General features: G+C 64.3%; 57 protein-coding genes and 1 tRNA gene (1 of these 58 only partly in view). 35 read left to right on the top strand and 23 right to left on the bottom strand.

The genetic code is table 11. From position 1 onward, the window contains the following. Nucleotides 1–11: 11 nt before the first annotated feature. From trbL to Q0L25_RS15365, 5 genes are all read left to right on the top strand, one after another. The gene (trbL, locus tag Q0L25_RS15345; RefSeq protein ID WP_296615817.1) at nt 12–1,313 is read left to right on the top strand and encodes a P-type conjugative transfer protein TrbL; all 1,302 of its coding nucleotides are present in this window, start codon (nt 12–14) and stop codon (nt 1,311–1,313) included. Beyond that, nucleotides 1,313–2,086, top strand: coding sequence for a conjugal transfer protein TrbF (trbF, locus tag Q0L25_RS15350; protein WP_296617763.1), 774 nt, complete (start codon nt 1,313–1,315; stop codon nt 2,084–2,086). The genes trbL and trbF overlap by 1 nt, the downstream gene beginning before the upstream one ends. 167 nt (nt 2,087–2,253) lie before the next feature. Next, nucleotides 2,254–3,030 carry a P-type conjugative transfer protein TrbG gene (trbG, locus tag Q0L25_RS15355; RefSeq protein WP_367184158.1) on the top strand — a complete coding sequence of 259 codons (777 nt, stop codon included), beginning with the start codon at nt 2,254–2,256 and terminating at the stop codon, nt 3,028–3,030. Then, nucleotides 3,027–4,232, top strand: coding sequence for a TrbI/VirB10 family protein (locus Q0L25_RS15360; RefSeq protein WP_296615818.1), 1,206 nt, complete (start codon nt 3,027–3,029; stop codon nt 4,230–4,232). The genes trbG and Q0L25_RS15360 overlap by 4 nt, the downstream gene beginning before the upstream one ends. 1 nt (nt 4,233) lies before the next feature. After that, nucleotides 4,234–4,443, top strand: a complete 210-nt coding sequence (locus Q0L25_RS15365; protein WP_296615820.1) for a DUF2274 domain-containing protein — start codon at nt 4,234–4,236, stop codon at nt 4,441–4,443. 369 nt (nt 4,444–4,812) lie between these two features. On the opposite strand, the gene Q0L25_RS15375 is transcribed toward Q0L25_RS15365, so the two are convergent. Next, nucleotides 4,813–5,262, bottom strand: a complete 450-nt coding sequence (locus tag Q0L25_RS15375; protein WP_296615823.1) for a MucR family transcriptional regulator — start codon at nt 5,260–5,262, stop codon at nt 4,813–4,815. Between the two features lie 425 nt (nt 5,263–5,687). Here Q0L25_RS15375 and Q0L25_RS15380 point away from each other — a divergent pair, with 425 nt between their 5' ends. Next, nucleotides 5,688–7,367, top strand: coding sequence for an asparagine synthase-related protein (locus Q0L25_RS15380; RefSeq protein ID WP_296615824.1), 1,680 nt, complete (start codon nt 5,688–5,690; stop codon nt 7,365–7,367). A gap of 136 nt (nt 7,368–7,503) precedes the next feature. Next, nucleotides 7,504–7,755 (top strand): PqqD family protein, encoded by a 252-nt coding sequence (locus Q0L25_RS15385; protein WP_296615826.1) that lies wholly within the window; start codon nt 7,504–7,506, stop codon nt 7,753–7,755. On the opposite strand, the gene Q0L25_RS15390 is transcribed toward Q0L25_RS15385, so the two are convergent. The 5 genes from Q0L25_RS15390 to Q0L25_RS15410 all read right to left on the bottom strand — a co-directional run bounded on the left by Q0L25_RS15390 (nt 7,752) and on the right by Q0L25_RS15410 (nt 11,885). Next, a complete protein-coding gene (locus Q0L25_RS15390; protein WP_296615827.1) occupies nt 7,752–8,645 on the bottom strand; it encodes a hypothetical protein in 894 nt (297 codons plus the stop codon). The genes Q0L25_RS15385 and Q0L25_RS15390 overlap by 4 nt on opposite strands. 40 nt (nt 8,646–8,685) lie before the next feature. Then, the gene (locus tag Q0L25_RS15395; RefSeq protein WP_296615829.1) at nt 8,686–8,832 is read right to left on the bottom strand and encodes a hypothetical protein; all 147 of its coding nucleotides are present in this window, start codon (nt 8,830–8,832) and stop codon (nt 8,686–8,688) included. 103 nt (nt 8,833–8,935) lie between these two features. Then, nucleotides 8,936–9,964, bottom strand: a complete 1,029-nt coding sequence (gene tdh / locus Q0L25_RS15400) for an L-threonine 3-dehydrogenase (protein WP_296615830.1) — start codon at nt 9,962–9,964, stop codon at nt 8,936–8,938. Nucleotides 9,965–10,005: 41 nt separating this feature from the next. Continuing rightward, complete coding sequence (locus Q0L25_RS15405; RefSeq protein WP_296615831.1) at nt 10,006–11,208, bottom strand: glycine C-acetyltransferase; 1,203 nt, start codon at nt 11,206–11,208, stop codon at nt 10,006–10,008. Between the two features lie 116 nt (nt 11,209–11,324). After that, a complete protein-coding gene (locus Q0L25_RS15410) occupies nt 11,325–11,885 on the bottom strand; it encodes a helix-turn-helix domain-containing protein (protein ID WP_296615833.1) in 561 nt (186 codons plus the stop codon). A 315-nt stretch (nt 11,886–12,200) separates the two neighbouring features. Between Q0L25_RS15410 and Q0L25_RS15415 the strand changes: the two genes are divergently transcribed. Beyond that, a complete protein-coding gene (locus tag Q0L25_RS15415) occupies nt 12,201–12,602 on the top strand; it encodes a hypothetical protein (RefSeq protein WP_296615834.1) in 402 nt (133 codons plus the stop codon). A gap of 361 nt (nt 12,603–12,963) precedes the next feature. On the opposite strand, the gene Q0L25_RS15420 is transcribed toward Q0L25_RS15415, so the two are convergent. Then, nucleotides 12,964–13,039 (bottom strand) — tRNA-Glu (locus tag Q0L25_RS15420). A 244-nt stretch (nt 13,040–13,283) separates the two neighbouring features. On the opposite strand from Q0L25_RS15420, the gene Q0L25_RS15425 reads away from it, so the two are divergent. After that, nucleotides 13,284–13,430 carry a lmo0937 family membrane protein gene (locus tag Q0L25_RS15425; RefSeq protein WP_157082372.1) on the top strand — a complete coding sequence of 49 codons (147 nt, stop codon included), beginning with the start codon at nt 13,284–13,286 and terminating at the stop codon, nt 13,428–13,430. A 149-nt stretch (nt 13,431–13,579) separates the two neighbouring features. Here the strand turns inward: Q0L25_RS15425 and Q0L25_RS15430 are convergent, their stop codons facing one another. Both Q0L25_RS15430 and Q0L25_RS15435 read right to left on the bottom strand, forming a co-directional pair. Next, nucleotides 13,580–14,167 carry a hypothetical protein gene (locus Q0L25_RS15430; RefSeq protein ID WP_296615837.1) on the bottom strand — a complete coding sequence of 196 codons (588 nt, stop codon included), beginning with the start codon at nt 14,165–14,167 and terminating at the stop codon, nt 13,580–13,582. Between the two features lie 7 nt (nt 14,168–14,174). Continuing rightward, nucleotides 14,175–16,013: a YadA-like family protein gene (locus tag Q0L25_RS15435; RefSeq protein ID WP_296615838.1), complete on the bottom strand. Its 1,839-nt coding sequence runs from the start codon at nt 16,011–16,013 to the stop codon at nt 14,175–14,177. 504 nt (nt 16,014–16,517) lie between these two features. Here Q0L25_RS15435 and Q0L25_RS15440 point away from each other — a divergent pair. The 3 genes from Q0L25_RS15440 (at nt 16,518) to Q0L25_RS15450 (ending at nt 18,668) form a co-directional block, all read left to right on the top strand. Further along, the gene (locus Q0L25_RS15440; RefSeq protein WP_296615840.1) at nt 16,518–16,799 is read left to right on the top strand and encodes a hypothetical protein; all 282 of its coding nucleotides are present in this window, start codon (nt 16,518–16,520) and stop codon (nt 16,797–16,799) included. 469 nt (nt 16,800–17,268) lie between these two features. After that, nucleotides 17,269–17,451 carry a hypothetical protein gene (locus tag Q0L25_RS15445; protein WP_296615841.1) on the top strand — a complete coding sequence of 61 codons (183 nt, stop codon included), beginning with the start codon at nt 17,269–17,271 and terminating at the stop codon, nt 17,449–17,451. A 62-nt stretch (nt 17,452–17,513) separates the two neighbouring features. Continuing rightward, nucleotides 17,514–18,668 carry a crosslink repair DNA glycosylase YcaQ family protein gene (locus tag Q0L25_RS15450; RefSeq protein WP_296615843.1) on the top strand — a complete coding sequence of 385 codons (1,155 nt, stop codon included), beginning with the start codon at nt 17,514–17,516 and terminating at the stop codon, nt 18,666–18,668. Nucleotides 18,669–18,736: 68 nt separating this feature from the next. On the opposite strand, the gene Q0L25_RS15455 is transcribed toward Q0L25_RS15450, so the two are convergent. Next, complete coding sequence (locus tag Q0L25_RS15455; protein WP_296615844.1) at nt 18,737–19,324, bottom strand: hypothetical protein; 588 nt, start codon at nt 19,322–19,324, stop codon at nt 18,737–18,739. 437 nt (nt 19,325–19,761) lie between these two features. On the opposite strand from Q0L25_RS15455, the gene Q0L25_RS15460 reads away from it, so the two are divergent. From Q0L25_RS15460 to Q0L25_RS15470, 3 genes are all read left to right on the top strand, one after another. Beyond that, complete coding sequence (locus Q0L25_RS15460; RefSeq protein ID WP_296615846.1) at nt 19,762–20,472, top strand: hemerythrin domain-containing protein; 711 nt, start codon at nt 19,762–19,764, stop codon at nt 20,470–20,472. A gap of 124 nt (nt 20,473–20,596) precedes the next feature. Next, on the top strand, nt 20,597–20,899 hold the full coding sequence (locus tag Q0L25_RS15465) for a hypothetical protein (protein ID WP_066823585.1): 303 nt from the start codon (nt 20,597–20,599) through the stop codon (nt 20,897–20,899). A gap of 123 nt (nt 20,900–21,022) precedes the next feature. After that, nucleotides 21,023–21,733 (top strand): hypothetical protein, encoded by a 711-nt coding sequence (locus Q0L25_RS15470; RefSeq protein ID WP_296615847.1) that lies wholly within the window; start codon nt 21,023–21,025, stop codon nt 21,731–21,733. Between the two features lie 38 nt (nt 21,734–21,771). On the opposite strand, the gene Q0L25_RS15475 is transcribed toward Q0L25_RS15470, so the two are convergent. Continuing rightward, the gene (locus Q0L25_RS15475; RefSeq protein ID WP_296615848.1) at nt 21,772–22,458 is read right to left on the bottom strand and encodes a TetR family transcriptional regulator; all 687 of its coding nucleotides are present in this window, start codon (nt 22,456–22,458) and stop codon (nt 21,772–21,774) included. Nucleotides 22,459–22,556: 98 nt separating this feature from the next. Between Q0L25_RS15475 and Q0L25_RS15480 the strand changes: the two genes are divergently transcribed. Beyond that, entirely contained in the window at nt 22,557–23,222 is a 666-nt protein-coding gene (locus tag Q0L25_RS15480) for an O-methyltransferase (RefSeq protein ID WP_296615850.1), read from the top strand. A gap of 75 nt (nt 23,223–23,297) precedes the next feature. On the opposite strand, the gene Q0L25_RS15485 is transcribed toward Q0L25_RS15480, so the two are convergent. Together Q0L25_RS15485 and Q0L25_RS15490 are read right to left on the bottom strand one after the other, a co-directional pair. Next, complete coding sequence (locus Q0L25_RS15485) at nt 23,298–24,140, bottom strand: hypothetical protein (RefSeq protein WP_296615851.1); 843 nt, start codon at nt 24,138–24,140, stop codon at nt 23,298–23,300. 225 nt (nt 24,141–24,365) lie between these two features. After that, nucleotides 24,366–25,739 carry a class II 3-deoxy-7-phosphoheptulonate synthase gene (locus Q0L25_RS15490; RefSeq protein ID WP_296617769.1) on the bottom strand — a complete coding sequence of 458 codons (1,374 nt, stop codon included), beginning with the start codon at nt 25,737–25,739 and terminating at the stop codon, nt 24,366–24,368. Nucleotides 25,740–26,003: 264 nt separating this feature from the next. On the opposite strand from Q0L25_RS15490, the gene Q0L25_RS15495 reads away from it, so the two are divergent. Both Q0L25_RS15495 and Q0L25_RS15500 read left to right on the top strand, forming a co-directional pair. Next, nucleotides 26,004–26,588: an alpha-ketoglutarate-dependent dioxygenase AlkB gene (locus Q0L25_RS15495; protein ID WP_296615853.1), complete on the top strand. Its 585-nt coding sequence runs from the start codon at nt 26,004–26,006 to the stop codon at nt 26,586–26,588. A gap of 58 nt (nt 26,589–26,646) precedes the next feature. After that, nucleotides 26,647–27,303 carry a DUF2490 domain-containing protein gene (locus Q0L25_RS15500; RefSeq protein WP_296615855.1) on the top strand — a complete coding sequence of 219 codons (657 nt, stop codon included), beginning with the start codon at nt 26,647–26,649 and terminating at the stop codon, nt 27,301–27,303. A gap of 42 nt (nt 27,304–27,345) precedes the next feature. On the opposite strand, the gene Q0L25_RS15505 is transcribed toward Q0L25_RS15500, so the two are convergent. After that, entirely contained in the window at nt 27,346–28,791 is a 1,446-nt protein-coding gene (locus Q0L25_RS15505; protein WP_296615856.1) for an alpha/beta fold hydrolase, read from the bottom strand. Nucleotides 28,792–28,926: 135 nt separating this feature from the next. Between Q0L25_RS15505 and Q0L25_RS15510 the strand changes: the two genes are divergently transcribed. Next, the gene (locus tag Q0L25_RS15510; RefSeq protein WP_296615858.1) at nt 28,927–29,439 is read left to right on the top strand and encodes a MarR family transcriptional regulator; all 513 of its coding nucleotides are present in this window, start codon (nt 28,927–28,929) and stop codon (nt 29,437–29,439) included. 120 nt (nt 29,440–29,559) lie between these two features. On the opposite strand, the gene Q0L25_RS15515 is transcribed toward Q0L25_RS15510, so the two are convergent. Together Q0L25_RS15515 and Q0L25_RS15520 are read right to left on the bottom strand one after the other, a co-directional pair. Then, on the bottom strand, nt 29,560–30,555 hold the full coding sequence (locus Q0L25_RS15515; protein WP_296615859.1) for a hypothetical protein: 996 nt from the start codon (nt 30,553–30,555) through the stop codon (nt 29,560–29,562). Nucleotides 30,556–30,717: 162 nt separating this feature from the next. Then, on the bottom strand, nt 30,718–32,145 hold the full coding sequence (locus Q0L25_RS15520; protein ID WP_296615861.1) for a carotenoid oxygenase family protein: 1,428 nt from the start codon (nt 32,143–32,145) through the stop codon (nt 30,718–30,720). Nucleotides 32,146–32,222: 77 nt separating this feature from the next. Here Q0L25_RS15520 and Q0L25_RS15525 point away from each other — a divergent pair, with 77 nt between their 5' ends. Continuing rightward, on the top strand, nt 32,223–32,822 hold the full coding sequence (locus Q0L25_RS15525; RefSeq protein WP_296615862.1) for a TetR/AcrR family transcriptional regulator: 600 nt from the start codon (nt 32,223–32,225) through the stop codon (nt 32,820–32,822). Then, nucleotides 32,819–33,709, top strand: coding sequence for an alpha/beta hydrolase (locus tag Q0L25_RS15530; RefSeq protein WP_296615864.1), 891 nt, complete (start codon nt 32,819–32,821; stop codon nt 33,707–33,709). The genes Q0L25_RS15525 and Q0L25_RS15530 overlap by 4 nt, the downstream gene beginning before the upstream one ends. A gap of 12 nt (nt 33,710–33,721) precedes the next feature. Here the strand turns inward: Q0L25_RS15530 and rfbB are convergent, their stop codons facing one another. Both rfbB and rfbA read right to left on the bottom strand, forming a co-directional pair. Next, complete coding sequence (gene rfbB / locus Q0L25_RS15535) at nt 33,722–34,780, bottom strand: dTDP-glucose 4,6-dehydratase (protein ID WP_367184189.1); 1,059 nt, start codon at nt 34,778–34,780, stop codon at nt 33,722–33,724. After that, nucleotides 34,774–35,649, bottom strand: a complete 876-nt coding sequence (gene rfbA, locus Q0L25_RS15540) for a glucose-1-phosphate thymidylyltransferase RfbA (protein WP_296615868.1) — start codon at nt 35,647–35,649, stop codon at nt 34,774–34,776. Before rfbA ends, rfbB begins: the two co-directional genes overlap by 7 nt. Nucleotides 35,650–35,979: 330 nt before the next feature. Here rfbA and Q0L25_RS15545 point away from each other — a divergent pair, with 330 nt between their 5' ends. Genes Q0L25_RS15545 through Q0L25_RS15565 form a run of 5 tightly spaced genes read left to right on the top strand, consistent with a single transcriptional unit; the run spans nt 35,980 to nt 40,925 of the window. Further along, nucleotides 35,980–36,363: a GtrA family protein gene (locus Q0L25_RS15545; protein ID WP_296615870.1), complete on the top strand. Its 384-nt coding sequence runs from the start codon at nt 35,980–35,982 to the stop codon at nt 36,361–36,363. Beyond that, the gene (locus tag Q0L25_RS15550) at nt 36,360–37,889 is read left to right on the top strand and encodes a hypothetical protein (protein WP_296615871.1); all 1,530 of its coding nucleotides are present in this window, start codon (nt 36,360–36,362) and stop codon (nt 37,887–37,889) included. The genes Q0L25_RS15545 and Q0L25_RS15550 overlap by 4 nt, the downstream gene beginning before the upstream one ends. After that, the gene (locus tag Q0L25_RS15555; RefSeq protein ID WP_296615874.1) at nt 37,886–39,001 is read left to right on the top strand and encodes a DegT/DnrJ/EryC1/StrS family aminotransferase; all 1,116 of its coding nucleotides are present in this window, start codon (nt 37,886–37,888) and stop codon (nt 38,999–39,001) included. Before Q0L25_RS15550 ends, Q0L25_RS15555 begins: the two co-directional genes overlap by 4 nt. Further along, nucleotides 38,998–39,978 carry a glycosyltransferase family 2 protein gene (locus tag Q0L25_RS15560; protein ID WP_296615876.1) on the top strand — a complete coding sequence of 327 codons (981 nt, stop codon included), beginning with the start codon at nt 38,998–39,000 and terminating at the stop codon, nt 39,976–39,978. The genes Q0L25_RS15555 and Q0L25_RS15560 overlap by 4 nt, the downstream gene beginning before the upstream one ends. Further along, nucleotides 39,975–40,925: a WxcM-like domain-containing protein gene (locus Q0L25_RS15565; protein ID WP_296615877.1), complete on the top strand. Its 951-nt coding sequence runs from the start codon at nt 39,975–39,977 to the stop codon at nt 40,923–40,925. The genes Q0L25_RS15560 and Q0L25_RS15565 overlap by 4 nt, the downstream gene beginning before the upstream one ends. Nucleotides 40,926–40,929: 4 nt before the next feature. On the opposite strand, the gene Q0L25_RS15570 is transcribed toward Q0L25_RS15565, so the two are convergent. From Q0L25_RS15570 to Q0L25_RS15590, 5 genes are all read right to left on the bottom strand, one after another. Then, the gene (locus Q0L25_RS15570; protein WP_296615879.1) at nt 40,930–41,865 is read right to left on the bottom strand and encodes a D-2-hydroxyacid dehydrogenase; all 936 of its coding nucleotides are present in this window, start codon (nt 41,863–41,865) and stop codon (nt 40,930–40,932) included. A gap of 4 nt (nt 41,866–41,869) precedes the next feature. After that, a complete protein-coding gene (locus Q0L25_RS15575) occupies nt 41,870–42,319 on the bottom strand; it encodes a TM2 domain-containing protein (protein WP_296615881.1) in 450 nt (149 codons plus the stop codon). Between the two features lie 56 nt (nt 42,320–42,375). Then, nucleotides 42,376–43,824 carry a cysteine--tRNA ligase gene (gene cysS, locus Q0L25_RS15580; protein ID WP_296615883.1) on the bottom strand — a complete coding sequence of 483 codons (1,449 nt, stop codon included), beginning with the start codon at nt 43,822–43,824 and terminating at the stop codon, nt 42,376–42,378. Between the two features lie 62 nt (nt 43,825–43,886). Further along, nucleotides 43,887–44,603 carry a hypothetical protein gene (locus tag Q0L25_RS15585; protein ID WP_296615884.1) on the bottom strand — a complete coding sequence of 239 codons (717 nt, stop codon included), beginning with the start codon at nt 44,601–44,603 and terminating at the stop codon, nt 43,887–43,889. A gap of 262 nt (nt 44,604–44,865) precedes the next feature. After that, nucleotides 44,866–45,528 carry a TetR/AcrR family transcriptional regulator gene (locus Q0L25_RS15590; RefSeq protein ID WP_296615886.1) on the bottom strand — a complete coding sequence of 221 codons (663 nt, stop codon included), beginning with the start codon at nt 45,526–45,528 and terminating at the stop codon, nt 44,866–44,868. Between the two features lie 96 nt (nt 45,529–45,624). Here Q0L25_RS15590 and Q0L25_RS15595 point away from each other — a divergent pair, with 96 nt between their 5' ends. The 9 genes from Q0L25_RS15595 to Q0L25_RS15635 form a co-directional block, all read left to right on the top strand. Continuing rightward, the gene (locus Q0L25_RS15595; protein WP_296615887.1) at nt 45,625–46,794 is read left to right on the top strand and encodes an efflux RND transporter periplasmic adaptor subunit; all 1,170 of its coding nucleotides are present in this window, start codon (nt 45,625–45,627) and stop codon (nt 46,792–46,794) included. 6 nt (nt 46,795–46,800) lie between these two features. Further along, the gene (locus Q0L25_RS15600) at nt 46,801–49,968 is read left to right on the top strand and encodes an efflux RND transporter permease subunit (RefSeq protein ID WP_296615889.1); all 3,168 of its coding nucleotides are present in this window, start codon (nt 46,801–46,803) and stop codon (nt 49,966–49,968) included. A 3-nt stretch (nt 49,969–49,971) separates the two neighbouring features. Beyond that, nucleotides 49,972–51,399, top strand: a complete 1,428-nt coding sequence (locus tag Q0L25_RS15605) for an efflux transporter outer membrane subunit (RefSeq protein ID WP_296615891.1) — start codon at nt 49,972–49,974, stop codon at nt 51,397–51,399. A gap of 72 nt (nt 51,400–51,471) precedes the next feature. Continuing rightward, on the top strand, nt 51,472–51,735 hold the full coding sequence (locus Q0L25_RS15610) for a hypothetical protein (protein WP_296615893.1): 264 nt from the start codon (nt 51,472–51,474) through the stop codon (nt 51,733–51,735). Nucleotides 51,736–51,889: 154 nt separating this feature from the next. Then, complete coding sequence (rpsU, locus tag Q0L25_RS15615) at nt 51,890–52,096, top strand: 30S ribosomal protein S21 (RefSeq protein ID WP_056428702.1); 207 nt, start codon at nt 51,890–51,892, stop codon at nt 52,094–52,096. Between the two features lie 111 nt (nt 52,097–52,207). Next, entirely contained in the window at nt 52,208–52,849 is a 642-nt protein-coding gene (locus Q0L25_RS15620) for an FKBP-type peptidyl-prolyl cis-trans isomerase (protein WP_296615895.1), read from the top strand. A 131-nt stretch (nt 52,850–52,980) separates the two neighbouring features. Next, nucleotides 52,981–53,538: an FKBP-type peptidyl-prolyl cis-trans isomerase gene (locus Q0L25_RS15625; protein WP_296617770.1), complete on the top strand. Its 558-nt coding sequence runs from the start codon at nt 52,981–52,983 to the stop codon at nt 53,536–53,538. A gap of 10 nt (nt 53,539–53,548) precedes the next feature. After that, the gene (locus Q0L25_RS15630; protein WP_296615897.1) at nt 53,549–54,109 is read left to right on the top strand and encodes an FKBP-type peptidyl-prolyl cis-trans isomerase; all 561 of its coding nucleotides are present in this window, start codon (nt 53,549–53,551) and stop codon (nt 54,107–54,109) included. Nucleotides 54,110–54,243: 134 nt separating this feature from the next. Next, on the top strand, nt 54,244–55,343 hold the 5' portion of the coding sequence (locus tag Q0L25_RS15635) for a cytochrome ubiquinol oxidase subunit I (protein WP_296615898.1). 379 nt of this gene lie beyond the right edge of the window; the window shows 1,100 of its 1,479 coding nt (coding positions 1–1,100); its start codon is at nt 54,244–54,246; the stop codon falls past the right edge of the window.

Raw genomic sequence — 55,343 nt, forward strand, 5'->3', positions numbered from 1 at the left:
AGGAACAGCCCTTGAACGATCTCGGCGTCATCGACCGCTTCATGCAGGCTTTCGCCCGCTATATCGACAGCGGTTTCGGACTCTTGGGCGGCGATGTCCATTTCTTGACCGCAACGCTCATCGGTATCGACATCACGCTCGCCGGTCTCTTCTGGGCAATGGGTGGCGATGACAATGTCATCGGCCGATTCCTGAAGAAGATTCTCTATATCGGCGCCTTTGCCTTCATCTTGAACAGCTTTTCGACGCTCGCCGATCTCATCTTCCGTTCCTTTGCCCAGGCCGGCCTGACCGCAGGCGGTGGAACGATGACGGCGGATGACCTGCTTCGTCCGGGCAAGGTTGCCTCGACGGGCTTTTCGGCTGCTTGGCCGCTCCTTGAGCAGATGGCAACGATGACCGGCTTCGTCAGCGTGTTCGACAATTTCCTGACCATTGCCGTGCTGCTGTTCGCCTGGGCGATCGTCATCCTCTCCTTTTTCATTCTCGCCGTGCAGATGTTCGTGACGATCATCGAGTTCAAGCTGACGTCGCTCGCCGGCTTCTTACTTGTGCCGTTCGCCTTGTGGAACCGCACGAGCTTCCTCGCCGAGCGCGTGCTCGGGAACGTCGTAAGCTCTGGCGTCAAGGTGATGGTGCTCGCGATCATTGTCGGGATCGGGTCCAATTTCTTCACCGATTTCACGTCGTCGATGCAGGGCGAGAGCGTCGATCTCGCAGCAGCGATGAGCTTGGTGCTCGGAGCATTGACGTTGTTCGGGCTCGGCATTTTCGGGCCCGGTATCGCGTCGGGATTGGTATCCGGCGCCCCCCAATTAGGCGCTGGCGCCGCTCTCGGGACGACGGCTGGCGCGGCGGGCGTAGCGATGCTGGCAGGCGGTGCGGCGGCCGGCGCCGCCCGCGCGCTTGGTGGCGCGGCCCTCGGCGCGGTGCGCGCCGGCACGTCGATGGGATCCGCTGCCTCGACCGCCTATACCCTGGGCAAGGAGACCGCTGCCAAGCCATCGATGGCAGCCGGCTTGGGCGGTGTCGCTCAGGCGGCCGGCAATGCGGCCAAGACCAAGGCGGCGAAGGCGCTGGGCGTGGGCGAGGCGGCCGATCGCGGGCGTCAGGCCGCCTGGCAGGCGCTCACCAGCGCTCCTTCTCGCTCCTCCTCTGACAGCAAAGCGGATGATGCGGCGCCCGGCTGGGCCCAGGCCATGCGCTCGCAGCAGGCCAGCCGTCATCATCAGCAGGCCGCTCTCCACGCACTTCAACAAGGCGACCGGGGCGGTGGCGGTGCGGCGCCCGACATCAAGGAAAGGGACGAGTGATGATCTTCAAGCGAGCGGTTCAACGCTATTCGAAGTCCCCCGAGCCTGAGACGCCATACCAACGGGCGGGCCGCCTATGGGACGACCGGATCGGATCGGCTCGCGTCCAGGCAAGAAACTGGCGTGTCATGGCGTTCGGTTGCCTGTCGCTTGCCGCGGCAGCCGGTGCGGCACTTGCTTGGCAATCGCTCCAGAGCCGCGTGGTGCCATATGTCGTCGAGGTCGACCGGCTTGGCGAGGCGCGGGCGGTAAAAGCCGCGGACACGGCGTTCACCCCGAGCGATGCCCAGATCGCCTGGCATCTCGCCCACTTCATCCGCGATGTTCGCGCCGTGTCGCTCGATCCGGTCATGATGCGCGACAGCTGGCTCGAGGCCTACGCCTACACGACCGAACGCGGCAGCCGCTTCCTCGGAGATTATGCTCGAAGCGCCAAGCCGTTCGAGCGGCTCGGGGAGCGGGCGACCTCGGTGCAAGTAACGAGCGTCGTTCGCGCGTCCGATACGTCCTATCAGGTCAAATGGACCGAAACGGCGTTCGAGCGCGGCGTCCCTGCCGGTCGATCGAACTGGACTGCCATCCTGGCCGTGCTGACGAAGCCCCCGGCAGATGCGGACATGCTGCGGCGTAATCCGCTGGGCATCTATGTCGATGCGATCGACTGGAGCCGCGAACTCGATGTGCCGGCCCGTCCTCCCGACCAACCCATGCCGACCTCTTCGCCTTCCCCGGTCGGCACCGTGCCGCCCAACCTTGAGGAGAACCAATTGTGAAACGGCTCTATCGAACGCTGATCTTGCATACCTGTCTGGCGGCGGCCGTTCCGGCGGCAGGCCTGGGGGCGAAGCCGGCCCCGCTGGCGGCCACAACCCAGCCGCGCCCGGCGACCAAACCGGTCCCCGGACGTGCTGTACGGCATCGGTCGTCCCCTCGCGAACGCATGCCTGCCGCCGAGCGCGTGGTGCGCGCCGCGAATCTCGCCGCGACCCGCGAGCCACAGGTCGCAGGCTATATCGATGCCGGTCAGATCTTTCCGTTCGCAGAGGGCGCCCTTTACGCGGTGTACGCCGCCCCCGAGCGGGTCACCGACGTTGCCCTTCAGCCAGGCGAGACCCTGATATCGGTTGCTGCCGGCGATACCGCGCGCTGGCTGATCGGGGATACGACGAGTGGCGACAAGGAAGCCAGGCGCACGCATATTCTGATCAAGCCGGTCGCGGCCGGGTTGGCGACCAATGTTGTGATCGCGACCGATCGCCGTACCTATCATCTAGCCCTTACCAGCACCGCTGCGACAGCAATGACAGCCCTGGCCTGGACGTACCCCGAGGACGCGCTGATTGCCGTCAAGCGCACCCCCGACCAACCCGTGGTATCCTCGTCACCCCCGCCTGTCCCCGGGATTGCGCCTGACCGGCTCGAGTTCGGCTATTCGTTGTCCGGCGCCCGTCCGGCCTGGCGGCCCCTGCGTGTCTTCGATGACGGCCGGCAGACTTATATCGAGTTCCCGCCTGGGCTGGCGGTCGGAGAAGCGCCGCCCTTGTTCCTCGTCGACCCGAACGGTGTCGCGCAATTGGTCAATTACCGGCTGATCGGCCGCTATTATGTCGTCGACCGGCTATTCGATCGTGCCGAATTGCGGCTGGGCCTGAAGCATCAGATCGTTGTCCGAATCACCCGGGTCGCGAGCAACACCCGCGCGAAGCAATCGTCATGACCGAGAGCGACGCATGGCAAGCTGGTCCCAAGCTGGATCCTGAGACGCTTGCGCTCCGGGCCCGGCCCGAGCGCCCGATCCGCTTCCGGCGGGGCGCGGTCATCGCCATTGCCGGAACGGTTTGCGCAAGCCTGGCAGCCGTTACATGGGTCGCGCTCAAGCCGACCTTCTTCCAACCGGGCCGCGGAGACTCGGAAATGTCTCAGCCGCTCGGCAAAGCGCCGTCCGACACGCTCGCGGCGCTTCCCACGAGCTATCAAGGCGTGCCTCGCCTGGGTCCGCCGCTTCCCGGGGATCTCGGCCGGCCCATCCTCGAGCGGCAACGGCAATTGGAAGGCGCGCCGCCGGGCGGCAGCATCACGCCTCCCACTCCGCAATCATCGGCCCGCGCCCGCGCAACTAGCGATCGCCAGTCCGCGCGTGCCTCGGCGCTCATGGTCGCGCGTTCCGTCGTACAACCTGCCGCCTCCGGTCCCGCCGCGTCGTCATTAGCACGCTCGGCGGCAGCTGACGCTCCAGCTAAGCCCGCACCCGATCCCGCGGACGATCCCAACGGCCAGCGCCATAAAATCGACTTCGTCTCGGCCGCTGGCGACCGCGACACGGTAAACCGGCACGCACTGACCAAGCCAATCTCGCCCTATATGCTGCTTGCCGGCAGCGTCATTCCGGCCAGTCTTCTGACCGGCTTGCGATCCGACTTGCCGGGTATGGTCGTTGCCCAGGTGACGGAGCGAGTGTTCGATAGCGCGACGGGCCGGATCGAGCTCATCCCTCAGGGAGCCCGCCTCATCGGCAAGTACGATAGTGTCGTCGCTTTCGGGCAGAAACGCGCTCTCATCGCCTGGCAACGCCTCGTCATGCCCGACGGGTCATCGCTGGACCTCGAGAATGCGCCCGCGACCGATCCGCAAGGTTATGCCGGTCTTGAAGACAAGGTCGATTTTCACAGCTGGCAGCTCCTCAAGGGTATCGCCATGTCGTCCCTGCTCGGCGTCAGCGGTCAGCTGGCGCTCGGCGGAGACGGGGATCTCGTCGCCGCGCTACGCCGGTCGACCCAGGACAACGTAGCCCGTGCCGGCGATCAGCTTACCAGCCGCAATCTGTCGGTTCAGCCGACTCTGACGGTCCGGCCAGGGGCGCCCGTGCGGTTGCTCGTGCACAAGGACCTGATCCTGGCACCCTGGATGGAAGGACAATGACATGGCGGATCTCAAGCTCGCCAGATTACCCGATCGCGTACCGGTCAAGCTCGCCATCGCTGTCCTGCCCGAGTTGCATAACCGGCTGCTCTCTTATGCGGCTGCCTATGCCGAAACCTATCAATCGGAGGAGCCGCTCTCCGAATTGATTCCGGCGATGTTGGCGGCGTTTCTCGACAGCGACCGCGATTTCGCGCGGCGTGCGAAATAGCGATCTGGCGGCGGCGCCTTTCGTTCCCGAAGTTAACCGGCGGCCGTCACGCCAGCGCTGAACGTGACGGCCGCGCCGGGTCAGGCGGGCTTTGCGCCGGGCGTTCCGCATTTGGCGAACCTGCCGTTCGCTGTCTTGCAGCGGACGGCTTTCTTCGGTGCCTCCGGGCACTTGATGAACTTGCCCTTGGCATCCCGGCAACGCGGCGCGGCCGCACCGGCAGGCACGGCAAGTATCGCAGTTGCGGCCAAGGCTAGAGCAAATCGGAACATGATGCGGCCCTTCCATCGGTGATATGCGAGACGATAACGTGATGCGCTGGGAGGACCAGATCGATTACCCGGCTCTGCCACCTCCCAGCATAGCCCGTCAGGATTCTACCCTTGTCGCGCGACGACGAGGCGTCGCCTTCCGGCCGAGCCCTATCTTGTTGGCCATCGCCCGTCGCTTTTCGGAATACGCCGGAGCGACCATCGGATAATCGGCCTTGAGACCATAACGCTCGCGATATTCGGCGGGCGTCAGCCCATGAGTCTTGAGATGCCGGCGCAGCGCCTTGTACGGCTTGCCGTCGATCATCGAGATGATGTGGTCGCGCGACGCGAGGGATTTGCGCACGCTGACTGCGGGGACGTGCGTTTCTGCGGCGTCGTCGTCAGTAGTTGCCGACGCGCCACCCAATTCAGAAACCGCCTGATGCATCGTCTTGAGAAAAGCAGGCACCTCTTCCGCCGTCGCGCGGGTATTGGGATTGGTCAGCCAGGCGATGGTCAGGTCCGTCGCGAGGTCAATCGTCGTTTTGGTAGCCGTTTCTTCCATGCTTGTTTCCTTCGGATCGCAATTGTTCTTGGCGATTGTCCCTACGGCTAGGCGAACCCGATCGGTGCGGCAAGAGGTGTGGCTGACACATTGCTTGGGCTAATATCGGCAGCGCGAATATTCTCGCCGGACGTGCATCGACTGTTTATCGGGCCATAGGGTTGGCGGTCGACGCGTCGACCGCGTCCGGTCGCAGCAGATTCGCCTGCTGCGCAGCGTGGTCCTGTCTCGAGTTGGGAAGATCGATGTCCTCCATCGGCGGATTCGTGAAAGGGAATGGTGCTCCCGTGTCAAACGCGGAGGTGGATCGTTTCGCGGCCGCCTTGCCCGTGTTCGGAATGGATGGCCTGGGACGCTGGCAGCATGGTCCGGTCGCGCTCCTATCGACACCGCGAAACGGTATCGCCCGGCCAGGATTGGGGGACGTGGCCGTGTGCTTCGATGGCCGGCTCGACAATCGCGCCGAACTCCTTTCTCTGTTGGGCGCTGCCGCGCCCACTTTGGCAGAGGGGCCCGACAGCGTGCTGGTCCAGGCTCTGGTGCTGGCGCTGGGCGATCGCTTCCTGCAGCATCTGGTCGGCGACTTCGCCTTGGCGGTCTGGCACTGCCGCCGACGGTCCTTGCTCTGCGCGCGCTCGGCGACGGGATGGCGACCGCTCCTCTGGGCGCGGGACGGGGCGGGACTGGCGTTTGCAACCGAGGTCGCGATCCTGGCCGCGGGCTTGTCCGATCATGCGCTCAAGCCCAACGAGGGATATCTCGCCGAGATCCTGTCGGCGCGCATCGCAACCGCCACAGAGACGTGCTGGGAGGGCGTCAACCGGTTACCAGCAGGCGGCGCGCTGCGCTATTGCGACGGGCGCCTCGATCAATGGACCTGGTATGAAGAAGCGTATGAAGACTTGTCCGGACGCTCGGATGCGGAGCATGTCGAACAGTTCGTCGCCCTGTTCGACCAAGCGATCATAACCTCGCTGCCCAAAGACAAGGGTGCTTCGATTCATGTCTCGGGGGGGCTCGATTCATCCTCGGTCTTCTGCAGGGCAGTCGAGCTACGTGAGCTCGGTCGCGTCTTTGTCCCGCTGACGGCGATCAGCGCGCGCTATCCCGGCGAACCGCAGGACGAAACGCGATGGAGCGATCTGGTCCAGCACCATACCGGCGAGCCCGTTCTGGTCGTACGTGACCGCCCCTACGATATCGACGCGGCGCTCGCCTGGTGCGCTTCGACGCGGCATTTGCCGGTTCGCCCGAACGCCCTGGGGCCGACGCTCGGTGCCTGCCGGGCGATGCGCGAACGCGGCGACCGGCTGCTCCTGACAGGGGAGGGCGGGGACGACTGGATGGCCGGATCGCACGCCCATTGGCCCGATCTCGTACGGGCCGGCCGTCTTCGCACATTGTTTCGAGAGGGTGTTCTCCATGGCGCATCCCGCTCGCCGATCGTCAACGCCCGGGCGATGATAAGGGACGGTCTTGGCCCGTTGCTGAGACCGGCACGCCGTGACGCGCTGACGCGCCGCTTCATCGGTACCAGCACGACCGCCCCGCCGTGGATCGACCCCGCCTGGGCGTCGGGGCTCGCCTTGTCGGACCGCTGGGCGACGCCACCAATCGATCGCGGCGATAGTTTTGGCCGGCAATGGCGCCTGTCCGCCATGGCACCACCTCATCGGGATGTGACCTTCGATCCGCTCATCGCCTTGGCCGAGCGCAATGGGGTCACCTTCCGCCATCCCTTCCACGACCTGCGCCTGATCCGTTTCTTCATGGGGGCCTCTGGCGGGATCATGGAGCGGAAAGGTGTGCGCAAGTTCCTGCTGCGCGAAGCTATGCGCAATACACTTCCGGAACCGATCCGACAGCGCACCGACAAGGCGCATTTCGCAGCGCCGATGATCGACGCGATCGCGCGCTATTTCGAGAGGTGCCCTCCATCGAGAATGCACGTCGTCCAAAGAGGATGGGTTAAGGGTCAAATACTGGACGATTTGTTTGCTCAGCACCTGGTCTGGCGCCGAGACGGCTTGTCCGGCCCCGCGCCCAATACCGCGCTTGGCGGCATCTGGAATTGCATAGCGGTCGATATGCTGCTGACGGCATGATTTCGAGCCATAGTCTGCCGCTCTGCGCCTGCCCGGCTTGCCGAGCGGCTCCTCAGGTTTCTACAGGATCACGATGAGACCCTCACGCGATGGCGACAATCTTTTCGCGCGGGCTCCCTATCTGGTTAGCGCGACGGTGGACACCGGTGTGTTGATCATCGACGCTGCGCAGGCACGGTTTGTGGATCTCAATCATGCGGCGGGCCATTTCTGGCAACTTCTTGTCTATCCACGATCCCTGCGTTCGTTGATTGCGGCCGCGCGCGAGAGCTTCGACATCGACGCGGAAACGTGCCGTCTGGAAATCGAGCAATGGCTCGACGACATGATGGAGCAGGGCCTGGTAATCCGCGCCCCAGCCGAAGCAGGCGCTGCGAGCCGCGCCTAACCGCCAAGCAATTGTCGAAGCAATATTTCGGCCTCGGCAAGGGCTGCAAATCCGCTGGGATAACGCAGGCGGAAAAAGGGCACTTCCGACACCGTGGCAACCGCTGCTTCGATCGGTGGAAGTCGCTCGTCCGGCAGGCCATTCGGGTTGAACAGGATCAGTTGCTGGATGATCGATTTGATGCCGTCCGAGGACCCGAGCCGTTCCAATGCGGGAGAGCCGATCAGAGGATCTCGCTCTAGGGTCACGCAAGCTGCGAGCGAGGCGCCCAGGGCAGGCGCCGGAGATGTGCCGAGGTAGCGCACCTTGCCGTCATAGCCGGCCATCGTCTCGCAGCGCTCCGCTTCGAGGCCCAGCGCGCTTTGTGTATCGGTCCATACGCATATGCCGGTCGTGCAAGGCTCGATGCGAGCCTCGTCGGCACCTCTGATGATCGAGATGTCGTCGCTCAGAACGTTCCACCCCGCCCGGCTCAGCGCCGCGGTCATGGTCGACTTGCCAGCGCCCGATGGACCGTAAAGCAACAGCCCACGCCCGTCGTTTGCGATTGAGGCAGCATGGATGGCAGCCGCGTCGAATAATGTCGCTACGCGAGGGAGAACACGTCGGACGAGGATGTCATGCAACCCTCTGCCGATTGGCAGTCGAGGAGCAGTGACCCGGATCTTGCGACCGTCAGACGACACTGCAATCGCACCCTCGAACGCCGAGGTAAATACCCGATCCCGCCCGCTTCGCGACAAGCGGAGGCCGTAGCGCCCGCCCCAGTCGCACAGCAACTCGTCCGGCGCGGGTGGGTTGCCGGCCGAAAATTCGATGGTCAGATCAGGAGCCGGCGAGCCGCCTTGGGCGCACAGGTCGGGAAGGGGGACTTGGCTGGCAACGTTCAAGCCCCCGAACCGATAATGGATGTTTATGGCCGGCGAGAGTTCAGCTCTGCTCCGAGGCGAAATCGAAGCCGGCGGCGCCATTGCCTTCGGTATCGATAATCGGCCCGAAGGAATTGATCTCGGGCTTTTTCCAGTCAGCCTTGGCCGGAGTGACGTCGCTGGCTTCTGCGCGGTTGTCGGTCTTCATCAAATATCGTCCTTTCGTCGCAGTCCGGCGGCCCTATTCATTCAGGGCCTACAAAGTCAAAACGGCAATCGTTCATTCTGGCCGTAAAAATCGCTGCGGCCCGTCATGACCAGTCGAGCACGACCTTGCCGCTCTGGCCAGATGCCATGGCTTCGAATCCCTCTTCAAATGCGCGCGCCGGCAATCGGTGCGTGATGAGCGGGGACAAATCGAGGCCGCCGCGAATGAGACCGAACATCTTGCGCCAGGTGGCAAACATTTCGCGGCCATAGACGCCGCGGATATCGATGGCTTTCAGGATGATGTCTGCCCAGTTGACCGGCATGGCCTCGCCCGGGATTCCCAGCATGGCCAGTTTGCCCCCCATCTCCAGCGCATCGACTGCCTGGCGGATGGCGCTGTGAGCGCCCGAAATCTCAAGCGCTACCTGAAAGCCGCTGCGGATGCCCTCAGCTGCCATGACGTCGCGTAGATCCTCGCGTGACACGTCGACCGGCCGGACGTCGGCAAGCGTTTCGGCCAGTTTGAGGCGATAAGGGTTGATGTCGGTAATGACGACGCTGCGGGCGCCGGCTCGCCGTGCGACTGCCGCCGCCATGATGCCGATCGGCCCAGCCCCGGTAACCAGCACGTCTTCGCCCATCAGGTCGAATTGCTGGGCGGTGTGCACGGCATTACCAAAAGGATCGAGGATGGCGCCTATTTCATTGCTGACATCTTCGGGTAGCGGGATGACATTGAACGCTGGAATGCAAAGATAATCGGCGAAGGCACCCTGGCGGTTCACGCCGACGCCCACGGTCCCGGGATCGAGATGAAATTTGCCGGCTCGAGCCGCGTCGCTGTCCAGGTCGATGATATGGCCTTCGGCGGACACGCGCTGACCGACCTGAAGCGCGCGTGTGACGCCGGGGCCGACTTCCACGATCTCACCGGCGAATTCGTGGCCGAAGATCATCGGCACGGGAATGGTGCGTTGGGCCCAAGCGTCCCAATTATAAATGTGGATGTCGGTGCCGCAGATGGCGGTCTTGCGCACCCGGATGAGCACTTCACCCGGACCAGGGGAGGGGACGGGTGCCTCGATCCGCCAAACGCCCGGAGCGGCCTCCAGCTTGGCCAGGCCCATCATGGTTCGCGTCTGGACCGGGCGGCGTTCGAGAAGTTCCACCGTCATGGGATGATCTCCAATTGGCGACCGACCTCGGCGAAAATGTCGGCGGCGCGGGTGACTTGCTCGGCGGACAGCGCCGCCGACATCTGGGTGCGGATCCGCGCGGCGCCATGCGGAACCACCGGATAGGAAAAGCCTGTCGCGAGAATGCCTGCTTCAAGCAGCGCGGCGGCCATTTGCTGAGCGCGGCCAGCATCGTGGATCATCACCGGGATGATCGGATGCTCGCCCGGCAGGAGCTCGAAGCCGGCTGCGCTCATCGCGGTTCGGAATTGACGGGCATTGGCGGCGATCCGTGCGCGACGGTCATCCCCCTCAGCGCTTTCGGCGATCTCGATGGCAGCAAGGCTCGCGCCGCACACCGCAGGCGTCAGGGCATTGGAGAAGAGATAGGGCCGCGCGCGCTGGCGCAACAGCGCGATGACCTCGCCGCGCCCCGCCACGAAGCCGCCCATGGCGCCGCCGAGCGCTTTGCCGAACGTCCCCGTGACAATGTCGATCTGCGCTTCGACGCCGCAGGCATGCAGCGTGCCGCGCCCCTTCGGGCCAATGAAGCCGCTCGCATGACAGTCATCGACCAGCGTGATCGCGCCGTAGCGTTCGGCAAGTGCCGCGATCATCTGCAGATCGGCGATGGTGCCGTCCATCGAGAACACGCCGTCGGTTGCGATCAGGATGGTGCGGGCGCCGGCCTCGCGCGCCGCCTTCAACTGCGCCTCAAGGTCTTCCATGTCATTCGTTCGATAGCGATAGCGCTGTGCCTTGGAGAGGCGCACGCCGTCGATGATCGACGCGTGGTTGAGGCTGTCGGACACGATTGCGTCCTGGTTGCCGAGCAATGGCTCGAACACTCCGCCATTGGCGTCGAAGGCCGCCGCGAACAGGATTGCGTCTTCCAGACCAAGATAGGCCGCGATCGACGCCTCGAGTTCCTTGTGGATCGATTGGGTGCCGCAAATGAAGCGTACCGATGCGAGGCCAGCCCCCCAACGGTGCGTTGCCTCGATGGCAGCCTCGACCACCCGCGGGTCGTTGGCGAGACCGAGATAATTGTTCGCGCACAGATTGATTATATCGCGACCGCCGATGCGGACCATGCCGCCCTGGGCTGATTCCAGGACCCGCTCGGGCTTCAAGAGGCCCTCGGTTTCGATATTCAGCAGCGTCGCTGCGACGCGGGAATAGAAGTCGGGGTCGCTCAAAGGTCGTTTCTCGCAGGTCGCCCGCGATTGCGGGTGGATATGCGTGGGAACGATCCTGTCTCCGATATACCGGAAGCGATTGTTCGATTTAGCGGAAAAAAAGTTGCTGTGATCGTTTAGCGCGTCACCACCAGCAAGGCACGGGCCGGCCGATCGGAGAGGTTGCGGATGGTGTGCGCGACATCCGCCGCGTAGCGCGATGTCGCGCCGGTGGGGACTTCCGCGCGGCTTTCTCCCGACGTCACCTCGAGCGTTCCTTCTAACACGGTCAGATGCTCGCGCATGCCACGCAAATGCGCTTCCGATACGAGCGCGCCGCCCGGTGCCATCTGGACGTCATACCATTCCAGGGTCTCTGCATGATCGGCTGGACTTAGGATGCGCAGCACGCAACGGCCGTCCTCTGTTCGGATTTCCGGCGTAAACGATGCCGAGGCTATCTCGATCGGCTGCGGGGTCTGTCGCGGCTCGCCTCCGATCAGTTCGGTGAGATCGATCTTGAGCGCTCGTGCCAATGCCCAGACGGTGGCGAGCGTGGGATTGGCGTCGCCGCGCTCGATTTGTGACAGAATGGACTTCGACACGCCGGATATGCGCGACAGCGTTTCGAGTGTCAGTTCCTGACGCCTGCGCAATTGCCTGACGATTAGGCCGATTTCTGGAGAGCCTTGGGTCACGGCAGCGCTCCTTGGGGGCCGGCGGGCGATGCGGGCGAACAGGCAAATGGTGAGAGATAGGTTCCCATAGCCGCACGCTTATCGAGGCGGCGGCGACATGGCCAATCCCGCTGAGTCCGCGGCTTCTCTCGGCGCGATTTGTCGGCGCTGCGGCGCAATATCATTCCTGAGAATGGGGCTGTCGCGAAGATCGATTTCGCGCGAGCCGCCAAACGCGAAGCGCCGTTGAATTCTGAACCGGCCTCCTCGACCTTCCGCTGGCCGCGAATTACGCAAGCTAGGAGGGGCCGCTCGGCGTCATCGGGAGATGAGATCATGCGCAAGCTATTGGGTGCGGCGGTTCTTTTTGCGGGTGTTGGAGCCGCCCAGGCGACGCCCCCGAAACAGCAAAGCTTTGGGCAGCAAAAGCTTGACGCGATAATCAAGGGCAGGCGGCAGGGTGGCCCGCTTGATTGCATAACGCTGCGGTTGGTCCGCTCGGTCGAGATCGTCGATGGCATCGGCATCGTCTTTGAGACGAACGACGGGGTCAGGTACCTCAATCGGCCGACGACAGGTGCTGATCGGCTGGACAGCTCATTCATAGTCCAGACCGATACGCATTCACCCGATCTTTGCCGTGTCGATGTCGTCAAATTGATCGATCCAGGAACGCATCGATTGGAAGGCGTAGTCAATCTGGGGCAATTCATCCCTTATAGAAAACCCCTGATGTAACCGGGTTGGAGACTGTTGCGCTTGTGGCGCGCCGCTTGTGGCTGCCCTGCGCTTTGAGCATTGCGGGGCATCGGGCGACGGCATGAGGGTCCGCGCGGCCCGTTCGCTTTCGAGCTAGAGAATCTCGCGGCGCTTTGCCGAGCCCGATTCCCATGGTCGCGCGATTCTATATCGGCGGAAAATGGGGGCAGATTACGCTGGCGGCTTTTGTCCCATCCGATGTTTGCCATCTTCGATTCGACGAAGACCGGGCCCATGCGGTGTCCATCATGTCTCATCGCGTGCCACGAAGTCTTACTGTACGGATACTGTACGAGCTCGCTTCGTCCTGCCAGTTTGCTGCCTAAGTCATTGAAAACGCTGGTGACCCCTACGGGACTCGAACCCGTGTTTTCGCCGTGAGAGGGCGACGTCCTAGACCGCTAGACGAAGGGGCCGGCGGTGACGCGAAGCGGCGCCTCTAGGGGTGTTGCCGGGTGGCGTCAAGGTGATTGAGCCCCGCCAGGCGCGGGCAGTCGCTGGGCTCGACCACAAGTGCGTCCGTTGGACGGGGTCGTGCCTGTTCTGGCTCGTTCCACCCCGGCCGATGGAACCCGAAGCCGTAACGAACGTCTTTCCTCCTGCGGGGCAGGACGGTCGGGTACGAGCCTTTCCGCCCGGTTTGAACAGGAAGGATAAGAAATGCTCTGGACAATCGTCGTCATCCTGCTGGTGCTATGGCTGCTCGGTTTCACCGTGCTCCACGTTGGCAGTCTCATCCACCTGTTGCTGGTGATCGCACTGGTCGTGGTGGTGGTTCGCCTGATCCAGGGTCGCCGCGCGATATAGGGTGAGGAGCCGGGCTCGCGGCGATGCCGAATTCGGTGCGCCGCGTTCATCGATGCGACAGCGTCCGCGCCGGCGTCCCAACGCCGCCCACTGCCAAAATCATAAACAACAGCCCTGGCTATGCCCGGCGGATGCTCCCGCCGGGCATTTCATTTTCCCTTTCTGATTGGTGGTGCCGACGCAGGGGCGGGCGTCGCGCCGAACCCGGAGGTGATGCTTCGTGCGCCCAGCGAGACCGCGAACAACCGCCAGCGGTTGCTTACCCATTGAAAGGTCAGGTCGAACAACACCGCCGTCGGTCGCAAACCGAACGCGCCGGTCAAGCGCAGCATGCCCTTGCCGTCGATCGCGGGCGGCTCGCGATAGGTCGGCGCCAGCAGCAACGCGTTGGACAAATCGATATTGGTCGACCGAATCCCCGCGAAGATCTGCGTCAGGCGACTGGGGTCGTTGGCGACTTGGAACGACGGCGACGCGATGTCGCGCAGCACTGAATAATTGCCCGATTCGTTGGCCTGCTCGATCGCGATCATCGTCGTCCAGATGAGCTTCGCGCGGGTCAGTTCGTCGGGTAGCGGCTGGGTCGATACCGGCGCGCTGTAAGCGATGTTGGGGGGCGCCCCGGATGGTGCCACGACGGGTGGCGGCGCGGACTGTGCCCGCGCCTCCCCGATGGCCAGCGGCCCTGTCGTCGACAGGACCGTCAGCGCCGCCGCGATCAGGAGATGCCTGATCATGCCCGCCTCAAAAGCCGACCGCAAAGCCGCCACGCGCGCCGACTTCGCCCGAATTGAACCCGGCACCGACCCCTGCCGAAATATAGGCTTTGGGTCCGACCCGAGCGCTCATCGCGATCGTTCCCGCGGCGCGGTTATTGTAATATCCCACGCCGCCCGCGAGCGCGAAGTTCGATCCCTCCGGCACAGCGGGCGAATCCATCGCCAGCGCCATCGCGACGCCTTCATTGGCCAGTCTTGCCTGGCGGCGGTTCTCGGCGCTTTGCGCGAACAGCGAATTGACCTGGCCGCTAAGCGTCGAAACCTGGCCGTTCAGCGTCCCGATCTGGCCATTGATCGTGCCCAACTGCGTATTGATGCCGGCGACCTGGGTGTTGAGCATATTGATCGAAGTCGTGTTCCCCGCCACCTGGGTATTGAGCGTGTTGATCGACGCCGTATTGCCCGCCACCTGGGTGTTGAGCGTGTTAATCGACGCGGTGTTGGTCGCAATATTGGCCGTGTTCGTCGCTATGTTCGCGGCATTGGTCGCGATGTCCGCGGTGTTGGTCGTCACCTGGTTGCTGAGCGCGGTCACCGACGCTGCCGTTGCCAGCGACGAGAGTGCAGGGCCTACACCTAAGGTGCCGCTGGCATCGGCGGTGACCAGATTGACCGAGCCGGTCTGAGCCGCGGTGCTCGCCGCCAAGTCGCCGACGGTGACCGACTGGCCCGCGCCGCCGAGCACAATCTGGTTGTCGCGCGTGGTCGTGGCCCCGGTGCCGATGGCGTACGAATTATTGTTCGCCGCCACCGCGCCGGTGCCCAGCGCCATCGAATCGACGCCCGAGGCGTTAGCGGTGGAGCCAATGGCGATGCTGCGGTCTCCGACCGCCTGGGCGCCGGTATTGGGATTGCCCGACGTGCTTCCGCCGATCGCGACCGAGCTTACGCCCGTAGCCGCCGATCCCGATCCCATCGCCACCGCCGCATTGCCGCCGGCATTCGACGAGGTGCCGATGCCGATCGCATTGGCACCGGAGCTGCTGGCATCGAAGCCGGCCGCGATCGAGGTTGCCCCTCCGGCGACGCTCTGCACGCCGAGCGCGGTCGAGCCGAAGCCGGTAGCCTGCGCCAGCGATCCCACCGCCATCGCGAAATCGGCCGAGGCGTTGGCGTTCTGGCCGACAGCGATCCCCGCAGTGCCCGCCGCGTTGGCGGAGCCGCCCATCGCCACCCCCAGGAGACCGGCGGCCGACGCATTGGATCCCACCGCGACTGCGCTGCCGCCACTGGCGGCGCTGTTATAGCCAAGCGCCATCGCGTTGGGGCCGCTGGCGACGGCATTGAAACCGAAGGAGGCGCTATTGTCGCCAGTCGCCTGTGCGGTGGAACCCACTGCGGTCGATTGCGCGCCCGAGGCGAAGGACGAACTGCCTATCGCCGTTGCCCGGGTGCCGCTGGACGCGGCACTGAATCCAGTCGCGACCGAATAGTCGCCGCTGGCCTGGCTCTGCACACCGAACGCCTGCGCGGCGTAGCCGCTGGCGGTCGAATTGGTACCGATCGAGCTGGAGAAATCGCCACTCGCGGTCGCATTGGATCCGATCGCGGTGCCGACCAGGCCGCTCGCGGTCGCGAAGCTGCCAACTGCGGTGCCAAAATCGCCGGTGGCGCTGGTATTCTGGCCGACCGCGACCGAGGACGTACCCGTCGCGGTGCTTGGCGCGCCACATTCAAGCGCAGTGGTGACCACGGCATTGGCGTTGCACTCAGGTGTGTTGTCGGCGCGCGCGGGTGCGGTGGTCAGGACGAGAGTTAACGCCGTCAGGCAAGCGCCGCCGGCAAGAGAAGCGAAGGAACGCATTTGGGTCTCCCTGTTATGACACACTCCCCTCCGCCGGTTTTCAGGCGTGAAGAGCATGTCCCCTAAGGCGACCCGGTTGGTTCGTTGGATTCCGCTAGGGAATCTGGCGCTGCTTGTAGCACGACAACGCTGCCGGATAGGAAAAAAACGGCAGAGAACCGTATTGCGCGCGTAACGCGTACTCTGTGGCGTGATCGCGCACTCGGCGCGATACAACTTATGATCTCCTAAAAATGGCCCCAAAGGCCGACCATTTCGATACCGCAACGGTATCCTAACTTTCCTCACGCGGACCTTACAATCCTGCAGGAAATGCGGTGAACAGAGCGAAATAAGCGGGCTGGAGAGCTCGGATCGCCAATGGATCGCGCCGCCGTCTCCGAAAAAATGGCAGGCCGATGAAACCCCTTCGCTCGTTGAGGGTTACGCTCCGGTCAGCCCGGACCGTCGTTCCTGCGGAACGTCGCGCCGTGGCCGTCGCGCAACTATTCCAAAGGGGATGCCATGACCAAGAAGTTCCTCGTCGCCGCCGCTGCCATCGCGCTGCTGCCGCTCGGTGCCTGCGGGCACAAGACCGATGCCGCCGACAACGTCCAGGCTGCCGCCGACAACACCGCCGACGCGATCGACGCCAATGCCGACGCCATGCGTGACGAAGGCAGCAACATCGCCGACAACGTCCAGGCGACGATGGACAACAAGGCCGACGCGATGAACAACAAGGCCGATGCGGTCCGCGCGGCGGGCGAGAACAAGGCCGACGCGATCGACGACGCCAAGAAGTAAGCTTGGTTCGGGCGGCGAAGGACGTTTCTTCCTTCGTCGCCCTATCCCACCTGACGTGGTCCCGCGCTCGGTTCGATAAAGCGCGGCAATACCGGCAAGTGCTTTCCGTACCCATGCGGTGAAAGCGGCTTCCCGGCGCAACATTTACATCGCGACGAACCCTCGCGGGACCCCGCCTTTCGCCGCGCACGCCTCGCTCAGCAGCCCCGCGGCGTTATGCTACGACGCGCCAGATTTCGGGCATGTGGTTGGCCCCAAACCTCGTCCAGAAAACGAACCCATCGATTTCTGACTCAGCCAGGTCGAGAGGGATGGTGCCCGTTGCGAACCGACCGATCCGGTCGCGCCCGGGTCGCCTCGACCGACGATTGCCCCGTAAACAAGCCACGGCGATCAAGCGATTGATCATCGGCCCGGTTGTGCCATGAATGGGCTTGGCGCAATAATCGTCAGGGGAGAGCGGAAATAAATGGGTGGCAGAACTCGGGGACGGCGTCGGTCGCATTCGGCGAAGATCAGGCAGCGCAAGATCGTCATCGCTTCGGCCGCGCTGGTCGTGGTCATCGCCTTGGCTGTTTTCGCTGCGAACGGCGGGGTGACGGGACTGTTCGACGTCCAGGGATCGGACATTCCCCCGGTCGACGGGCATTGATCCTAATGCCGATATCGTCGATCGCGCTCGGCATCGCGGGGATCGGGCGTTAACGAATTTGCATGGCCGATATTTCCCTATCGCAGGCGCGACGGATCGTAATCGCCGCCCAGGGCTTTGGCGGGCGGAGCGGTTCGCCGGTCCGTCGTCCGCATCTCGCCCGTTTGGTCGATCGGCTGAGCCTTCACCAGATCGACAGCGTCAATATAGTCGCGCGAGCGCATTATCTGCCGGCCTTCTCGCGTCTCGGATGCTATGATCGCGATCTGCTCGACACCGCGGCGTGGGGCGGCAGGCGCGACCGCCGATTGTTCGAATATTGGGCGCACGAAGCCTCGCTGCTCCCGCTCGACCTGTTTCCGCTGATGCGCTGGCGCATGGCACGCGCGGATCGCGGCGAGGCGGGCTATGTCGCGCTACGCCGCTTCGCGACCGAGCAGCGTCCGCAAGCCGAGGCCATCCTTGCGCGGATCGCCACGGAGGGACCGCTCGCCGCGTCCGACTTCCCGCACGGCAAGAGCCGGTCCGGGTGGTGGGAATGGGGCGACACCAAGCGCGCGCTAGAATGGCTGTTCTATGCCGGCCACCTGACCACCGCCACCCGTCGGCGGAGCTTCGAGCGCGTCTATGACCTGACCGAACGCGTCATTCCCGCGAATATCCTCGCGCTGCCGGCGCCCGACGAGCGCGATGCCCGGCGCCAGCTCATCGAACGCGCAGCGCGCGCGCTGGGTGTCGCGACAGCCGCAGAGCTGCGCGATTACTTCCGGCTCAAGCCGGTGGAGAAGGACAATGCGATCGGCGACCTGGCCGATGCGGGCGTCTTACGCCAGGTCCGCGTGGAAGGGTGGGGGCAACCCGCGTTCCTCCATCGCGACGCGCGCGTCCCGCGGCGGATTGCGGCCAGCGCGCTGCTGGCGCCGTTCGACCCGTTGATCTGGCATCGCGACCGTACCGAGCGGTTGTTCGGTTTTCGCTATCGGATCGAGATCTACACACCGGCGGCGAGCCGCGTGCACGGTTATTACGTCCTGCCGTTCCTGATGGACGAGCGACTGGTCGCGCGTGTCGACCTGAAGGCGGATCGGCAGCATCGCACGTTGCTGGCGAAAGCGCATTTCGAGCCAGACGCCCCGCCCGATAGCGCAGAAAGATTGCGCCTAGCGCTCGGCGAAATGGCGTCATGGCTGCAACTCGATCGAGTCACGATGCGCTGACTCCCGCAGCAAAAAGGGGATGGCCGTCACAAGCCATCCCCTCGGTAGGTTTAGCGGGTGCCAAGGGATCAGGGGTGCATGTCGCGCAGCCTGCCGCCGATCGCACCGGCGACCGCGCCGATAAAGGCACCCACCAGCAGCGACAGCCCGGTGAACCCGGCGACCGACATCGCTGCCTTGCGCGCGGCGTCGATCGCGTCCTTGCTCATGTCGACGTCGACCGGTGCCGCCGCGATGTTGGACAAGGCCGAAGCCGCCACGGCGACCATTGCGATCAGCACCGTTGCTGTGGCCCAGGTCAGCAGACCGTGGGCGGTGTCGCGAAAGAACACCTCGTCTGTGTGCAGTCCGTGCCACCGTACGCGCAGCCGACCGGCGAGATAGCCGCCGACGGCCGAAGACAGCCATTGCGTGACGATCAGCCACACGCCGGCGGCGATCGTGAAGGTTGTGGGGGCGGCGCCGACGCCTGGCCATGGCGATACCGATGCGAGGCCTAACGCCGAGCCGATCGCCACCAGGATCAGCGTCAACGCCACCGCGGCAATGGTGCCCGCGAAAATCGCCGACCATGACACGGCCGACGCGCTCGATCCGCCGGCGATCCCGGATGGATAAAGGTCTGGATCGACCGATTGGGGAATATTCGTCGCCATGATCAATGCCAGAGCAAGAGGAGCAGGATAATGATGGGCAGAGGAATGCCCAACAGCCACAGCAGAATACCTTTACCCATGTTAATCCACTCCCGTTGTTATGGTGACAATACGGGTGCGCAACGTCTCTGTTGTGGCGGCGGTTCCGCTTTTCATGGCGATACATGACCCGATCGAATGGTTTGGAGCGTTGGGCGCAGATCGCCTTGAAATCGGCAACGAAAGTGGTGGGCGTCGGCGGAAGCGCTTTACCGGGCCTCGAAGGACCGCACGCAATCGTCGGCCGGAACGAGATGACGCCTTGGTGCAGCCGGGCTATGAAACCATTGCCAGGCTGGTCAGCCGGATCGACCGATTACTTTGTTTTCTGTGCCGGCATCGGAAAGTTCGCTCCCGCGTTCCTGGCTCGACGGCGATTCAGGCGAAGGATGACGGCCATGATGGAGAAGGATCGGCGCACGGCACTGGCCTCGCTCGCGGGCATAGGATTGCTTGTGGCCGGGTGCGCGAAGAACGACGCCGATGGTGCGAAAAAAAGCGAGGGCGACGAGGATGCGGTTACCGCGAATGAGGATCTCATGCGCGAACATGGCGTGCTCCGCCGGATCCTGGTCATCTATCGGGAGGTTGCGCCGAAGCTCGTGGCGAATCCCGGCGCCGTCGACGCCGCGGCGCTCGCAGCCGCCACGACATTGTTCCAGACGTTCGGCGAACGCTATCATGAGCAGATGCTCGAGGAGCAGCACATCTTCCCGATCGTGCGCAAGGCCGGCGGCGAGGCGGCCGGGCTGGTCGACGCCTTGCTTGCACAGCATGCGCGCGGGCGCGAAATCACTGCCTATATCCTCGACCGGACGAAATCGGGCCGCATCGGCACCGGGGACGCGCAGCCGCTGGCGAAAACGCTGACCGCCTTCGCGCGCATGTACGAACCGCACGCCGCGCGCGAGGATACGGTCGTGTTTCCCGCGTTCAAAAAAGCGGTCGGTCCCAAAGGCTATGACGAGCTCGGGGACCAGTTCGAAGATATCGAGCGGCGCACTTTCGGCGGTGACGGCTTCGACATCGCCATCGACAAAGTCGCCGATATCGAACGCCGCCTCGGACTCGCGGACTTGAACGCCTTTACCGCGCCTGCCGTCACCTGACGCGGCGGTATCGCTGCGCATCCGCTCGTCTCGCCAGACGCACAGCCGGGCAGAATCGGGATTGTTGGAGCAACCATGCTCGGCTTGGGTCGTTTCGCTCGTTAACCATTGGGAAGAGTGTGTGATGTCGGCGTCTGTAACGAAAATGATCCCCGCGGCCGTGATTTTGCTAGGTGCGATGGGGTTGGGCGGTTGTGCCACCAAGAGTTATGTGCGGGAGCAGATCGCCCCGGTCAGCCAGCGCGTCGACGCGCTCGAGGCGAAGTTGAACGAGACCGACGGCACCGCGAAATCGGCCCTGTCGCAGGCCCAGGCCGCGTCCGGTCAAGCTCAGAATAATGGTCAGCGTCTCGATCAGTTGAACGCGCGCGTCGATGGCATCGAACAGCGCATGGCGGAGAGCCAGAAGAAGCGGCCGCGCAATTGACGCCTGACCGCTGCTTTGGCTGATCGGCGCAGTGCCGATCGGCCGAATTCCTGGTATATCGCGATATCGTGCGCCGTCCCGATCATCGGGGCGGCGCCCGTTTCGTAATTGGCGCCTATAAAGATGATCGATTTCCTACTCGCGTTCGCCGCTCTGGCGGTCGCGACGCCCCAAGCCCCTCCGGCGGCGAAGCACTCACGGCCGCCGGCGGCGAAATCCGCCAAGAAACCTGCCCCGCGGGCGAGCGCCACGGTCAAGCTCGACTTGACCCAGTCGGCGGCGGCGACACGGGTGATCGACTGGGTCGCGGCATCGGGCGACAATGGCGCATTGCCCTATATCGTCATCGACAAGAATAATGCCGCGGCGTTCCTGTTCGACGCGACGGGACAAGCGGTCGCCAAGGCGCCGGTGCTGGTCGGCGTGGCTGTCGGCGACGAGGCGACCCCGGGTATCGGCAGCAAGAACCTGGCCGAGATCGGTCCGGCCGAGAAGACGACCCCGGCGGGGCGTTTCCTGGCCAAATACGGTATCGCCGCGGGACGGCAGAAGGTGTTGTGGGTCGATTACGCGACGTCGGTCGCGCTTCACCCGATCCCGGTCGGATACAATCCGAAGGAACGCCGCCGCGAGCGCATGGCGTCGCCCGCCCCGGGTGACCACCGGATCACCTTCGGCTGCATCAACGTGCCCTCAACCTTCTACAGCAAGAGCGTCCAGCCGTTGTTCCGGAAGAAGGGCGGCTACGTCTATATCCTGCCCGATACCAAGCCGATCGAGACGGTGTTTCCGCTCCTGCTGGGCCAGGCGGTGGCCAGCGGCGGTTCGCGCTGAAACCGGGCGGCAGCGTCGCAAACTGATCGATCATGACATCAGGTGCCGACCCTATGCGGTGGGGCCGGCGCCGATAGGTCAGGGCCTGGCTCCGACGCCCGCGTCATTCGTTCGACATAGGCACAGAGCATATCGGCCAGCGCGTCCGACCAGAGGACGATCTCCGTCTCCGTTCGCGGCGTTTCGGAAAAGCTGCTGCCCACGCCGCTGAGCGTCATCTTGATCAGATCCCCTGCAAGACTGCGCTTGTCGTCGGGCATGTCGGGCAGGGCTTCCCGCAGGAACGTCCGGAAAATGTGGGCGTTTTCCTTCTTCGCCGCGATCGCTTCCGGCGCATCGCGGTAAAGCGGTGCCGCGTCGCTCAAGGCGATGCGGATCGCCGCTTCCTCGCATTCCGACCGGACGAAGGCATGGACCAGTCGGCGCAGTCGGGCGGGCGGCGCGGTGGCTTGATCCTCGAGGATGCTGCGCAGCAGAGCCGACGTTCGCTGCCACTCGTCGCTCTGCAGACGGAACAATATCGAGGCCTTGTTGGGGAAATATTGGTACAGCGAGCCGACACTCACGCCGGCCCGCTCGGCGACTCGGGCGGTGGTGAAACGCCGCGCACCTTCTCTCATCAAAACCTGAACAGCCGCGTCGAGCACGGCCTCGACCAACTGGTTCGAGCGTGCCTGCTGAGGCTGTTTGCGCGAGGTGATAGCGGTGCTGCGGGCGGCGGTCATGCGGGCTTCCTGCCAATGCGAATAGTCAAAACTGACGAACTAGTCGTATTTTCTAGTCCGGCAGGCAAGGCCCTGTCCGCACATGGAGAAAACCCCTGATGACCACGCTTTCGCGCGCCCCTGTGGCGCCTCTTCTCGCGCGCCTGTTCGCCGAGGCCGATGCCAATTCGCCGGCACACAGCCCGCTTTTCGCTGGCGTAACCCGCGAAGAGCAAGGCCGAATGATGCGCAGCAAGACCGATTATCGCGATTTCTATGCCAAGCTCAGCGACTTCGCATTGCCGGTATCGCGCGAGGTCGGCGGGCTGCTCTACATGCTGGCACGGGCGACCAATGCCCGTTCGATCGTCGAGTTCGGCACGTCGTTCGGTCTATCGACAATCCACTTGGCGTCAGCGCTCCGCGACAATGGCGGCGGACGGCTGATCACGAGCGAGTTCGAGCCCGGCAAGCTGGCGACGGCAAAGGCCAATCTTGTCGAAGCGGGGCTCGCCGACCTGGTCGAGTTCCGCGAAGGCGATGCGCTGGAAACGCTGGCCGTCGACCTGCCCGAGGCGATCGACCTGGTGCTGCTCGACGGGGCCAAGGCGCTCTATCCGGATATCCTCGATCGGGTGGAGAGCCGGTTGCGGCCGGGTGCGATCCTGATCGCCGACAATGCCGATTATTGCCCTGAATATCTCGACCGGGTCGGCACGATCGCCAACGGCTATATGTCGATGCCGTTCAGCGACGAGGTCGAGTTCACGATCAGGCTCGTCTGATCCCCGGCAAATCGCTCGATGCGATGGGTGGCCCGGTTATCGTATGGAAACCGGGCCGCCCTCGACATCGGTCCGCTATTTGGCGGCAGCGATCCCGCATTGTTTCTGTTCCATCGGGATCTGCTTGGTGATGCGGGTGGCGTTTTCAGCATAGGCTTCGGTCACCGAGCCGCTGTTTACGGTCTTGCCGCGCAGCGGGCTCACGCCCTGACACAAGTGGAAGACGTGCGGCGTCGCCGACTTCTTGGCGCCGTTCTCCGGCGCGATCCAGTAGACCAGGTCCTGGCCGGCCGGGTGGGCGGCGTCCTTGGTTGCTTCGGCCACCGTGCTCGAGTCCCGGGCGATGTCCTTCGCCTGATCGGCGACCTCGGGGGAGCAGGCGGTGGTGGGCTGGCCGGCTTTGATCTGCGCGGCGCATTGGTTCATGTCTTGCGTATATTGCTCGACCGACGGCGGCTTGAAGCTCACCCCGACCAAAGTGGCGATCACCGCCAGCACGGCACCGATCCCGCCGGCGATCTTCTTGTTCTTCGGATCCATGTCCTTGTCCATGAAGATCAGGACGACCAGCGGCAGGAAGGCGATCAGGGTGATGATCGCGCCGAGCTGGTTCTGGAAGAAGAACTTGGCCTTGTCGGCGGCGAGGGCGGGGTCCTGCTTGTTGGCCGACTTCCACATCAAATTGCCGGCAATCGCGAAGATGGCGATCCCGACCAGGATGCCGATCAGGAGCCCGAGGTTGCCGTGGTCGAACTTGTGCTGACGGAGCAGAACAATTCCGGCGATCTCGCCGCCGATCGCGACGACCCAGGCGAGTATCGCGAAAAGACGAAGGCGCTTGGCGGCGGATTGCTGACCCTGCGACGCGCGCCAGGCCTTGGTGACATCGACGTCCGCGCCTGGATTGTTGTCTGGCATTTTCGAACCCCCTTATCGACACTTCGACATGGCGGACGTTGGCCGGGAAGCCCAGGCCATCGCGCGCGTTATCGCAACATCTCCTAGGGGACAGCCTAACCGACGCGACTGGTCCGGACCAGCAAGAAATCGGCAGCGGCAACCGTCAGGAATAACGATTGTCGCCGCGCCCTTGCGTTCAGATCGGGAAGGGAAGTCGAAGGCGCGCCGGCGGCCGACGACGGGCTAAGCCGCCTCCGCCCGCCGTTGCCTCAGTTCGTCATTCAGCATCTCGGCGAGCAGGAACGCAAGCTCCAGGCTCTGTCCGGCGTTCAATCGCGGATCGCAATGCGTGTGATAGCGGTCGGCCAGGCTCTGCTCGGTCACATCGACCGCGCCGCCGGTGCATTCGGTGACGTTCTGTCCGGTCATCTCGGCATGGATGCCGCCGGCGAACGTGCCTTCGGCGCGGTGCACGGCGAAGAAGCCGCGCACCTCGGCCAGGATGCGATCGAACGGGCGCGTCTTGTAGCCATTGGCGGCCTTGATGACGTTGCCGTGCATCGGGTCGCAGCTCCAGATCACCGGATGGCCCTCGCGCTTCACCGCGCGGACCAATTTGGGCAGCCCGGCTTCGATCTTGTCATGGCCATAGCGTGTGATCAGCGTCATGCGCCCGGGCACGCGGCCCGGGTTGAGCGTATCAAGCATGCGCAGCAGCACGTCGGGCTCCAGGCTCGGGCCGCACTTCACGCCGATCGGGTTGCCGATCCCGCGCAGGAATTCGACATGAGCCGATCCGTCGAACCGCGTGCGGTCGCCGATCCACAGGAAATGCGCGCTGGTGTCGTACCAGTCGCCGGTCAGGCTGTCCTGCCGCGTCATCGCCTGCTCGAAGGGGAGCAGCAGCGCCTCGTGGCTGGTGTAGAATTGCGTCTGGCCGAGCTGGGGCACGGTGTCGGGATTGATCCCGCACGCCTCCATGAACTCGAGCGCCTCGCCGATCCGGTCGGCGGTCTCGGCATATTTCTTGGCCCAGGGGCTCGAGCCGAGGAAATCGTGCGTCCAACGATGCACTTGGTGCAGGTTCGCGTACCCGCCCTGCGCGAATGCACGCAGCAGGTTCAGCGTTGCCGCGGATTGCGAATAGCCCTGGATCATGCGCTGCGGATCGGGGATGCGGCTTTCGGGGGTGAAGGCGATGTCGTTGACGTTGTCGCCGCGATAGCTCGGCAGTTCGACGCCATCGATCGTCTCGGTATCGGCTGATCGCGGCTTGGCGAACTGGCCCGCCATGCGGCCGAGCTTCACCACCGGCAGCTTCGACGCGAAGGTCAGCACCACCGCCATCTGCAGGATCACGCGGAACGTGTCGCGGATGTTGTTGGGATGGAATTCGGCGAAACTCTCGGCGCAATCGCCGCCCTGAAGCAGGAACGCCTTGCCCTCGACCACGCGGGCAAGATCGGTGGTCAGATTGCGCGCCTCTCCGGCAAAGACCAGCGGCGGATAGCTGGCCAATTGCTTCGTCGCGGCGGCCAGCGCGGCGGCGTCGGGATAATTGGGCAACTGGCGTGCTTCGTAATTGGTCCAGCTGTCGGGGGCCCATTTGGCGGCCATGATCGTCACTTCTTCTCGGGTAAAACGGGCAAGTCCCATGCGCCGAAACGCCCGATGCCGCAACAAAGGAAAAGTCGATCACGCTGATCGCGCTGCTTCATGCCCGCCGCGATCCTTCCGGACATCTCGTCCGTTGGGGCGTCTGGCGAAAAGGAGTCAGCGCTGATTCAGGTCATCGGGGAAACCGGGAAGGGTGACGAAGAGCCACGAGGCCCTGGTCCCAACCCGCCTTGCATGTTCTCCGATTGTTCACATATCGTAACCGTGACCACCGATCTGTTCGACATGCCGTCTATCCCCGGCCCGCGCAGCCGTGCCGACTTCCTCACCCCGGCGGAGGAAGGCGCGGTAATTGCCGCGATCGGCGCCATCGAGCTCACTCCATTCCAATTTCAGCAATGGACCGGCAAGCGCCTCACCCACAGTTTCTGCTGGCAATATGATTTCCGGTCGGGCGAACTCGGCCGTGGTGCGCCGATGCCCGACTGGCTGTTGCCGATCCGCGATCGCGCCGCTGCCGCCGCTGGGCTGGCCCCCGACGCGCTCGTTCAGGCGCTGCTGCTGCGCTACGATCCCGGCGCGGGGATTGGGTGGCACCGCGACCGGCCGATCTACGATCAGATCGTCGGCATCTCGCTCGGCGCGCCGGCGACGATGCGCTTCCGCCGCAAAGAGGGCGGGCGCTGGCGCCGCGTCAATGTGCCGCTCGAGCCCCGCGGCCTCTATCATTTGTCGGGAGAAGTCCGCCACGATTGGGAACACAGCATCGCGCCGATGAACGAGACGCGGTGGTCGATCACTTTCCGATCGTTCTCCGCCCAAGGCTTGAGGATCGCCGCGGCGGCCTGATTGCGACTGCCTGTCGCGCAGGGATGCATGTGGCGATCACTTCTGCCATGACACAAAAATGTCATGGAAATGTCATGCGGCGATCGGCGCCTTCGTATTCATGATGCTGCCTTCGGCGGCAGAGGCCGATGACGCGCAGGTGTGGCTCGGCGCCAACGCCCGCGGTCCCATCGCCGGCCGGGTGGAGCTCGGCGTAGAGACGATCGAACGGTTCGGCCGTGACGACGAAGGCGGCCTCTACGAGAGCGAGAATAGCGCGATGATCGGGTTTCGCTTCGAGCATTCGACGCTGGCCGCGGGCTATGTCCGCGACATCGTCTATCGTGGCGGTGGCGCGGCGATCGAACAGCGTGCGCGTCAAGACTTCAGTGTCGATCACATCGCTGCGATCGGTCCGCTCGCCATCGGCGCACGGCTGCGCGTCGAGGAACGCTGGCGCGACGGATCGAGCGGGACGGGCGTGCGGATCAGGCCGTTCGTCCGGTTGACCTTGCCTGTTGCCGGCAAACTGAACCTGCTCGCCAGCCACGAGAGCTTCGTCAATTTAGGCGGCGGCGCCGGCCAGCGCGGCGGCTATGACCGCGCGCGCAACTTCATGGGGTTCGGCGTGCCGCTGACCAAACGGGTCGGCGTCGAGATCGGCTATCTCAACCAATGGACCCGTGGGGCGCGAACCGTCGGCGCAGCGGCATTCACTCTTGGATGGCGCTGGTAAGGCAGCTTCACTCTAAAGCAGGCGCGGGAGGGATCCCGCCGTCTATTTCGGCGGCGCAAAGCCGGGGATTTCGAACCTGGGTGCAGCCAGTGACGCGTCTGTCGGCAGCCCCCGTGTCTCTCCGGTCCGCAGGAAATCGTAGATCGCCTGCTTGGCAGCGGTGTTCTCGCGCAACTGGTAAAAGGTGCCGTCATGGCCGGCCCGGTGCACCAGGATGGCATGGCCATTGGGGAAATAGGGTAGCAGGCCGAGGGTATTTTCGATCGGGGTCGACGTATCCCAATCGCCGTGCACGAAGACGACCGGGATCGATGTAACGCGTGGGCGCCGCACAGCGTCGCCCATGTCGGGGGTCGGCCAGTCGGGTGCCGACGCCAGGTTCGCCTCGAAATTCCAGCTACCCAGCAGGCCCACGGCGGGATCGGTCCGCATCTGATGTTCACGATCCGACGTGACGCCCAGGCTGCTGTCCGCCAGCGGGCCGATCAGTTTGACGGGCCCCGCACGCCGGTCTTCTATCGTCTGGCGGGCCCATGCGTCGTAATGGCCGTAATAAAGCGACAGGATGAAGGCCGGCCAATGCTCCGCTTCGTCGGTATGCGCCAAAAGAGCGAGCTGCAAATCTTCCGCGCCGAGCACGACCGTCTGCTCCTTGCCGGCATAGTCAGGGATCGCCACGCGGATCGGCTTCGCGGCGAAGCGCCGCTGCAGGGCGCGTACCGCCGCCATCATCCCGCCTTTGGGGAGGTAGGGGGCGAGGCCTGGATCGCGATCGGCGTCATAGGCGATACGCTGGAGCGCGGCGAAAACGTGTGACGGCATGTCGAACCCGTTGTTCAGCGGTTCGACCGAAGAGAGCACGGCGCGAGCGACGATCTCGGGATGGAAACGCATCACGGCGAGCGACCATTGCGAGCCGAAACTGCCGCCGAACAGGCTGATCTTGTCGTAGCCGAGCGCCCGCCGGAGATCGTCAACGTCCGCTGCGAAAGCTTCGATCGTATAGCCGGACAGATCCTTGTCGGGATTATGCGTGACCGCCCTACGGGCGAGCGCCTGCATGGCGCGCGCATCGGCCTGGACCGAGGCAGGCTTGTCGAGCGGGGAAGCGTCGGCCGTTTCGACGAGCATCTCCCCGCGGCTGGTATAGCCGCGTTGCTCGATCACGACGAGGTCGCCGGCTGCGCCGAAGGTCAGCCACGACCGTAGCCGGCTCCGTGCTGCGTCCCCATTGTCGGTGAAGGAGCCGAGCACGCTCAAACCGGGACCGCCGGGAAGCCAGAAAACTGGCGGCGCACCGGTCGGCCGCGGCGCCTTGATCCGTGCGAAGCCGATGCCGATCCGGCGGCTCGCCGGTTTGCTGCGATTCTCGGGCACATACAGCGTGCCGATCTCATAGCGGACGGTCTCCCCGCTTGAGAGCTTCACGGTTCGCTGCTCGATCACGATCCGATCGCCCGTAGCCTGCTGTGCCGAAGCGGGCGTCACATGAAATAACAGTGCCAACGGCAAGAATGCGAGCCTTCGAATCGAGCGCATGCTAGTCTCCACGGATGGCTTGCAGTCGATTGCTCTCCGAAATATACCTTTATGTCAAGATACTTGATATAAAGATTGTTGCTTATGGCTGAGCAAACACCGGTCCGCGCCGACGAGGACATCGTCGATCAGTTGCTCCGTGACTGGGCGCACGAGCGGCCGGATCTCGACGTGTCGGCGATGGCGGTCGTCGGCCGCCTGTTGCACCTTGGCGGGCTGCTTCAGGCGCAGGCGGGCGAGCGGCTGCGCGCGTTTGGAATCGGCTATACCGAGCTCGACGTTCTCGCCACGTTGCGGCGATCGGGTGCGCCTTATCGCTTGAGCCCGACGGCGCTCAGAAAGTCCGTGCTGCTCACGTCCGGCGCGATGACGGCATGTCTCAACAGGCTGGAGCAGCGCGGACTGATTTCCCGAGTCTCGGACGAGGCCGATCGCCGCTCGCTCGTGGCTATGCTCACCGACCAGGGCGTGCGCCTGATCGACGAAGCGATCGCCTCCCATTTCGGCGGGGCCGAACGGACGGTGGGCGGGCTCGATCGAACCGAACGCGCGGAACTCGCGCGCTTGTTGCGAAAATTGAGGCTGCAGCTCGAGTGATTGTCTAAACAGACCTCTCGGCGCCTATCAGGGCTGCTGCGAACAGAAATCTGGTTGTCGCGAGCGAGCAGATAATCCCAAGACCTGGAAAGCGCACCGTGGGGCCGCGGCACTCCTTCGTCAGAATGGTCCTTCGGGCCGAGCGACCGGAGAGAGCGCGAATGACGTGGTGGTCAGGACGATCTTGTTATCGGCCTTGGGGAACTTGATCGGCCCGCAGATGCGTGTCGGAACTCCCGCCGGGGTGGTCACGCTTCCAAGCGGACTGCAGTTTTGCGTCGCACGATAGAGGAAACGGACTCGCGCCGCGGTGATGGTGTTTCCGGAAAAATCTGAATCCAGAGGATATTCGTTCAGACGCTCCGTGACAGGATGAAAGGTAATGCGCTTGGTGACGATAACACCATCGGTCCCGACATCGCCGAGATTTCCCCATTCGACCGTCACGGGATTTCCCGGGGCGCACTGGCAGAACCGGAATCGATACTTGCCGAGCAAAATCTCCTCGCCACCCTGGTGCGGCACGATCGTCTGGCGGACCTGCGGCTTGCCGAGCTGAAGCACTTGGTAGGCAATGAACAGGTCGCTCCCGTCCAAGGTCACCACCGATGTGTTGCCGCCGGACGCCGTCAGCGTGACTGGCACGTCCCTGCGCTCGGCACCGGCTTTGAGGCTGGCGGCGCTGCCGGTGTCGGTCTTGATCGATATCTTGCTCGCCTTGATCGCCAGATAGAGGAGCTGATCGCCCGCGCGCACTGTGCGGATCTTGGTAAGATCGCTCACCCGGACGATGGCCAGATTGGCAAAGGTGGCATCGAGCGTTTGCGATCTATTGGCGTCGAGCCCAAGAAACGTTCCGATCGAAAAGGCCAATTGGCGCTTCAGCGTGGAGGTGATGACCTCGTTGGAAACACTCTGACTCGTCACCAAATTGTCCACGTCGGCGCCAGGTCCTGTCGGTCCGATGCCAGGCAGCCATTTCGCTCCCACCGGGATCTCGCGTTGTGGAAGTTTCATCGCGACGAAATTGTTGAAAAGGTTCTGATTGAGCGATGCCGCCGGTACCGGCCCTTCAATCAGGAATGCTACTGCGATGATTGCTAGCGCGCGCCACATCTATCGTCCCCCCGGATCGTGACTTCCGGGGAATACGACATCATTTTTATCCCGGTTGCAACCCGCTGCTATTGCTGGGCATCCGGGGCGCAACCGGCATCTTGAACGCATCCGGGTCGGCGCAGAGGACCGAGCAGGACTCGGTCGTGCATCCCCGCAACCTTAGCCATTCGCTACCCAATTGCCGTGGAAGCCCGGCGGTACTCGGTGCGGGATGCGGATGCTGGCGACGGGCGGCTCAGCGAACCGCGTCGCGTCCAGGATCACCAGATCGGTCGTCTCTTGCGGCAGATCGATCACCAGCCCGACCATCCAGCCGTCGCCTTCCGGCGCATCATCGCTACGCGGAACGAACACGAATTCACCCGGATAACGGCCTTCGCCGAACTCGTGGACCTCGCGTGTGCCGGCTTCGAGATCGTGCTTGTAGAGCCGGGTCGCACTGATCGCAAAGTCGCCCTCGGGCAGCGCCATCGTATAGGCATAGCGATAGGGCTGGCCGAAAAAGCGTTCGTCGGGACGGGGAAATTCCTGCGGCGCCGCATCGATCGTGCGGCGTTCGATCGTCTTGGCCACCGGATCGATCGTCCAGCGCTCCAGCCCCAGCGACGTTCCCGACGGCCCGCCGGTCGCCTCGGCGAACATCGTGTCATAGACGCAGGCGTCCAGCACGACCTTGCCGTCGGGCGTGTCGTAGGCGTTGGCGACGTGGAAGATGTAGACCTGCGGACAATCGACCCAGACGATGTCTTCCGCCTGGCCGGCGCGCGGCAGCAGGCCGACCCGCGCCTGGTGCTCGGGGTTCCAGCGATAGGGGAAACGGTGGCCGCCGATCAGCGACTTCATCGAAAAGGTGACCGGCAGGTCGAGGATCAGCGCATAACGATCGGTAATCGCGCAATCGTGGATCGATGGGCCGTGCTTGACCTGGATGCTCAGTTCGCGGGTCACCTTGCCCTCGGGCGACAGCACCACGTGGCGCACCGCATCGGGGTCCGTTGCTTCGTAGCATATGGCATGGTGCTCGCCAGTCTTGGGGTCGAGGTGGGGATGCGCGGTGAAACTGCCGGCCAGCGTGTCGTCGAACGGATTATAGGTCTGTTCGTCCAGCGTGTCCGAGAGTTCGACCGGATAGCTTCCCGCCTCAACCAATGCCCAGGTGCGGCCGGCGATGCCGAGCACGTTGGTGTTGACCGTGTCGAACCCGCCGTGGCGAGGTCCCGGGGCATGCTTCATGCCCGTCTCCGCCTCGACCATTTTCGATCGGATCCAGCGGTTGCGATACCATAAAGCCTTGCCTTCGCGGAGCGCGATGCCGTGGACCATGCCGTCCCCGGTGAACCAATGATAGCCCTTGGCCTCGGGCTTTGCCGGGTTGGGCCCGATGCGCAGATAGCGGCCGTCGAGTTCGAGGGGGATTGTTCCGGTAACGGTGAGGTCTTCCAGCGTGATTTCGCTGTCCATCGGCCGGTGGATGCCGGTCAGGAACGGATGATCCTGCTCGGGCATGCGCTTGCGGTTGAACTCGGCGACCACGCCGATGCCCTTGGTGACGGTGCCCCGGATTGCATTTTCGATCACGCTCGCCATGACTGGTCTCCGACTCGATGTTTATGGCGTCAACATAAAAGCTATGGTAACAGTGTCAACATGTTTTGGGACGTGACGTGACGGAGCGGGGGGCGAAGGCCAAAACCTCCTATCATCATGGCGATCTGCGTGCGGCGCTGATCGCCGAGGGGTTGCGCCTGCTCGCCGATCGCGACGCCGAGGAATTGTCGCTACGCGAAGTGGCGCGCGGCGTCGGGGTCAGCGCGACTGCCGTCTACCGCCACTTTCCCGACAAGGCGGCGCTGATGGCCGCGCTTGCCGCCGAAGGGCTCGCGATGCTGAGTCACGTACAGCACGCCGCCTATGATGCCGCGGGCGGCGGAGTCGCGGGGTTCAACGCTACCGGGGCCGCCTATGTCCGCTTTGCGCTGCTCCATACCGCATTGTTTCGCCTGATCTTTGCCAACCCGCCGACCGGCAAAGTGGTCGAGCTCGCCGACTCCCCCGACAATGCGATGCGTTTTCTAATGGAGAACGCTGCGAAGCTTGCCCCGCCCGAGATGGAGCCGCGCATCTTCGCGCTGCAATCCTGGTCGGTGGCACATGGTCTCGCCATGCTGATCATCGATGGTCAATTGCATGTCGACGACAAGACCATCGACGCGGTGATCGATGCGCATATGATGACGTCGAACGCAGAGAGGAAAACCGGATGAAGGCCCAGGCGAACGGCATCGAGATCGAATATGAGACGTTCGGCGAGCCGACCGATCCGCCGGTGCTGCTGATCATGGGCCTGGCCGCGCAGCTGACGCGCTGGCCGCTGCCATTCGTCGAGCAACTCGCCGCGCGGGGTTATTTCGTGATCCGCTACGACAATCGCGACATCGGCCTGTCGACCAAATTCGATGGCGCGCCGGTCCCCGAGCTGCCCGCACTGATCGGCGCGATGATGATCGGGCAGAAGCCGGACGTGCCCTATACGCTCAACGATATGGCGGCGGACGCGGTCGGTCTGCTCGACGCGCTCGACATCGAGCGCGCCCACGTCATGGGAGCATCGATGGGCGGCATGATCGCGCAACTCGTCGCAGCGGAATATCCTGACCGCATATTGTCGCTGACCTCGATCATGTCGTCGACCGGCAATCCCAATCTGCCGCCATCCAAGCCCGAGGCCATGGCGGTCCTGATGTCGCGCCCGACCAGCGGCGAGCGTGACGCGGTGATCGCGCATGGCGTGCGGACCGACTTGGTTATCGGCAGCCCTGCCTATCCGAGCGATGAAGCCACGATCCGCGCCCGCGTCGAACGCGATTTCGAACGTATGAACTATCCGGCGGGGCCGGGGCGGCAGCTCGCCGCGGTGGTGGCGAACGGCGACCGGCGGGCGACCATCGCGAGCATCACGGCGCCGACGATGGTGATCCACGGTACCGACGACCCCTTGGTCCTGGTCGAATGCGGACGCGATACCGCGGCGGCGATTCCCGGCGCGCGGATCACCGAGGTGCCCGGCATGGGTCACAATCTGCCCGACGCGCTGATCCCGACCATCCTCGACGCATTCGAAGAAGTGGCAGGGCAAACTGCACCGGTGTGAGCTGGTCGAGGGTCAGCCGCGCCCTAGTCGCTCGCCGGCATAGCGTCCGCTGCGGATCGGCTCCCACCACCAATGATTGGCGAGATACCAGTCGACCGTCTGCGCTAGCCCGCTGGCGAAGTCGTGCTGCGCGCGCCAGCCCAATTCGCGTTCGGCCTTGTCAGGGTCGATCGCGTAGCGGCGATCGTGCCCCGGACGGTCGGTGACGAAAGTGATCAGCGATCGTCGCGGCGGATGGCCGTCCGTGCCCAGCCGCGCATCGACCAGGTCGCAGATCGTTTCGACAACTTGCAGGTTGGTACGCTCCTCGCGTCCGCCGATATTGTAGCTTTCGCCGATGCGCCCCTTGGTCAGCACCAATTCGAGCGCGCGGGCATGATCCTCGACGTGCAGCCAGTCGCGGACATTCTCGCCCCGGCCGTAAACCGGCAGCGGCTTGCGGTCGATCGCGTTGAGGACGGTCAGAGGGATCAGCTTTTCGGGAAAGTGGAACGGCCCGTAATTGTTCGAGCAGTTCGACAGTACGACCGGCAGCCCATAGGTTTCGTGCCAGGCGCGGACGAAATGATCCGACGCGGCCTTCGACGCCGAATAAGGCGACGACGGCGCATAAGGCGTAGTCTCGGTGAACACGCCGCTATCGAAGGGAAGGTCGCCGAACACCTCGTCGGTCGAGATGTGGTGGAACCGGAAGGTTTCTCGTCGATCGGCGGCCAGGCCCTGCCAATATTCCGTCACCGATGCCAGCAGCCGAACGGTCCCGAGTACGTTGGTGACGACGAAGATTTCCGGGCCGTCGATCGAGCGGTCGACATGGCTCTCGGCGGCGAGATGCATCACGCCATCGACATTCTCCTCGCGGAGCAAGGCGCCGACCAGGTCGCGATCGGCGATATCGCCCTGGACGAACCGATAATTGGGAGCGTCGGCGATCGAGGACAGCGAGGCGAGGTTGCCCGCATAGGTCAGCTTGTCGAGATTGACGACGCGCGTGCCGGTGCCGACCAGCAGCCGCACCACCGCCGATCCGATGAACCCGGCGCCACCGGTGACGAGAACGGTTCTCACCAGTCGGTGCTCGCGCGGCGGCGAAGATAGGACGCATAGTCGGTCTTGCCGAGCAGGTCCGCGCGCTTCAGCATCGCGTCGGCATCGATCCAGCCCATGTCGAACGCAATCTCCTCCGGACAGGCGATCTTGATGCCCTGGCGGTGCTCGATCGTCCGCACGAACGACCCGGCGTCGTGCAGGCTGTCGTGCGTCCCCGTATCGAGCCAGGCATAGCCGCGACCGAGTTGCACGACCGACAAGTCGCCACGTTCGAGATAGACCGTGTTGACGTCGGTGATTTCGAGTTCACCGCGCGCGGAGGGGCGGATCGATCGTGCGATCTCGGTGATGTCGCTGTCGTAATAATAGAGCCCGGTCACTGCCCAACGCGATTGCGGCCTGGCCGGCTTCTCCTCGATGCTGGTGGCGCGTTTGGTGGTCGGGTCGAAGGCGACCACGCCGTAGCGCTCGGGGTCCTCGACCTGATAGGCGAACACGGTTGCGCCACTCTCGCGCTCGCTGGCCGATTTGCACAAGGCACCGAGCCCGGAACCGTGAAAGATATTGTCGCCCAGGATCAACGCCGCCGGGCCGCCGGCGACGAAATCGGCGCCGATGATGAATGCTTCGGCCAGGCCGTTTGGCTGTGGCTGCTCGGCATAATCGAGATTGATGCCGAACGCCGAACCGTCCCCGAGCAATTGCCGGAACAGCGGCAGATCGCGCGGGGTCGAGATAATCAGGATATCGCGGATGCCGCCGATCATCAGCGTGGAGATCGGATGATAGATCATCGGCTTGTCGAACACCGGCAGCATCTGTTTCGAGACGGCCAATGTGGCGGGATACAGCCGGGAGCCCGAACCCCCCGCAAGAATGATTCCCTTCATATGGCGCGCGATATCGGGCGAGGAAGGCAGATACAAGCTGATCGGCAGTCCGCCCTCGGATGCGCGCAAAACCGCGCGCCGCAACGTCATGCGGGACGTTGCGCGGGCCGCAGATTGGCTCTACCCGCCGTCGCAGGAAGCCAACGCCCGAGACGGAGGACGATTCACCATGCCATTCCGGTGCTTGCGCTGCCCGCTGCTCGTCCGGCACGGCGGCCACATGGATGGCGTTGCGAAGTTCGGCAATTAGCTCGCCCGTATCGTCGCTGCCCACGCCTCTATCTAACCCCGGAACCAGATAGCATGTCCCAGGATAATGGCGATGTAGGCATGTCCCGCCTGTCGATCGGCAGAGCCGATATCCGGCAAATCGTGCGCTTCGTCGCGGTCGGCGTGCTCAACACCGCCTTTGGTTACGCCATCTTCGCGGCAGGAGTGCTTGCTGGTCTGCCGAGTGGCGTCGCGCTGGCGATCGCGATGGTGATCGGGGTGATCTTCAATTTCTTCACGTTCGGCCGCCTGGTATTCGACAGCCGCGATCCCACCCGGTTGCCGCGGTTCGTCGGGGTCTATGTGCTGACCTATGTCGTGAACGTGGCGATGCTCGCGCTTTGGCAGAGGGTCGGCGTCAGCCCGTTGCTGGCGCAACTCGCCTGCCTGCCGGTGACCGTCAGCCTGACTTTCGTGCTGATGCGTTTCCTGGTGTTCAAGTGAGCGGCGCGCGTCCCGGCGCCGCGCTGCCCGAAATCGGCAGGCGCAGCTGGCTCGTCCTGTTCCTGGGTTTGCTCGCTTTGCGCGCCGTGATCCTGCTGATCGGTCCCGGCATCCTGAATGGCGACGGCTTTCTGTACGTCGGCGCCGCCCAGCATTTCCTCCAGCATGGACAGATGCCACCGGCCACCGCGCAGTCGCGGTCCTTTTCGGTTTTGCTCGCGCCGGTGATCGCCTCGCTCGGACACGACGCGATCTGGAATGCGGTGCCAAGCCGGCGGCTGGGCCAGCCGATCGCAGAGGCGATGCATGTGGTGCAAGTGCTGTTCGACCTCGGCCTGGTCGCGCTGCTGATGCAATTCTACCGCATGGTAGGGCCGCGCGAACGCTGGGCCTTCGTCATCGGCCTCGCCGTCATCGCGCTGCAGCCGATCACTGCCTCCTGGAGCAATTTCGTCGTTCCCGATTCGCTCGCGACGTTCGGGCTGTTCGTCGGGCTGTACTTACTGGCGACCGCCGCGATCGATGGCGCATTGTGGCGGCTCGCTTGGGGTGGGCTGCTCTTGGGGATCGCCGCGTTCCTGCGGATCGACCTGCTTCCGCTCGCGCTGATGCTGATCGTGCCCTGGTGCCTGCTCGTCCTGTTACGGAGGGGGCGGGCAATGGTTGCGGGCGGCGCGGTCGCGCTGGTCCTGTTCGCGGCCCCGATCCTCGGCATGATGGCGCTGCAATATGCCGGCCAGGGCGACGCGCGGTACGTCGTCGCGAGCGCGAAGGACAACCCCAATGCCGCCAAACCGGGCTATTTCACCTGGACCCGTGCGTGGCTGCTGACCCCGAACGAGTTCCACGATTTCGCCTTTCCCGAGGACGATGCGGGTTGGCGCGGGTTCGCCGTGGAGAATTATCCGGCGCGCGCCTTTGTCAACGATGCCGCTCGCGCCGATGTCGCTATTATACTCCGCGAATGGCAGACGGGCGGCTACACGCCGGCGGTGGACGCGCGCTTTGCGGCGGTCGCCGGGCGGCTGCGCACCGCGCGGCCCTTGCAGGCGTTGGTCACAGTACCGGCCGCGCGGACGGCACAATTGTGGGGCAATCCGGATGGCGGCGTAGCGCTCACCGCTATCTTCGGCCTGTCGCCCCCGCCTCTCGTATCGCGATTGGTGGCGGTCACCGTCTTGCTTCTCAAGGTCGTCCTGAGCCTTTTTGCGCTGATTGGATCGTGGGTCCTGATGCGACGGGTCCTTGCGTCGCGTTTCGCTCTCGGCACCATCGTCGATTGGCCGCAGGGTCTCGGCATCCTGTCATTGGCGGCGTTGCTCGGCCGCGGGGCGGAGATGTTCGCCCTCAATCTGATTTACGCGAGCGCGGTGATGGAATCGCGCTACGTGATCGAGACTTGGCCGTGTCTGATCGTTTTGGCCGCATTCGGCTATGGCGCGACAATCGCGCGGTTCAGCCGCCGCGGCGTCGGGGCGGCCGCGGCGCTCGACGAGCCGAACAGCCCGCCTGGAGTTGCCCGATGAAGTCGGTACCAATGAACGATTTGCGCAGGCGTTACGCGCGGCATGAGGCCGAACTGTCGCGGATCGCGCTCGACGTGTTGGCGTCGGGCTATTGGATCAACGGGCCGCGCACCGCCGCTTTCTGCCGTGAGTTCGCGGCCGCGACGGGCGTCGCGCATTGCGTTGGCGTGGCGAACGGCAGCGACGCGCTGGAGGTCGCCCTGCGTTGTCTGGCCACCGACCCGACGCGGCGCGAGATCGTGACCGTCGCCAATGCCGGCGGCTACACGACAACCGCATGCCGGTTGATCGGGCTGGTCCCGGTCTATGTCGATATCGTGGAGCGATCGCAGCTGATCGATATCGACCACGCAGTGGCCGCGGTCGGTCCGGCGACCGGCGCAGTCGTCGTCACGCACCTTTATGGCGGGCTGGTCGACGTACCTCGCTTGCGGGCCGCGCTGCAGGCCGCCGGCTTTGGCGACGTCCCGATCATCGAGGATTGCGCCCAGGCGCACGGGCTCAGGGGATGCGGCGCCGGCGCGGGCGCGTTCGGTGATCTGGCGACGTTCAGTTTCTATCCGACCAAGAATCTCGGCGCGCTGGGGGATGGCGGTGCGATCGTGACCGATGATGCCCAGCTTGCCGCGCGGGTTGCGCGGCTGCGCATGTATGGCTGGGGCAACAAATACGATGTGGAGACGCATGGCGGTCGCAATTCTCGGCTCGACGAATTGCAGGCGGCTTTCTTATCGGCACTGCTTCCCCATGTCGAAGCCGACAATCAGCGACGGCGGGAGATCGTCGGTCGATATGCGGCGATGCTAGGCGACGGCGTCCAATTGGTATCGAGCCCCCATGGCACCGTCGACCATCTTGCCGTACTATTGACCGACGAGCGCGATCGACTGGCCGCGCATCTCAAGGAACGCGGCGTGGCGACCGATATCCACTTCCCGATCCTCGACTGCGAGCAGACCGGCTGGGAGGACTGCGATCAGCGGATCGGCCCGCGCGGGCTCACCGTAAGCCGCAAGTCGGTCAAGCGGATCTTGAGCGTGCCCTGCTTCCCGGAAATGACCGACGACGAGATCGCACAGGTGGGTGACGCCCTAGGATCCTATTCGGCATGAGCGCGATCCCCGCCAATCATGTGCCGCCGGCGGCACCGTCGCGCTCGCTGGTCATCCCGGTCTATCTCAACGAGCTCAACATTCCGCCGCTGCTGGCGGCATTGACCGAACTCCATCGCGCGCTGGGCGGCGATCTCGAGGTCGTCTTCGTGATCGACGGTTCGCCCGACGCCTCGGGTGAAGTGCTGGCCCGCGCGCAACCGGGCCTGTCCTTTCCCTCGCGCCTTATCTTCCACAGCCGCAATTTCGGGTCGTTTACCGCGATCCGGACGGGGCTCGAACATGCGTCCGGTCGGCTGTTCGCCGTAATGGCGGCCGATTTGCAGGAGCCGCCCGAGTTGATCGTTCGGTTCTTCGAGGCGCTGGAAGCCGACGAATGCGATATCGTATTCGGGCAGCGCGTGAAGCGAAACGATGCACCGGTGCGGGATGCCTTGTCGCGCACCTTCTGGTGGCTGTATCGCAAGCTGGTGATATCGGGCGTGCCGCGCGGCGGGGTGGACATTTTCGCCTGCAATCTTGCGGCGCGCGAGGAACTGCTCGCGATCGAGGAGCCAAACAGTTCGTTGATCGCGCAACTGTTCTGGATCGGTTTCCGTCGATCGTTCGTCACCTATGAGCGCCGCCCGCGTGAGATCGGCACCAGCGCGTGGGGAGTAGGCCGCCGATTGCGCTACATGATGGACAGTATCTTCTCCTTCACCGACTTGCCGATCATCCTGGTGCTTTGGGTCGGCGTCATCGGCGTGCTGATCAGCCTGGTGTTCGGCATCGGCGTGGCGATCGCGCGGCTCACGGGAGAGATCACCGAACCGGGCTATACGACGCTGGCCTTGCTGATCACGTTTTTCGGGTCCGCGGTGCTAGCGGTGCAGGGTATCATCGGCTCCTATCTGTGGCGGACCTTCGAGAATACCAAGCGGCGTCCGCTGCGCATCGTCGCGCGGATCGTCGATGGTGGCGGGAAAGATCTATGACCGGCGACGCACCTCCTTTCGTTCATCCGGCAGGGTTGTGCGAAAGCACGCACGTGGGCAGCGGCACGCGCGTCTGGGCGTTCGCGCATATATTGCCCGGCGCCCGGATCGGTCGCGACTGTAATGTCTGCGATCATGTCTTCATCGAGAATGACGTCGTCGTCGGCGATGCCGTCACGATCAAATGCGGCGTTCAATTGTGGGACGGACTACGCGTCGGCGACAACGTATTCATCGGCCCGAACGCGACCTTCACCAACGACCTTCACCCGAGATCGAAGCAATATCCCGAGACTTTCGCCGAAACGGTGATCGGCGACGGCGCGTCGATCGGTGCCAATGCGACGATCCTGCCCGGTATCCGCATCGGCCGCGGGGCGATGGTCGGGGCGGGCGCGGTAGTGACGAGGGACGTTCCGGCCCATGCGACGGTGGTCGGTAATCCGGCAAGGGTGATAAAGCAGGTCGAGGCACGGCCTGATTCCGACAGGATGGTTCGGGGCGAGACGCTGGGTCAGGCCATCGGGTCGAGGCTCGATCTTCCGGTAAAGGGCTGCTTCGTCGAGCGGTTGCCGCACTTCGTCGATCCGCGTGGGAGCTTGGTGCCGCTCGAGGCGGGCAAGGGCGTCCCGTTTACCCCGCAGCGGTTATTCCTGGTCAACGACGTGCCGGGAAACAGCATCCGCGGCGAACACGCGCATCGCGCCTGCGAACAGTTTTTGATCGCGGCGCACGGTGCACTGGCAGTGTCGATCGACGATGGCGCGACGCGCGCCGAGATTCGGCTCGATGATCCGACGATCGGCTTGTACCTCGCGCCGATGACATGGGGGACGCAATACGATTTTACCCCGGACGGCGTGTTGCTGGTCGCGGCGTCGCACACCTATGACGCCGACGACTATATCCGCGACTACGACCTGTTCATCAGCGAAGTCGGACGCTGAACCTTCAATAGCCCAGCACCAGGTCGACCACATTTTCCATCGGCCGATCATTCAGAAACGCGTCGAGGTTGCGCAGGAACAGTGCCGCGGCGCGCGGGAACATCTTGGTCTGGCTGCGGCCCGACAGGTGCATCGTGACGATGCAATTGGGCGCCGACCATAAGGGATGATCGGCCGGCAGCGGCTCGGGATGCGTGGGATCGAGGAACGCGCCGGCGATTGTGCGCCCATGGAGCGCGGCCAGCAGCGCTTCCTCGTCGATCATGTCGCCGCGCGCGATATTGATCAGCCAGGCCGACGGCTTCATCCGTGCGAGTTCGGCCGCGCCGACCATCGCCTTGGTCTCATCGGTCGAGGGCGCGGCGAGGATGACCCAGTCGAAATCGCCGAGCCGTTCCTGCCATTGGTCGGGCGTCAGCGTGCCGTCGCGGCCCGATCGGGTGACGCCGGTGACCTCGACGCCGAACGCCTCCAGTCGCGTCGCGATCAATGTGCCGATCGCGCCCATGCCGACGATCAGCGCGCGGGTTTCGAACAACTCGACCTTGCCTGGCGCGTCCTTCGGCCATTCGTGGCGGTCCTGCGCGCGGACCACTTCGTCGAAGCGCTTGGCCGCGGCCAGCACGCCCATCACCGCATATTCGGCGACCGCGAGCGCGTTGATCCCGACGCCGTTGGTCAGCATCGTCCCGCGCTCGCGCATCCGGTCGAGCGGAAAGGCATCGAGCCCGGCATAAATGGTCGACACCCATTTCAGCCGCTCGCCATGCCGGATCGCTTCCGCCGTCAGGCTGGTCGGCTGCATATCGACCCAGGCGATGTCGGCGTCGGCGATCATCGTATTGGCCTCGGCCGGCGATGCGAACCACGCTACGTCCAGCCCGGCCGGTAATTGCGGCTCGAGCAGGGGCCGCGCCAAGGCGGGCAAGACGGCCTTCACGCGTTCAGAACCACGACTGATTGCCCTGGACATAGCGCCGCTGGAATTCGGCATCGTCGATCACGAGGTAAATGATGAATTCGATGAAGGCGATCGTAGCGGTGATCAGGCCGGGCAGGATCAGCAACCAGCCGATCGTCCCGCATAACAGCATCGTCACCGCCGCGCCGGTCTTGTTGAGGTAGAATTTATGCGCGCCGAAACAGCCCAGGAAAAAGGCGAGCAATGCCGCCGCGACCTTGTCCTTGGGCGCCACCCCGGCAACGCCCGAACCTTGCAGGACATAGATATTGCCGGCTCGGTCGGTATTGGCCTCGAAATCGACGACCTGGCCGCGCGCGGGCCAATAGGTTTCGCGCCAATCGGGCCGTGTGAAGGTGTAACGCTGTCCGTCCTCGCCCGAAATCTGTCCCTGGCTGACAGTGTTATCCCAACCCAGCACGCGTCCCCGCATCGCCCATCCCCGATTCTGATTGTCCAGCTGGGAGCTTAGCCACCTGACGCGGGCTTTCAAGCGAGCGTTGGCCGCCAGTCCCAGCCGATTGGATCGCCGTCCATCACCTCTACCCCTTGCGCCGCCAGCTCGTCACGGATCGCGTCGGACCGGGCGAAGTCCTTGGCCGCGCGGGCTTCTCGCCGTTCGGCAAGCTTTGCGGCGATATCGGTTTCGGCCAAAGTCGCGGTCGTCGGGCGGACACGCAAATCCTCGCGTCTCAGACTGCCGAGATCGAGCCCGAGCACGGCGTCGAAATCGGCGAGCGCGGTGAGACGGTCGGCGGGTGCGACCTTTTTGTCCGCGAGCAATTCGTCGAGCACGACCAGAGCCTTGGGCGTGTTGAGGTCGTCCGACACCGCCTCGTCGAGCCGCTCGCGATAGGGCAGCGCCGATGCGGCAGAGGGCGCAGGCGGGCGGTCGCGGAGCTGCCCCACGGTGATCGCCAGGCGCTTCAGCCGGGTGAGTGCTGCGGCGAGATTCTCCTCGCTGAACTCGAGCTCCGACCGGTAGTGCGCCGACAGGCACATCAGGCGATAGGCGAGCGGATGGACGCCGGCGTCGATCAGCTTCTGCAAGGTCCGGAAATCGCCCGACGATTTGGACATCTTGCCGGCGCGTTCGACCAGGAAGTTATTGTGCATCCACCAGCGCGCGCCGGTGAAGTCCGGCTGCTCCGGGCAGTCGCAATAGGCCTGGTTCTGCGCGATCTCATTGGGGTGGTGGATTTCGCGATGGTCGATCCCGCCGGTATGGATGTCGAAGGGCGATCCGAGATATTTCTCGCTCATCACCGAGCATTCGAGATGCCAGCCCGGCGCGCCACGGCCCCAGGGCGAATCCCATTCCATCTGGCGATTCTCGCCGGGCGCCGACGCGCGCCAGATCGCGAAGTCCTGCGGATGGCGCTTGCCCTCGACCGTATCGATCCGACCCTCGCGAACATCCTCCTGCGCGCCCGCCAGCCGGCCGTAGTCCGGCACGGTCGAGACGTCGAAATACAATCCGCTATCGAGCTGGTAGCAATGTTTGGCCGCGATCTTCTCTCCGAACGCGATCATGTCCTGGATGTGGTCGGTGGCGACCGACCAGCGCGACGGCCCGCGGATGTTGAGGTCCTTGAGGTTCTGCTTGAACGCCGCGGTGTAGTGCGCGGCGATGTCCCAGATGCTGGTCGCGTTCTTGCGCGCCGCCGCTTCCATCTTGTCGTCGCCGGCATCGGCGTCGCTGGTCAGATGACCGACATCGGTGATGTTGATGACGTGGGTGAGCGGATAGCCTTTCCACGTCAGCACGCGGCTCAGTGTGTCGGTGAAGACATAAGCGCGCAGATTGCCGATATGCGCGTAATTATAGACCGTCGGCCCGCACGAATAGACGCGCACGTTCGCGGCGTCGATCGGCTCGAACCGTTCGAGCGAGCGTGACAGGCTGTTGTAGAGCGTGAGCGGGGCGCCGTGCGACATGCGCGCGGCTTAGCGGCGTGGGCAGGGGGCCGCAACCGGAGCGGCGTGCGGCCGAGGCGCTCCTACATCTGGTGCGTTGGCGCGGGCGTGCCGTCGGACCAGCTGCAGGCTCCCAGAAGCAGGACCGACAAGGGCGGGAGGGCAGCCGTTTCGGCTGCATGGTCTGGCGTCGCGAACCAGTAATTGCCGCCGAAAATGGGCGATCCCGGTGCGTTGGCGCCCCAATTGTCGCCGTTCTTGAAGGGGATGAAGAACATGACGTGCGGCATGTCGTGATCGCCCTCAGCGGAGAGATACGAGGCTTTCGACATCATGTAGGACATGGCGCCCGGCGCCAGCGGCGGAATTTCTCTGGTGCGCAGCGCTGTCTTGATGCGCGCCATGATCTCCGCGTCACTCCGGCCGGCGAGAGTCATGGCGGTTCGGAGCTTGGCCAGCGGCGCTATCGACCGTGCCGCCTGTGGATTCTGGCATTCGGCGGCGCGGATTTTCGGATTCCAGCGTTCAGGCCAATCCGGTGCGCTGCTGAAACTGCGGGACACCATGCAGACAAAGCCGTTGGTGCCCGTAACCGCGGTTTCATAGCCGGTGCGCGTCAGGACTAGGATCGTCGCGTTCTTGGAAATGGACTCGGGCGCCGCGCTCCTTGCCAGGGCAACCTCCTGATTACGGTCCATGAGGTAGGCGTCGACGGGCGCCATGCGGGGATAGGATGCCTTCTGATCCGCTGCGGTGCCGGCCGACATGGCGAACAAGACAGGCGCGGTGATCGTCAGCATGGCCGCGAGCCTGCCCAGCGATCTCACCATCTTTTTTGCCGTCGCCTCGGACCGGCCGCGTCCATTGCCGTCGGCGGCGTTCTGGAATCTCATTACACACATCGTCCTGCCTCCTCGTCGATGCCGCCTCTCGGGGAGCGGCATTCGAACGACGAGCGAAGGAGTCGAAAATCGACATCGTCCTCGAAATTTTTTCAATCCGACGCGTCGCGTCATTCGCCGTATGGCGCGATGCCTCCGGTCGAAGGGGCCGAAGATGCCGTTAGGCCGACAGGGGCTGTCCACTCTCCCCGCCGCGGATCAGTTCGAGTTCGCGGCTGACGATCCCCTGCAACCGCTCGCACAAGGGCTGATAGTCGCGGCCCCGTTGCGCTTCCATGACGATCGTCTGGCAGAGCCCGCCGCCCAGGGCGAGGATCAGGTCGGCCAGTTCGGACCGGGCCGTTTCGCGATCCTTTCCGGGTGCCCACGCCTCGAGCGCCGCCGTCAGCGCGCTCTTGACGCTCGCGCTGATGTCCTCCTGCAGCCGCGCGACGCGCGGATTGCGCGACGATTCGGCCATGATCTCCGGCATCAACCGATAGCCTTCGATGTCATCGTCGCATGAGACGAAGGCCAGGATCCACTCGCGGATCGCTGTCATGTCGCCGGAATCGATCGCGCGTTGTAGCGTGGCTTCGTCGAGGAATTGCGAGAGGTCGCGAAACGCGATCGCGGCGATGATATCCTCCTTCGAGGAGAAATCGCGATAGATCTGGCCGACCTTGATTCCCGATGCGACCGCGATCTGCGCTACGCCGGTCCCGTGGAATCCGTTCTGGATGAACAGGCGCCGCGACGTGTCGAGAATGAGCTGCCGGCGCTCCGCCGCCCGTCCGGCGGGAACGGTGGGCAACAGCCCCCAGCAATCCAACATCGTCGACATTCTTCAATCCTCGGGTTGACTTAGGTCAGTTGTTCGCAGTAGCAGCATTTTTGTGAGTGAACGTTCACTCACACAGCATATATCAATGGGGTCGGTATGTCACTAATCCGCAACGCGCTCCCCGCGATCGCGCTCGTGTCGCTTGCCGCTTGTGGACAGGGTGGGCAGCAGCCGCCGGCCCAGGGCGCGCCGCCGGTCGGATATGTGATCGTGAAGGAGCAGCCGGTGACGCTGATCACCGAGCTCCCCGGCCGTACCACCGCCTATGAAACCTCGGACGTGCGGCCGCAGGTCAACGGGATCATCCTCGCCCGACTGTTCCAGGAAGGCGATATGGTCAGCAAGGGCCAGGCGCTCTACCGGATCGACCCTGCGCCCTATCAGGCGCAGGTCGCCAACGCGCGTGCGGCTTTGGCCAAGGCCCAGGCGGCGATCGCCTCCAGCGCCGCGCTCGCGCGCCGGTACGGCGAACTCGTCAAGATCAACGCGATTTCGCGCCAGGATTACGAGAACGCGCTGACCAGTGCCGCGCAGGCGCGTGCCGATGTCGCCGCGCAGCAGGCGGCGCTGCGCAGCGCCACGATCGATCTCGCCCGCACCACCATTCGCGCGCCGATCAGCGGGCGGATCGGCCGGTCGATCTATACCACCGGCGCGCTGGTCACCGCGTCGCAGGCCGATGCGCTGACCACCATCTCGCGACTCGATCCCATCTATGTCGACATCCAGCAATCGAGCGCCGACCTGCTCAAGCTCAGGCAGCAAATCCTGGCGGGCCAGGTGGCGAGCGAAGGCAAGGCGCAAGTGCGGCTGAAGCTGGAGGACGGCTCGACCTACGGACCCGAAGGCACGTTGCGTTTCGCCGACGTGACGGTCGATCCCAATACCGGGTCGCAGACCATCCGCGCGCAATTCGCCAATCCCAACGGGCTGTTGCAGCCCGGCATGTATGTCCGCGCGCAACTGGCGCAGGGAACCCAGCTCCAGGGCATGCTGGTGCCGCAGCGCGGCGTGGGCCGCGATGAGCGCGGCAACGCAACCGCGTTGGTCGTCGGTCAGGGCAACAAGGTCGAGTCGCGCGTGATCAAGACCGAGCGCGTGGTCGGCGACGCCTGGCTGGTCACGAGCGGCCTCAGGCCCGGCGACAAGGTGATCGTCGAAGGCGCGATGATGCTGCGCCCCGGCATGCCCGTCACGCCGCAGCCATGGAATCCCAACGCCAAGCCCGCTGCGCCGCAGCAACCGGGCCAGGCCCAGGCGAAGTAACCGTCCATGTCACGTTTCTTCATCAACCGGCCGATCTTCGCCTGGGTGATCGCGATCGTCCTGATGCTGGCCGGCATCATCGCGATCCGGTCGTTGCCGATCGCGCAATTCCCCAGCATCGCGCCACCGTCGATCTCGATCACCGCGACCTATCCGGGCGCGGACGCGCAGACGCTGGAAAATACGACGACCCAGATCATCGAGCAGCAGATGAAGGGGTTGGACCACCTTCGCTACTTCTCGTCCTCGTCCTCGTCGGCCGGCACCGTCACCATCACTTTGACCTTCGAACAGGGTACCAATCCCGACATCGCGCAGGTCCAGGTCCAGAACAAGCTGCAGGCGGCGACGCCGCTCCTGCCGCAGGAAGTCCAGCAGCAGGGTATCCAGGTCGCCAAGGCGACCCAGAACTTCCTGATGTTCATCGGCCTCTATTCGGAAAATGGCGCACATGACGGCAAGGACCTTGCCGATATCGTCGCCACCAAGGTGCAGGATCCGCTCAGCCGGGTGAACGGCGTCGGCGATACGCAATTGTTCGGCTCGCAATATGCGATGCGGATCTGGGTCGATCCGCTCAAGCTCAACAACTACGCGCTGACGATGACCGACGTGATGACCGCGGTCCGCGCCCAGAACGCGCAGGTCTCGGCCGGCCAGGTCGGCGGGTTGCCGGCGCCCAAGGAGCAGATGCTCAACGCGACCGTTTCGGTCCAGTCGCGTCTGAACACCCCCGAGCAATTCGCGCAGATTCGGCTGAAGAGCGGCGCCGACGGATCGGTGGTGCGGCTGGGCGACGTCGCACGGGTCGAACTGGGCGCCGAGAATTACGGGTTCGATGCGCAATATAACGGCAAGCCGGCGACCGGCATCGGCATCAAACTGGCGCCGGGCGCCAACGCGCTCAGCACGGTCGAGGCGGTGAAGGCGAAGGTCGACGAGGTCGCCAAGCAATTCCCGTCCGACGTGAAGGTCATCTACCCCTATGACACCACGCCGTTCGTGCGGCTGTCGGTGGAGCATGTCGTCGAGACTTTGGTCGAGGCGGTGGTGCTCGTCTTCCTGGTGATGTTCCTGTTCCTCCAGAACTTCCGCGCCACGCTGATCCCGACGATCGCCGTGCCGGTCGTGCTGCTGGGGACGTTCGCCGTGATGGCGCTGACCGGGTTCAGCATCAACACGCTGACCTTGTTCGGCATGGTGCTGGCGATCGGCCTGCTGGTCGACGACGCGATCGTGGTGGTCGAGAATGTCGAGCGCCTGATCACGACCGAGGGGCTGAGTCCCAAGGACGCCGCGCGCAAGTCGATGGACGAGATCAGCAGCGCGCTGGTCGGTATCGGGCTTGTCTTGTCGGCGGTGTTCCTGCCCATGGCGTTCTTCGGCGGATCGACCGGCGTGATCTATCGCCAGTTCTCGCTGACGATCGTATCGGCCATGGCCTTGTCGGTGATGGTCGCTTTGATCCTGACCCCCGCTTTGTGCGCGACCATCCTGAAGCCCCATGACGCGAACAAGAGCGAGGGTAACGGCCTGCTGGCGCGCTTTTTCCGCTGGTTCAACGACAAGTTCGAACGCGGCCAGGTCCGCTACGAAAGAGGCGTGCGCTCGACCGCGCGCAGCTGGAAGCGCTCGATGCTGATCTACGCATTGGTGGTGATCGGCATGGGGCTGCTGTTCTGGCGCTTGCCGACCGGCTTCCTGCCCGACGAGGACCAGGGCTATGTCATCGCCATCGTCCAGGGACCGTCGGGCGCGACGACCAGCCGCACCGCCAAGGGGCTCGACCTCGTGCGAAACCATTTCCTGCAGGATGAAAAGGCGAACGTCCAAGGCGTCTTCACCGTCAATGGCTTCAGCTTCGCGGGCGCCGGCCAGAATAGCGGCATCGCCTGGATTCCGCTCAAGCCCTGGTCGGAACGCAAAGGCGGGCAGAACAGTGCTGCGGCTATTTCGGGCCGGGCGATGGGTACCTTTTCGCAGTACAAGGACGGCATGATCTTCGCGATCGTGCCGCCCGCGGTCTCCGAACTCGGCAACGCGACCGGTTTCGATCTGCAGTTGGTCGATACCGGGGCAATCGGACACGACCGGCTGATCCAGGCCCGCAACATGATGCTGGGCATGGCATCCCAAGACAAAAATCTGGTCGGCGTGCGTCCCAACTCGCTGGAGGATGCTCCGCAGCTCAAGGTCGATATCGACCAGGACAAAGCGCGCGCGCTCGGGCTCGATCTCGGCGAGGTGAACTCCACCATCTCCGCGGCGTGGGGTGGCGCCTATATCAACGACTTCATTGACCGTGGCCGTGTGAAGCGCGTCTACGTCCAGGCCGACGCTCCGTACCGGCTCAAGCCCGAGGATATCGGCAGCTTCTACGTGCGTTCCAACAACGGCCAGATGGCGCCCTATACGGCGTTCTCGACGCTGGACTGGGCACAGGCGCCGGTGCAGCTGACGCGCTATAACGGTCAGCCGGCGATCGAAATCCAGGGTGCGCCCGCGCCCGGCGTGGCGTCGGGCGCGGCGATGAAGGCGATGGAGGCTATCCATGCCAAGCTTCCCCCCGGCACCGCGCTCGAATGGACCGGCCTGTCCTATGAGGAGCGGTTGTCGGGTGGGCAGGCTCCGGCGCTCTATGCATTGTCGCTGCTGATCGTATTCCTGTGCCTTGCCGCCCTGTATGAAAGCTGGTCGGTGCCGATCTCGGTCTTGCTGGTCGTGCCGCTCGGCGTGCTCGGCGCCTTGCTTGCCGCGACCATCACCGGGCTCAACAACGACATTTATCTCCAGGTCGGCTTGATCACGACGATCGGCGTGTCGGCGAAGAACGCCATCCTGATCGTCGAGTTCGCCGAGGAGAAGATGCGCGACGGACTCAACGCGTTCGAGGCGGCGGTCGCCGCAGCCAAGCTGCGCTTGCGTCCGATCCTGATGACCAGCTTTGCCTTCGTCTTCGGCGTGTTCCCGCTGGCGATCGCCGCTGGCGCCGGGGCGGGCGGGCAGCATGCCATCGGCCGGGCGGTCGTGGGCGGCATGCTGTCGGCGACCATCCTCGCCATCTTCTTCGTGCCGATGTTCTTCGTGGTCGTGCTGCGGCTGTTCGGCCAGCACGGCGAACGCGACACCGCGACCGACCACGATACCGGTGCGGTCTCGCCGCAGGGAGCCTGATCCGTGACTGTTCGTCCCATCCTCGCCCTCCTGCTTGCCGGCAGCACGCTGTCCGCTTGCAACCTGGCTCCCAAATATGTCCGGCCTTCGGGCGCCGTTCCCGCTACGCTACCAGAGGGGGGCATCTATCCGCGCGCCGCGACCGACGCGCCCGATGTCACCGCGATCGGCTGGCGCGACTTCTTCACCGACGAACGTCTGCGCCAGGTCATCCAGCTCGGGCTCGACAATAATCGCGATTTGCGGCTGGCCGCGGCGAACGTGCTCCAGGCGCGCGCGCAATATCGCGTCCAGCGCGCCGATATCCTGCCGAGCATCAGCGCCAACGGGTCGGCCACCTATACGAACACCGCAGGTGCGGCCGCGAACACCGGGGGGGCAGCCGGCGGCGGCTCGTCGACGGACATCCAGTATTTCCAGGCCAATGTCGGTTTCTCGGCGTTCGAGCTCGACCTGTTCGGGCGGCTGCGCAACCTGTCCAAGGCCGCGCTCGAACAATATTTCGCAACCGAAGAAGCGCAGCGCACGACACGGATCAGCCTGATCGCGGAAATCGCCACTGCCTGGCTGACGCTCGCGTCCGACCAGGAACAATTGCGGCTGTCGCAAAACACCCTCAAGACGTTCGAACAGACGCTCGACCTGACGCGCGCCCAATTCCGCATCGGCGTCGCCTCCGAGCTCGAATCGCGGCAGGCCGAAACCAATTATCAGGCGGCGCGCAACGATATCGCCACGCTCCAGACCAGGATCGCGCAGGACCAGAATGCGCTCAACCTGCTCGCCGGGACGACGGTCTCGGCCGATCTGTTGCCGGCGGCGCTTGGCGATGGCCGGGTGACTCGCGGCGCCTTGCCCGCCAACCTGTCGTCGGACGTGCTGTTGCGACGCCCCGACGTACTCCAGGCCGAGCATCAGTTGGTTGCGCAAAACGCGAATATCGGTGCGGCGCGCGCCGCCTTCTTCCCGCGCATCTCGCTGACCGCGGCGCTGGGCACGATCAGCAGCGGGCTGACCGGGCTGTTCGGGGCGGGGACGGGCACCTACAATGTCGCCCCCTCAGTCGCGCTGCCGCTGTTCGATGCCGGCCGTAACAAGGGCAATCTCGATTACGCCAAGGCGTCGCAACAGGCCGCCGTGGCGACGTACGAAAAGACCATCCAGACCGCCTTTCGCGAAGTCGCCGACGCGCTCGCGCAGCGCGGCACGATCGACGAGCAGGTTTCCGCCCAGACCGCGCGCGCCAATGCCGCGCAGGTCGCGGCCAAATTGTCCGACGCGCGCTATCGCGCGGGCGTCGACAGCTTCCTGGTCGCGCTCGACGCGCAACGAACAGCCTATGCGGCTGAACAGCAATTGGTGACCACACGAACGAGCCGGGCGAGCAACCTGGTCGAGTTATATCGTGCACTCGGCGGCGGGCTTCAGTGAACGATTAGACCACCCGCTTGCCTTTTGGCGCAATAAGCATAACCTCTCTTCGAAAATGAGGAGAGGGTGGTGATGAAAGATATCGACCTCGCTACCGAAAACGGCAGCGACAAGACGATGTTGATCCTGCAAAGCCTGTTGTGTGTATTGCGTGAAAAGAACCTGCTGACGCGCGCGGATATCGAGAATCTGTGCGAGAAAGTGGCCAGTGCGGCCGACGAGGCGCAGAATGCGTTACCCTGTTGCAGCGCGAGCGCGCTGGCAGCGGCCAGCGAGATGGGCAAGATCGGCGACTATATCGGGCGGCGCTACGGCGGAAAGCACCGCCGGAACTGAGTCGGCGCGCCGGAAGCACGCTTCACGGCTGCGGCCAAGGCGCAACAGTCGACTCGCTTGCCTTTTGTCGAACCCGCTGTTAGGAGCCGCGCACTTCACGCCCGGACTTTGTCTGGGGCGGCCATATCCATTTGATCTGGAGTTGACGGGTTTTATGCAAATCATCGTGCGCGATAACAATGTCGATCAGGCGCTTCGGGCTCTCAAGAAGAAGCTCCAGCGCGAAGGCGTGTATCGCGAGATGAAGCTGCGCCGTCATTACGAGAAGCCCAGCGAGAAGCGTGCGCGCGAGCGCGCCGCCGCCGTTCGCCGTGCGCGCAAGCTCGAGCGCAAGCGGATGGAGCGCGACGGGGCCAAGTAAGGCCTTTATCGTCGTTTGTATGGGGGCTTGCTAGGCGCGGCCCCCGGACCTACCGAGAACAGCGTGTCCCGGCCGCGGTCGTACGCGGCCTTTCCGTCGAGGCTTGCTCCCATGTCCGTGACCGCCGTTCCCCTGCAACCCGTCAAGCGCAGCTATATCTGGCTGCTGTGGATCGGCATCGCCGTCGCGGTGATCGCCGCTTTCCTGCTCGCGCGGCAGGGGGACGATCTGTTCACCAGGTCGCAGCGCGGCTGGGACGTCAAGACGACGTCTTCTGGTCTCAAATACGAAGTGATCAAGCCGGGTACGGGCGCGTCGCCAACGGACACCGACGTTGCGCTGGTCCAGTATGAAGGCCGCCTGCGCAACGGCAAGGTCTTCGACAAGTCGCAGCAGCCGATGCCGATGCCGGTCAAGGGCGTCGTCCCAGGCTTCAGCGAAGCGCTGAAGCTGATGCACAAGAATGAAAAGATCCGGGTCTGGATCCCCGCCGACCTCGCTTATGGCGCGCAGGACCAGAAGGATCAGCAGGGCAATGTCGTCCTGCCGGCGAATTCGCCGTTGATGTTCGATATCGAGCTCAAGGATTTCCTGCCGCAAGCGGTGGTCGAACAATATCAGCGGCAGATGCAGATGATGAACGGCGGTGCCGGTGGCATGGGCGGTCCCGGCGGGCCGGGCGGTGCGCCTGGCGGTGCCGGTGGCCCGCCCCCGGGCGGCGGCGAGAGCCTCGTCCCTCCTCCAGGACAGTGAACCGATAGAACATGGCTGATACTATTGCCCCGAAGGCGCCCGCAAAGGCGCCGCTCGATCCGCGCGCGAAGCGCGTCCTGTGGCTGGGCATCGTGCTCGCCGTGTTGGGCGCCGGTGCATTGCTGTTCAGCATGTTCATGTGGTGGGGCGGCAGCGCGCGCGACTCGCTGACCATGACGTTCAATTCATGGGCGCCGGGCGTGAAGACCACCTCCTCGGGGCTGCAGTACAAGGTGCTCACCCCGGGTAAGGGCAAGAACCCGACCGACACCGACGTCGCGCTGATCAATTACGAAGGCAAATTGCTTGACGGCACGACCTTCGACAAGTCGCAGCAGCCGACGCCGATGCCGATTAAGGGCGTTGTCCCCGGCTTCAGCGAGGCGCTGAAGCTGATGAGCAAGGGCGCGAAGTTCCGCGTCTGGATTCCCGCCAAGCTCGGCTATGGCGACAAGGGCGCGGGGCCGATTCCGGCCAATGCGACCCTGGTCTTCGACATCGAGCTGATCGACTTCCTGCCTCAGGCGGTCATCGAGCAATATCAGAAGCAGATGATGCAAAGCATGGGCGGCGCTGGCGGTGCTGGTGGACCTCCCGGCGCCGGCGGTGCGGCTCCAGGCGGCGAGCCAGGCGGTGCGCCTGCCCCGACAGGCAACGCCGCAGCGCCGGCCGCGCCGACCGGCAAGTAGGCAAGACGCCATGGGGCTGAGGATCGCGACGGCTTGCCTGATCGGCGCGCTGTCGGTCACGATGGCCATGGTCCCGGCGTCTGGCAAGAAAGCGCCAGCCGCGAAAAGGACGGCCGCCGCCAAAAGGACTGCTGCCGCCAAAAGGACTGCTGCCGCCAAGGTGCCGGCGGTGCCGCTGTCGCCCGAGGACGCATTCCTGGCCAGGAATCGCCGGCAGCGCGGCGTGGTTCAGACCGCTTCCGGCATACAATATCGGGTGATCAAGCCGGCGACGGGGGCGCACCCCACCGATACGGACGTCGCCTTGGTCAATTATGACGGCAAGCTGGTCGACGGCACGCGCTTCGACAAATCGACCCAGCCGACACCGATGCCGGTTTCGGGAGTGGTGCCGGGCTTCAGCGAGGCGCTGAAGCTGATGGCCAAGGGCGAGACGCTGCGCGTGTGGATCCCGTCGCGGCTGGCTTATGGCGCCGAGGATCAGCGCGACGAGCAAGGCAAGGTCGTCATCCCGGGCAAGTCGACCTTGGTGTTCGACATCGAGCTCGTCGACTTCCGGCCACAATCCTGACTCCGGGGCGTGCGATGCTCCGGCGGGCAACCGGAACTCGCCTGTCCGCTGCCGTCCCACACAACCCAGGCTGCGCATAGCGCACTTGCATTATACTCGCTCCGGGCGCATCGGCGGCGGGCAAGGAGGTGGCGATGACTGCCGCTGAGACTGCCTTGCTGCTCGCCCGGATCCAGTTCGGGTTCACCGTCAGCTTTCATTTCATTTTTCCCAGCTTTTCGATCGGCCTGGCGAGTTACCTGATGGTGCTCGAGGGGCTGTGGCTGCGCACGGGAAAGTCGGTCTATCTCGACCTGTTCCGTTTCTGGGTGAAGATCTTCGCGGTCGCGTTCGCCATGGGCGTCGTGTCGGGAATCGTCATGTCCTATCAGTTCGGCACCAATTGGTCGGTCTTCTCCGACAAGGCGGGTCCGGTGATCGGACCGCTGATGGCCTATGAAGTGCTGACCGCGTTCTTCCTCGAAGCCGGTTTCCTGGGCGTGATGCTGTTCGGGATGAAGCGGGTGGGGAAGGGTCTGCATTTCGCTGCGACCTGCATGGTCGCGCTCGGCACCTTCATCTCCGCTTTCTGGATCCTGAGCGTCAACAGCTGGATGCAGACGCCGACCGGGTTCGCGATGAATGCACAGGGGCAGTTCGTCGTCGCCGGATCCTGGGCGGCGGTGATCTTCAACCCGAGCTTTCCGTATCGGTTGGTGCACACGGTGATCGCGGCGTATCTGACGACTTCGCTGGTGGTCGGGGCTTGTGGCGCCTGGCATTTGCTCGCCGATGCGCGGCGCCGCGGCAAAGCCGCGTCGTCGGACGAGCCTCGCGGCTCGCCGGCCGCCGCAGCGAGTCCTGGAGCGACACCGTCGCTCCAGGCCGCTCGCACCATGTTCTCGATGGCGATGTGGATGGCCGCGCTGGTCGCGCCGGTTCAGATCCTTGCCGGGGATCAGCAGGGTCTCAACACGCTCGAGCATCAACCGGCCAAGGTGCTGGCGATGGAAGGCGATTTCGATCCGAGTCCGAACGGTGCGCCGCTGGTCCTGTTCGGGCTGCCGTCCAACGCCGATGGCAAGGTCCATTACAAGGTCGAGATCCCCTATGCCGGTTCGCTGATCCTGAAGCACGACCCCCATGCGCCGCTCCAGGGACTGAAGGATTTTCCGCGCGATCAATGGGCGCCGGTCGCGGTCGTGTTCTGGTCGTTTCGGGTGATGGTCGGACTGGGCCTGGCGATGCTCGGATT

Origin of the sequence: Sphingomonas sp., from assembly GCF_024508665.1 — a bacterium.
GTDB lineage: Bacteria > Pseudomonadota > Alphaproteobacteria > Sphingomonadales > Sphingomonadaceae > Sphingomonas.

Coding starts and splice junctions, on each gene's coding strand:
- Q0L25_RS15480 (WP_296615850.1), top strand. CDS start 22,557: ATGACCACGCTTTCGCGCGCCCCTGTGGCGCCTCTTCTCGCGCGCCTG.
- cysS (WP_296615883.1), bottom strand. CDS start 43,824: ATGTCGCACGGCGCCCCGCTCACGCTCTACAACAGCCTGTCACGCTCG.
- Q0L25_RS15425 (WP_157082372.1), top strand. CDS start 13,284: ATGCTCTGGACAATCGTCGTCATCCTGCTGGTGCTATGGCTGCTCGGT.
- Q0L25_RS15515 (WP_296615859.1), bottom strand. CDS start 30,555: ATGTGGCGCGCGCTAGCAATCATCGCAGTAGCATTCCTGATTGAAGGG.
- Q0L25_RS15585 (WP_296615884.1), bottom strand. CDS start 44,603: ATGCTGACGATCACCGCGCCTGTCTTGTTCGCCATGTCGGCCGGCACC.
- Q0L25_RS15440 (WP_296615840.1), top strand. CDS start 16,518: ATGACCAAGAAGTTCCTCGTCGCCGCCGCTGCCATCGCGCTGCTGCCG.
- trbF (WP_296617763.1), top strand. CDS start 1,313: ATGATCTTCAAGCGAGCGGTTCAACGCTATTCGAAGTCCCCCGAGCCT.
- Q0L25_RS15565 (WP_296615877.1), top strand. CDS start 39,975: ATGACCGGCGACGCACCTCCTTTCGTTCATCCGGCAGGGTTGTGCGAA.
- Q0L25_RS15435 (WP_296615838.1), bottom strand. CDS start 16,013: ATGCGTTCCTTCGCTTCTCTTGCCGGCGGCGCTTGCCTGACGGCGTTA.
- Q0L25_RS15460 (WP_296615846.1), top strand. CDS start 19,762: ATGATGGAGAAGGATCGGCGCACGGCACTGGCCTCGCTCGCGGGCATA.
- Q0L25_RS15445 (WP_296615841.1), top strand. CDS start 17,269: ATGGGTGGCAGAACTCGGGGACGGCGTCGGTCGCATTCGGCGAAGATC.
- Q0L25_RS15560 (WP_296615876.1), top strand. CDS start 38,998: ATGAGCGCGATCCCCGCCAATCATGTGCCGCCGGCGGCACCGTCGCGC.
- Q0L25_RS15545 (WP_296615870.1), top strand. CDS start 35,980: ATGTCCCGCCTGTCGATCGGCAGAGCCGATATCCGGCAAATCGTGCGC.
- Q0L25_RS15465 (WP_066823585.1), top strand. CDS start 20,597: ATGTCGGCGTCTGTAACGAAAATGATCCCCGCGGCCGTGATTTTGCTA.
- trbG (WP_367184158.1), top strand. CDS start 2,254: ATGCCTGCCGCCGAGCGCGTGGTGCGCGCCGCGAATCTCGCCGCGACC.
- Q0L25_RS15415 (WP_296615834.1), top strand. CDS start 12,201: ATGCGCAAGCTATTGGGTGCGGCGGTTCTTTTTGCGGGTGTTGGAGCC.
- Q0L25_RS15500 (WP_296615855.1), top strand. CDS start 26,647: ATGTCATGGAAATGTCATGCGGCGATCGGCGCCTTCGTATTCATGATG.
- Q0L25_RS15395 (WP_296615829.1), bottom strand. CDS start 8,832: ATGAAGACCGACAACCGCGCAGAAGCCAGCGACGTCACTCCGGCCAAG.
- Q0L25_RS15430 (WP_296615837.1), bottom strand. CDS start 14,167: ATGATCAGGCATCTCCTGATCGCGGCGGCGCTGACGGTCCTGTCGACG.
- Q0L25_RS15475 (WP_296615848.1), bottom strand. CDS start 22,458: ATGACCGCCGCCCGCAGCACCGCTATCACCTCGCGCAAACAGCCTCAG.
- Q0L25_RS15590 (WP_296615886.1), bottom strand. CDS start 45,528: ATGTCGACGATGTTGGATTGCTGGGGGCTGTTGCCCACCGTTCCCGCC.
- Q0L25_RS15375 (WP_296615823.1), bottom strand. CDS start 5,262: ATGGAAGAAACGGCTACCAAAACGACGATTGACCTCGCGACGGACCTG.
- Q0L25_RS15630 (WP_296615897.1), top strand. CDS start 53,549: ATGGGGCTGAGGATCGCGACGGCTTGCCTGATCGGCGCGCTGTCGGTC.
- Q0L25_RS15610 (WP_296615893.1), top strand. CDS start 51,472: ATGAAAGATATCGACCTCGCTACCGAAAACGGCAGCGACAAGACGATG.
- Q0L25_RS15620 (WP_296615895.1), top strand. CDS start 52,208: ATGTCCGTGACCGCCGTTCCCCTGCAACCCGTCAAGCGCAGCTATATC.
- Q0L25_RS15485 (WP_296615851.1), bottom strand. CDS start 24,140: ATGCCAGACAACAATCCAGGCGCGGACGTCGATGTCACCAAGGCCTGG.
- Q0L25_RS15470 (WP_296615847.1), top strand. CDS start 21,023: ATGATCGATTTCCTACTCGCGTTCGCCGCTCTGGCGGTCGCGACGCCC.
- Q0L25_RS15600 (WP_296615889.1), top strand. CDS start 46,801: ATGTCACGTTTCTTCATCAACCGGCCGATCTTCGCCTGGGTGATCGCG.
- rpsU (WP_056428702.1), top strand. CDS start 51,890: ATGCAAATCATCGTGCGCGATAACAATGTCGATCAGGCGCTTCGGGCT.
- Q0L25_RS15595 (WP_296615887.1), top strand. CDS start 45,625: ATGTCACTAATCCGCAACGCGCTCCCCGCGATCGCGCTCGTGTCGCTT.
- Q0L25_RS15450 (WP_296615843.1), top strand. CDS start 17,514: ATGGCCGATATTTCCCTATCGCAGGCGCGACGGATCGTAATCGCCGCC.
- tdh (WP_296615830.1), bottom strand. CDS start 9,964: ATGATGGGCCTGGCCAAGCTGGAGGCCGCTCCGGGCGTTTGGCGGATC.
- Q0L25_RS15625 (WP_296617770.1), top strand. CDS start 52,981: ATGTTCATGTGGTGGGGCGGCAGCGCGCGCGACTCGCTGACCATGACG.
- Q0L25_RS15575 (WP_296615881.1), bottom strand. CDS start 42,319: ATGCGGGGACGCGTGCTGGGTTGGGATAACACTGTCAGCCAGGGACAG.
- Q0L25_RS15520 (WP_296615861.1), bottom strand. CDS start 32,145: ATGGCGAGCGTGATCGAAAATGCAATCCGGGGCACCGTCACCAAGGGC.
- Q0L25_RS15365 (WP_296615820.1), top strand. CDS start 4,234: ATGGCGGATCTCAAGCTCGCCAGATTACCCGATCGCGTACCGGTCAAG.
- Q0L25_RS15530 (WP_296615864.1), top strand. CDS start 32,819: ATGAAGGCCCAGGCGAACGGCATCGAGATCGAATATGAGACGTTCGGC.
- Q0L25_RS15490 (WP_296617769.1), bottom strand. CDS start 25,739: ATGGCCGCCAAATGGGCCCCCGACAGCTGGACCAATTACGAAGCACGC.
- Q0L25_RS15555 (WP_296615874.1), top strand. CDS start 37,886: ATGAAGTCGGTACCAATGAACGATTTGCGCAGGCGTTACGCGCGGCAT.
- Q0L25_RS15510 (WP_296615858.1), top strand. CDS start 28,927: ATGGCTGAGCAAACACCGGTCCGCGCCGACGAGGACATCGTCGATCAG.
- Q0L25_RS15455 (WP_296615844.1), bottom strand. CDS start 19,324: ATGGCGACGAATATTCCCCAATCGGTCGATCCAGACCTTTATCCATCC.
- Q0L25_RS15360 (WP_296615818.1), top strand. CDS start 3,027: ATGACCGAGAGCGACGCATGGCAAGCTGGTCCCAAGCTGGATCCTGAG.
- rfbA (WP_296615868.1), bottom strand. CDS start 35,649: ATGAAGGGAATCATTCTTGCGGGGGGTTCGGGCTCCCGGCTGTATCCC.